51 protein-coding genes (1 of these 51 cut by a window edge) are annotated in these 57671 nt (G+C 71.5%); 36 read left to right on the plus strand and 15 right to left on the minus strand.

Features of this window, described 5'->3' with window-relative positions; genetic code table 11:
• Together ACZ67Q_RS10795 and ACZ67Q_RS10800 are read right to left on the minus strand one after the other, a co-directional pair.
• A protein-coding gene (locus tag ACZ67Q_RS10795) for a DUF58 domain-containing protein (protein WP_471179328.1) crosses the window boundary here: on the minus strand, window positions 1–23 show its start. It extends 1354 nt beyond the left edge of the window; only the first 23 of its 1377 coding nucleotides appear in the window; its start codon is at window positions 21–23; its stop codon lies off the left edge, out of view.
• Complete coding sequence (locus ACZ67Q_RS10800) at window positions 23–1057, minus strand: AAA family ATPase (RefSeq protein WP_471179330.1); 1035 nt, start codon at window positions 1055–1057, stop codon at window positions 23–25. The genes ACZ67Q_RS10795 and ACZ67Q_RS10800 overlap by 1 nt, the downstream gene beginning before the upstream one ends.
• A gap of 678 nt (window positions 1058–1735) precedes the next feature.
• On the opposite strand from ACZ67Q_RS10800, the gene rsmH reads away from it, so the two are divergent.
• Window positions 1736–2692, plus strand: coding sequence for a 16S rRNA (cytosine(1402)-N(4))-methyltransferase RsmH (rsmH, locus tag ACZ67Q_RS10805; protein ID WP_471179333.1), 957 nt, complete (start codon window positions 1736–1738; stop codon window positions 2690–2692).
• 188 nt (window positions 2693–2880) lie between these two features.
• On the opposite strand, the gene ACZ67Q_RS10810 is transcribed toward rsmH, so the two are convergent.
• Entirely contained in the window at window positions 2881–3120 is a 240-nt protein-coding gene (locus tag ACZ67Q_RS10810) for a hypothetical protein (protein ID WP_471179337.1), read from the minus strand.
• 29 nt (window positions 3121–3149) lie between these two features.
• Between ACZ67Q_RS10810 and ftsL the strand changes: the two genes are divergently transcribed.
• The 15 genes from ftsL (at window position 3150) to ACZ67Q_RS10885 (ending at window position 19973) form a co-directional block, all read left to right on the plus strand.
• Complete coding sequence (gene ftsL / locus ACZ67Q_RS10815) at window positions 3150–3716, plus strand: cell division protein FtsL (protein WP_471179340.1); 567 nt, start codon at window positions 3150–3152, stop codon at window positions 3714–3716.
• Window positions 3706–5679, plus strand: coding sequence for a peptidoglycan D,D-transpeptidase FtsI family protein (locus ACZ67Q_RS10820; protein WP_471179342.1), 1974 nt, complete (start codon window positions 3706–3708; stop codon window positions 5677–5679). Before ftsL ends, ACZ67Q_RS10820 begins: the two co-directional genes overlap by 11 nt.
• A gap of 282 nt (window positions 5680–5961) precedes the next feature.
• Window positions 5962–7482, plus strand: a complete 1521-nt coding sequence (locus ACZ67Q_RS10825) for a UDP-N-acetylmuramoyl-L-alanyl-D-glutamate--2,6-diaminopimelate ligase (RefSeq protein ID WP_471180095.1) — start codon at window positions 5962–5964, stop codon at window positions 7480–7482.
• 4 nt (window positions 7483–7486) lie between these two features.
• On the plus strand, window positions 7487–8902 hold the full coding sequence (locus ACZ67Q_RS10830) for a UDP-N-acetylmuramoyl-tripeptide--D-alanyl-D-alanine ligase (RefSeq protein ID WP_471179345.1): 1416 nt from the start codon (window positions 7487–7489) through the stop codon (window positions 8900–8902).
• The gene (gene mraY / locus ACZ67Q_RS10835) at window positions 8902–9972 is read left to right on the plus strand and encodes a phospho-N-acetylmuramoyl-pentapeptide-transferase (protein WP_361632849.1); all 1071 of its coding nucleotides are present in this window, start codon (window positions 8902–8904) and stop codon (window positions 9970–9972) included. The genes ACZ67Q_RS10830 and mraY overlap by 1 nt, the downstream gene beginning before the upstream one ends.
• Window positions 9954–11396 (plus strand): UDP-N-acetylmuramoyl-L-alanine--D-glutamate ligase, encoded by a 1443-nt coding sequence (gene murD, locus ACZ67Q_RS10840; RefSeq protein ID WP_471179348.1) that lies wholly within the window; start codon window positions 9954–9956, stop codon window positions 11394–11396. The genes mraY and murD overlap by 19 nt, the downstream gene beginning before the upstream one ends.
• A 69-nt stretch (window positions 11397–11465) precedes the next feature.
• Entirely contained in the window at window positions 11466–12827 is a 1362-nt protein-coding gene (gene ftsW, locus ACZ67Q_RS10845) for a putative lipid II flippase FtsW (protein WP_361632784.1), read from the plus strand.
• A 6-nt stretch (window positions 12828–12833) separates the two neighbouring features.
• Window positions 12834–13931, plus strand: coding sequence for an undecaprenyldiphospho-muramoylpentapeptide beta-N-acetylglucosaminyltransferase (gene murG / locus ACZ67Q_RS10850; protein WP_469809796.1), 1098 nt, complete (start codon window positions 12834–12836; stop codon window positions 13929–13931).
• 26 nt (window positions 13932–13957) lie between these two features.
• A complete protein-coding gene (locus ACZ67Q_RS10855; RefSeq protein WP_471179353.1) occupies window positions 13958–14752 on the plus strand; it encodes a cell division protein FtsQ/DivIB in 795 nt (264 codons plus the stop codon).
• Between the two features lie 278 nt (window positions 14753–15030).
• Window positions 15031–16230 carry a cell division protein FtsZ gene (gene ftsZ, locus ACZ67Q_RS10860; RefSeq protein WP_471179356.1) on the plus strand — a complete coding sequence of 400 codons (1200 nt, stop codon included), beginning with the start codon at window positions 15031–15033 and terminating at the stop codon, window positions 16228–16230.
• Complete coding sequence (gene pgeF / locus ACZ67Q_RS10865) at window positions 16227–16955, plus strand: peptidoglycan editing factor PgeF (protein WP_471179359.1); 729 nt, start codon at window positions 16227–16229, stop codon at window positions 16953–16955. Before ftsZ ends, pgeF begins: the two co-directional genes overlap by 4 nt.
• A 6-nt stretch (window positions 16956–16961) precedes the next feature.
• Entirely contained in the window at window positions 16962–17681 is a 720-nt protein-coding gene (locus ACZ67Q_RS10870; RefSeq protein ID WP_471179361.1) for a YggS family pyridoxal phosphate-dependent enzyme, read from the plus strand.
• Window positions 17682–17809: 128 nt separating this feature from the next.
• Entirely contained in the window at window positions 17810–18451 is a 642-nt protein-coding gene (locus tag ACZ67Q_RS10875) for a cell division protein SepF (RefSeq protein ID WP_103782991.1), read from the plus strand.
• 51 nt (window positions 18452–18502) lie between these two features.
• Entirely contained in the window at window positions 18503–18793 is a 291-nt protein-coding gene (locus ACZ67Q_RS10880) for a YggT family protein (RefSeq protein WP_103782990.1), read from the plus strand.
• Between the two features lie 52 nt (window positions 18794–18845).
• Window positions 18846–19973: a DivIVA domain-containing protein gene (locus ACZ67Q_RS10885; protein ID WP_471179366.1), complete on the plus strand. Its 1128-nt coding sequence runs from the start codon at window positions 18846–18848 to the stop codon at window positions 19971–19973.
• A gap of 257 nt (window positions 19974–20230) precedes the next feature.
• On the opposite strand, the gene ileS is transcribed toward ACZ67Q_RS10885, so the two are convergent.
• Window positions 20231–23374 carry an isoleucine--tRNA ligase gene (ileS, locus tag ACZ67Q_RS10890; protein ID WP_471179369.1) on the minus strand — a complete coding sequence of 1048 codons (3144 nt, stop codon included), beginning with the start codon at window positions 23372–23374 and terminating at the stop codon, window positions 20231–20233.
• 613 nt (window positions 23375–23987) lie between these two features.
• Here ileS and ACZ67Q_RS10895 point away from each other — a divergent pair.
• The 6 genes from ACZ67Q_RS10895 to ACZ67Q_RS10920 all read left to right on the plus strand — a co-directional run bounded on the left by ACZ67Q_RS10895 (window position 23988) and on the right by ACZ67Q_RS10920 (window position 30196).
• A complete protein-coding gene (locus tag ACZ67Q_RS10895; RefSeq protein WP_471179372.1) occupies window positions 23988–25550 on the plus strand; it encodes a TraR/DksA family transcriptional regulator in 1563 nt (520 codons plus the stop codon).
• 70 nt (window positions 25551–25620) lie between these two features.
• Window positions 25621–26220, plus strand: a complete 600-nt coding sequence (lspA, locus tag ACZ67Q_RS10900; RefSeq protein ID WP_471179375.1) for a signal peptidase II — start codon at window positions 25621–25623, stop codon at window positions 26218–26220.
• Between the two features lie 51 nt (window positions 26221–26271).
• Window positions 26272–27216 (plus strand): RluA family pseudouridine synthase, encoded by a 945-nt coding sequence (locus ACZ67Q_RS10905; protein WP_471179377.1) that lies wholly within the window; start codon window positions 26272–26274, stop codon window positions 27214–27216.
• Window positions 27213–27683 (plus strand): GNAT family N-acetyltransferase, encoded by a 471-nt coding sequence (locus tag ACZ67Q_RS10910; protein WP_471179380.1) that lies wholly within the window; start codon window positions 27213–27215, stop codon window positions 27681–27683. The genes ACZ67Q_RS10905 and ACZ67Q_RS10910 overlap by 4 nt, the downstream gene beginning before the upstream one ends.
• A 141-nt stretch (window positions 27684–27824) precedes the next feature.
• Window positions 27825–29411, plus strand: a complete 1587-nt coding sequence (locus ACZ67Q_RS10915; RefSeq protein WP_471179383.1) for a Na+/H+ antiporter — start codon at window positions 27825–27827, stop codon at window positions 29409–29411.
• A 38-nt stretch (window positions 29412–29449) separates the two neighbouring features.
• Complete coding sequence (locus ACZ67Q_RS10920; RefSeq protein WP_471179385.1) at window positions 29450–30196, plus strand: SDR family NAD(P)-dependent oxidoreductase; 747 nt, start codon at window positions 29450–29452, stop codon at window positions 30194–30196.
• A 121-nt stretch (window positions 30197–30317) separates the two neighbouring features.
• Here ACZ67Q_RS10920 and ACZ67Q_RS10925 read toward each other — a convergent pair whose 3' ends face one another.
• Window positions 30318–31427, minus strand: coding sequence for a mechanosensitive ion channel family protein (locus ACZ67Q_RS10925; protein ID WP_471179388.1), 1110 nt, complete (start codon window positions 31425–31427; stop codon window positions 30318–30320).
• Between the two features lie 77 nt (window positions 31428–31504).
• On the opposite strand from ACZ67Q_RS10925, the gene ACZ67Q_RS10930 reads away from it, so the two are divergent.
• The gene (locus ACZ67Q_RS10930; RefSeq protein WP_471179391.1) at window positions 31505–32074 is read left to right on the plus strand and encodes a dienelactone hydrolase family protein; all 570 of its coding nucleotides are present in this window, start codon (window positions 31505–31507) and stop codon (window positions 32072–32074) included.
• A 7-nt stretch (window positions 32075–32081) separates the two neighbouring features.
• Here the strand turns inward: ACZ67Q_RS10930 and ACZ67Q_RS10935 are convergent, their stop codons facing one another.
• The 5 genes from ACZ67Q_RS10935 to ACZ67Q_RS10955 form a co-directional block, all read right to left on the minus strand.
• Window positions 32082–33065 carry a zinc metalloprotease gene (locus ACZ67Q_RS10935; protein WP_471179394.1) on the minus strand — a complete coding sequence of 328 codons (984 nt, stop codon included), beginning with the start codon at window positions 33063–33065 and terminating at the stop codon, window positions 32082–32084.
• Between the two features lie 259 nt (window positions 33066–33324).
• The gene (locus ACZ67Q_RS10940; RefSeq protein WP_471179396.1) at window positions 33325–34998 is read right to left on the minus strand and encodes an alkaline phosphatase D family protein; all 1674 of its coding nucleotides are present in this window, start codon (window positions 34996–34998) and stop codon (window positions 33325–33327) included.
• 106 nt (window positions 34999–35104) lie between these two features.
• Window positions 35105–35929 carry a thioredoxin domain-containing protein gene (locus tag ACZ67Q_RS10945; protein ID WP_471179399.1) on the minus strand — a complete coding sequence of 275 codons (825 nt, stop codon included), beginning with the start codon at window positions 35927–35929 and terminating at the stop codon, window positions 35105–35107.
• A gap of 103 nt (window positions 35930–36032) precedes the next feature.
• Entirely contained in the window at window positions 36033–36725 is a 693-nt protein-coding gene (locus ACZ67Q_RS10950) for a hypothetical protein (RefSeq protein ID WP_471179401.1), read from the minus strand.
• A gap of 81 nt (window positions 36726–36806) precedes the next feature.
• A complete protein-coding gene (locus ACZ67Q_RS10955) occupies window positions 36807–38132 on the minus strand; it encodes a DUF2252 domain-containing protein (RefSeq protein WP_471179403.1) in 1326 nt (441 codons plus the stop codon).
• A gap of 178 nt (window positions 38133–38310) precedes the next feature.
• On the opposite strand from ACZ67Q_RS10955, the gene dnaE reads away from it, so the two are divergent.
• On the plus strand, window positions 38311–41850 hold the full coding sequence (gene dnaE, locus ACZ67Q_RS10960; RefSeq protein WP_471179406.1) for a DNA polymerase III subunit alpha: 3540 nt from the start codon (window positions 38311–38313) through the stop codon (window positions 41848–41850).
• An 84-nt stretch (window positions 41851–41934) separates the two neighbouring features.
• Here dnaE and ACZ67Q_RS10965 read toward each other — a convergent pair whose 3' ends face one another.
• Window positions 41935–42099: a hypothetical protein gene (locus ACZ67Q_RS10965; protein ID WP_471179408.1), complete on the minus strand. Its 165-nt coding sequence runs from the start codon at window positions 42097–42099 to the stop codon at window positions 41935–41937.
• A 222-nt stretch (window positions 42100–42321) separates the two neighbouring features.
• Here ACZ67Q_RS10965 and ACZ67Q_RS10970 point away from each other — a divergent pair, with 222 nt between their 5' ends.
• The 4 genes from ACZ67Q_RS10970 (at window position 42322) to ACZ67Q_RS10985 (ending at window position 46211) form a co-directional block, all read left to right on the plus strand.
• Window positions 42322–43530 (plus strand): NYN domain-containing protein, encoded by a 1209-nt coding sequence (locus ACZ67Q_RS10970; RefSeq protein ID WP_471179411.1) that lies wholly within the window; start codon window positions 42322–42324, stop codon window positions 43528–43530.
• A gap of 63 nt (window positions 43531–43593) precedes the next feature.
• Window positions 43594–44613, plus strand: coding sequence for an ABC transporter ATP-binding protein (locus ACZ67Q_RS10975; RefSeq protein WP_471179413.1), 1020 nt, complete (start codon window positions 43594–43596; stop codon window positions 44611–44613).
• A 64-nt stretch (window positions 44614–44677) separates the two neighbouring features.
• Window positions 44678–45502 carry an ABC transporter permease gene (locus ACZ67Q_RS10980; RefSeq protein ID WP_471179416.1) on the plus strand — a complete coding sequence of 275 codons (825 nt, stop codon included), beginning with the start codon at window positions 44678–44680 and terminating at the stop codon, window positions 45500–45502.
• Window positions 45503–45536: 34 nt separating this feature from the next.
• A complete protein-coding gene (locus ACZ67Q_RS10985; protein WP_471179419.1) occupies window positions 45537–46211 on the plus strand; it encodes an AAA family ATPase in 675 nt (224 codons plus the stop codon).
• 732 nt (window positions 46212–46943) lie between these two features.
• Here the strand turns inward: ACZ67Q_RS10985 and ybaK are convergent.
• From ybaK to ACZ67Q_RS11005, 4 genes are all read right to left on the minus strand, one after another.
• The gene (gene ybaK, locus ACZ67Q_RS10990; protein ID WP_471179421.1) at window positions 46944–47444 is read right to left on the minus strand and encodes a Cys-tRNA(Pro) deacylase; all 501 of its coding nucleotides are present in this window, start codon (window positions 47442–47444) and stop codon (window positions 46944–46946) included.
• An 88-nt stretch (window positions 47445–47532) separates the two neighbouring features.
• Complete coding sequence (locus tag ACZ67Q_RS10995) at window positions 47533–48273, minus strand: LON peptidase substrate-binding domain-containing protein (RefSeq protein WP_471179423.1); 741 nt, start codon at window positions 48271–48273, stop codon at window positions 47533–47535.
• A gap of 398 nt (window positions 48274–48671) precedes the next feature.
• Complete coding sequence (locus ACZ67Q_RS11000) at window positions 48672–49673, minus strand: hypothetical protein (protein WP_471179425.1); 1002 nt, start codon at window positions 49671–49673, stop codon at window positions 48672–48674.
• Window positions 49674–50039: 366 nt separating this feature from the next.
• Complete coding sequence (locus tag ACZ67Q_RS11005) at window positions 50040–51617, minus strand: oxidoreductase (protein ID WP_471179428.1); 1578 nt, start codon at window positions 51615–51617, stop codon at window positions 50040–50042.
• A gap of 249 nt (window positions 51618–51866) precedes the next feature.
• Between ACZ67Q_RS11005 and hisD the strand changes: the two genes are divergently transcribed.
• Genes hisD through hisF form a run of 8 tightly spaced genes read left to right on the plus strand, consistent with a single transcriptional unit; the run spans window position 51867 to window position 57592 of the window.
• Window positions 51867–53192: a histidinol dehydrogenase gene (hisD, locus tag ACZ67Q_RS11010; protein ID WP_471179430.1), complete on the plus strand. Its 1326-nt coding sequence runs from the start codon at window positions 51867–51869 to the stop codon at window positions 53190–53192.
• Window positions 53189–54298, plus strand: a complete 1110-nt coding sequence (locus ACZ67Q_RS11015; protein WP_471179433.1) for a histidinol-phosphate transaminase — start codon at window positions 53189–53191, stop codon at window positions 54296–54298. Before hisD ends, ACZ67Q_RS11015 begins: the two co-directional genes overlap by 4 nt.
• Entirely contained in the window at window positions 54295–54888 is a 594-nt protein-coding gene (gene hisB / locus ACZ67Q_RS11020) for an imidazoleglycerol-phosphate dehydratase HisB (protein WP_363269143.1), read from the plus strand. Before ACZ67Q_RS11015 ends, hisB begins: the two co-directional genes overlap by 4 nt.
• A 5-nt stretch (window positions 54889–54893) precedes the next feature.
• Window positions 54894–55058, plus strand: a complete 165-nt coding sequence (locus ACZ67Q_RS11025; protein ID WP_361639091.1) for a hypothetical protein — start codon at window positions 54894–54896, stop codon at window positions 55056–55058.
• Window positions 55058–55711 carry an imidazole glycerol phosphate synthase subunit HisH gene (gene hisH / locus ACZ67Q_RS11030; RefSeq protein ID WP_471179436.1) on the plus strand — a complete coding sequence of 218 codons (654 nt, stop codon included), beginning with the start codon at window positions 55058–55060 and terminating at the stop codon, window positions 55709–55711. Before ACZ67Q_RS11025 ends, hisH begins: the two co-directional genes overlap by 1 nt.
• Window positions 55708–56433, plus strand: coding sequence for a bifunctional 1-(5-phosphoribosyl)-5-((5-phosphoribosylamino)methylideneamino)imidazole-4-carboxamide isomerase/phosphoribosylanthranilate isomerase PriA (priA, locus tag ACZ67Q_RS11035; protein WP_471179439.1), 726 nt, complete (start codon window positions 55708–55710; stop codon window positions 56431–56433). Before hisH ends, priA begins: the two co-directional genes overlap by 4 nt.
• A complete protein-coding gene (locus tag ACZ67Q_RS11040; protein ID WP_471179442.1) occupies window positions 56430–56840 on the plus strand; it encodes a RidA family protein in 411 nt (136 codons plus the stop codon). The genes priA and ACZ67Q_RS11040 overlap by 4 nt, the downstream gene beginning before the upstream one ends.
• Window positions 56837–57592 (plus strand): imidazole glycerol phosphate synthase subunit HisF, encoded by a 756-nt coding sequence (gene hisF, locus ACZ67Q_RS11045; protein ID WP_471179444.1) that lies wholly within the window; start codon window positions 56837–56839, stop codon window positions 57590–57592. Before ACZ67Q_RS11040 ends, hisF begins: the two co-directional genes overlap by 4 nt.
• The last annotated feature ends 79 nt before the right edge of the window (window positions 57593–57671 follow it).

Below are 57671 nucleotides of genomic sequence, written 5' to 3' on the forward strand. Positions count from 1 at the left end.
CCCGTCCCCCCGTCGTACGCCATCACAGCCTCCGCGGCGGCTGCTGCGGGTAGGCCGGGGCGGTGCCGCCCAGGCCGAAGCCGTGCTGCTGGGAGGCCGTCGGGACCGGGGTGTGCTGAAGGATCTCCAGCACGACCTGCTCGGCCGTGCGGCGGTTGAGCTGGGCCTGGGCGGTGGGCAGCAGACGGTGCGCGAGGACGGCCACGGCGAGTGCCTGCACGTCGTCCGGCAGCGCGTACTCCCGGCCGCTGAGGGCCGCGGAGGCCTTCGCCGCGCGCAGCAGGTGCAGCGTCGCGCGCGGGGAGGCGCCCAGTCTGAGGTCCGGGTGGGCGCGGGTGGCGGCGACCAGGTCCACCGCGTAGCGCCGGACCGTGTCGGCGACGTGGACACCGCGGACGGCGTCGATCAGCTTCACCACGTCGTGCGCGTGCGCCACCGGCTGCAGGTCGTCCAGGGGGCTGACGCCGCCGTGCACGTCCAGCATCTGCAGCTCTGCCTCCGGGCTGGGGTAGCCGATGGAGACGCGGGCCATGAAGCGGTCGCGCTGGGCCTCGGGCAGCGGGTAGGTGCCCTCCATCTCGACCGGGTTCTGCGTGGCCACCACCATGAAGGGGCTCGGCAGCTCGTAGGTCTGCCCGTCGATGGTGACCTGGCGCTCCTCCATCGACTCCAGCAGCGCCGACTGCGTCTTGGGCGAGGCCCGGTTGATCTCGTCGCCGATCACGATCTGCGCGAAGATCGCGCCGGGCTTGAACTCGAAGTCCCGGCGCTGCTGGTCCCAGATGGACACACCGGTGATGTCCGAGGGCAGCAAATCAGGGGTGAACTGGATCCGCCGCACCGAGCAGTCGATCGAACGCGCCAGCGTCTTGGCGAGCATCGTCTTGCCGACACCGGGGACGTCCTCGATCAAGAGGTGCCCCTCGGCGAGCAGCACGGTCAGTGCCAGCCGAACGACCTCGGGCTTGCCCTCGATCACTCCTTCCACGGAGCTGCGCACACGCTCCGCGGTAGCGGTCAGATCTGTAAGGCTCGCTCGCTCGTCATAGGTCGTCACCCGGCCCTCCTCGGCCCGTACTTTCTTTCGGGCCGCCGCAGATGCGAAACCGGCCCACCCCGAATCACGGACACCCCGCGGAAAAGGTTCCGCGCGACGTCACAACCGCATTCTTGTTGCCGTTACCGGTTCGTGTCACTCGCCTGTGGACAACTGGCTGCGATATGTCGGGCCTTGCGGCCTTTCGGCCCTCGGAACGCCGGATTTCGCGAACGATGCGTGAGGAGAACGCGTGGGCGGCCGGGGAGCGGGTATCCGCTGGCGTCACGGCCATGCCTGTTCGCGCGGCCTCCGGACCCGTCATCACGTCACTTGGGTGCCGTGACCCACATGGGTAACGCGGGCGGTGCCGAACGGGTGTATTCGCCGATCCGGTGCTACCCGCGCGTGCCGGTGCGCGACGCGCAGGCCGGTTGATTGACCGCGAGACAGGGTGGACTAAAGTGACGCGAAGCGGGAGGCGAGGCCCTCCCCAGGGGACTTCCCGTCCCCCTAAGAACCCTGCAAGACCCCCGGCGTGCTGTCCGGAGATCTCCCACGTGCGCGGCGCGTACGTACGGCTCGGCCTCCTCCCGCTCCCGGTCGGCCGCCGCCGTGAGGCGTCGGTCGGCCTCCCCTTCTGGGAGCGGGCGGGGACCCGGCGGTGCGGAGCGTTCGCGCCGGACCTGAGAGGGCCCCTTGAGCCAGAGTCGACACGTCCCGGTGATGCTCCAGCGGTGTCTGGACCTGCTGGCGCCCGCCCTGCAGGAGCCGGGGGCGGTCGTCGTCGACTGCACCCTGGGCCTGGGCGGCCACAGCGAGGCGCTGCTGACCAGCTTCCCCGAGGCCCGGCTGATCGGCCTCGACCGCGACAAGGAGGCGCTGCGGCTGTCCGGTGAGCGGCTCGCGCCGTACCAGGACCGTGCCACGCTCGTGCACGCCGTCTACGACGAGCTGCCCGAGGTCCTCGACCGGCTCGGCATCGCGCGCGTGCAGGGTGTGCTGTTCGATCTGGGCGTCTCCTCCATGCAGCTGGACGAGGCCGACCGCGGGTTCGCCTACGCGCAGGACGCGCCGCTGGACATGCGCATGGACCAGACGACCGGCGTCAGCGCGGCCGAGGTGCTCAACACCTACCCGCCCGGCGAACTCGTCCGCATCCTGCGCGCCTACGGCGAGGAGAAGCAGGCCAAGCGGATCGTGGCCGCGATCGTGCGCGAGCGGGAGAAGGAGCCGTTCAGCAACAGCGCGCGGCTGGTGGAGCTGATCCGGGACGCGCTGCCGCAGGCCGCCAAGCGCACCGGCGGCAACCCGGCCAAGCGCACCTTCCAGGCGCTGCGCATCGAGGTCAACGGGGAGCTGTCGGTCCTGGAGCGGGCGATCCCGGCCGCGGTCAAGGCGCTCGCGGTGGGCGGACGCATCGCCGTCCTCTCCTACCACTCCCTGGAAGACCGGCTGGTCAAGCAGGTCTTCGCGGCCGGTGCCGCCTCCACCGCGCCGCCCGGGCTGCCCGTCGTGCCCGAGCGCTACCAGCCGCGGCTCAAGCTGCTCACCCGTGGTGCCGAACTTCCCACCGAGGAAGAGGTCGCCGAGAACCGCCGGGCGGCCCCCGCGCGGCTGCGCGGCGCCGAGCGCATCAGGGAGGACGTGGAGTGAGCCAGGCGACGGGGCGGGCGCGCGCGGGGACCGACCCCCGGCGGCCGGGGCCGACGACGGCCGAGACACCCGGCGGAGGCGTCAGCCCCCGCCGGTCACGGCCGGTCACAGCCCGGTCGGCCGGGCCGCGCGAGCCGGCCCCGTGGCCCGGGGCCGGCCCGGCCCCCACGCGCGCGGGAGCGCCCGCGTCACCCGGCGACCTGCGCGGTGCGGTGCACCGGGAGGGCGGCTGCCTCGTGCGTGGTGCGGTGCACCGGGAGGGCGGCTGCCTCGTGCGTGGTGCGGTCCACCGACAGGCCGACTGCCGCCGTGCGGTCCGAGCCGGGCGCACCACCCGCGCGCGGGTGGTCAGCCGCGCCTGCCGTCCGCCCCGGCGGACCGGCCTGCGCCCGCACTCCTGGTACGGCGCGGCAGCGACCGTGTGGCACAGCGGCGAGCGAACCCGGGGGAGGGGCGAGTGAGTGGGAAACCCCAGGTGAAGGGGCGGGCCGCGCGGCTCGCTCGGCTGTTTCCGGCCGCCGGGCGGGGGCAGGCGGCCCGTACGCCGTTCGTCCTGCTCGTCGTCCTGCTCCTCGGCGGCGGGCTCATCGGGCTCCTCGTGCTGAACTCCGCGCTCAGCGAGGGCTCGTTCAAGCTGGACGACCTGCAGAAGGACACCAAGTCGCTCACCGACGAGGAGCAGGCCCTGCAACGCGACGTGGACGCCTACTCCGCCCCCGAGGCCCTGCAGCGCCGCGCCCGCGAACTGGGCATGGTGCCGGGCGGCGACCCCGCCTTCCTCGGCCTCGACGGCACCGTCAAGGGCTTCCCCTCGCCCGCCGCCGCGGACCTGGAGGAGGAGGCCCCGCTCGTCCTCGCCCCGGAGGCCAAAACCACCGGCCGGGCACCGACGCCCACGGCCTCCCTTTCGGCCACCCCCTCCCCGGCGGCGACCGCCCCCGCGGCCACCGCCTCGCCGGCGGCCGCCACCACGCCCCAGACATCCCAGACGACGCCCCCGGCAGGTGACGGAAGTGGTCGATGACTTCGGCAGGAAACCGCCGCGCCGCCGCGTGCCCGGCCCCGCCCGCCCCGCCCGATCCGGGGCGGCCCGACGGCAGCCCGGCCCCGGTGGACGTCCGGCGCGCCGCCCCGGGCCGCCCCGCCAGGCCGCGCCCCCGCGCACGCTGAGGCTCGGCAGCCCGCGTCCCCGGCTGCGCCTGGTCGGCCTGGGCCTGACCCTCGTCATGGCCGCCTTCGTCTTCCGCCTGCTGCAGGTGCAGGCGGTCGACGCCAGCACCTACGCGGCCAAGGCCGAGCAGAACCGGTACGTCGTGCACACCCTCGCGGCCGAGCGCGGTGGCATCACCGACCGCAACGGCGTGGCCCTGGCGGCGAGTGTCGACGCCTACGACATCACCGCCGACCCCACGATGTTCACGCGCAAGCAGCTCAAGATCGACGACGGCCCCGAGCAGGCGGCGGCCCTGCTCGCCCCGATCCTCGGCCAGGACCAGGCAGCCCTGGTCAAGAAGTTGCGGCCGAAGGACAAGGACCTGCGCTATGTGCGGCTCGCCCTGAGCCGCACCCCGCAGGTTTGGACGCAGATCAAGGATCTCAGGCTCGCCCTCGCCAAGAAGGCCGAGACGGACAAGTCCACCGTCAACGTCCTGGCCGGCGTCTTCGCCGACCCCAGCAGCAAGCGGATCTACCCCAACGGCGACCTCGCCGCCGGGATACTGGGCTGGGTCAACGCCGACGGCCGGGGCGGCGGCGGCATCGAGCAGCAGCTGAACAAGACGCTCACGGGCAAGGACGGCAAGATCCGCTACGCCCAGTCCGGCGGCCGTCAGGTGCCGACCGCGGGCTCCACGGAGACGCCCGCCGTGCCCGGCTCCCAGGTCGAGCTGACCATCGACCGCGACATCCAGTGGGCCGCGCAGAACGCCATCACCGAGCAGGTGAAGAAGTCCAAGGCCGACCGCGGTTACGTCATCGTCCAGGACACCCGCACCGGCCAGATCCTCGCCATGGCCAACTCGCCCGGCTTCGATCCCGGCAACCTGCGGCACGCCAACCCGGCGGCGCTCGGCAACGCGGCCGTGCAGGACGCCTACGAGCCCGGCTCCACCGCGAAGGTGATGTCGATGGCCGCCGTGCTGGAGGAGAACGTCGCCACGCCGCTCACGCACGTCGTCGTGCCGAACCGGCTGCACCGCGGCGACCGGCTCTTCCAGGACGACATCGACCACGCCACCTGGTACCTGACGCTCAACGGTGTGCTCGCCAAGTCCTCCAACATCGGCACCATCCTCGCCACCGGCCAGCTCGGCAAGACCCAGCCGCAGGCGAACCAGGTGCTCTACTCCTATCTGCGCCGGTTCGGCATCGGCAGCTACAGCGGGCTCGACTTCCCCGGCGAGACCAAGGGCATCCTCGCGCCGCCCGGCCAGTGGTCGACCTCGCAGCAGTACACGATCCCTTTCGGCCAGGGCTTCTCCATCAACGCCATCCAGGCGGCGTCCGTCTACTCGACCATCGCCAACGGCGGCGTCCGCGTCGAACCCACCCTCGTCCGCGGCACCAAGGGGCCCGACGGGCGCTTCACCCCCGCAGCGAAGCCCGAGGTGAGAAGGGTCGTGAGCGCCAAGACAGCCAAGACGCTGGCCCAGATGCTGGAGTCGGTCGTGGACGACGAGCAGGGCACCGGCATCAAGGCGCGCATCCCCGGGTACCGAGTGGCGGGCAAGACCGGCACCGCCAACCGCGTGGATCCGGCCACCGGCCGCTACAAGGGCTACACGTCGTCCTTCGCCGGGTTCGCGCCCGCCGACAAGCCGCGCATCACCGTCTACTGCGCGATCCAGAACGCCACCGCGGGCAGCTACTTCGGCGGCCAGATCTGCGGTCCCATCTACAAGCAGGTGATGGAGTTCGCGCTCAAGACCCTCCAGGTCCCGCCGACCGGCGCCCACCCCGCGAACCTGCCCGTGTCCTACCAGCCCTGACCCCGCCCGCCTCCGGGACCGCCTCCCACCAGCCGTGACCCTGCCCGCCCCGGCACCGTCTCCCACCAGCCCCGACCCCCACCAGCCCCCTGCCCCCGACCCGGACCCGACCCCCTGCCGATCAGCGCGACCAGTCAGGAACGAGCCGTGACCATGATCACCCCCCAGCCCGGGAACCAGAACGCCTCCGGCCCCTCACTTCGCTCAGGGGCGGGTGCGCCCGGTACGCTCACCGCCGTGCCACACGCTGATCAGTCCCGAACCACCCAGAAGGGCGCTTCCGTGACCTACCCGGGACCGCCCCGGCCGGCCGAGGTCTCCGCCACACCCCTCGCGGACCTCGCCGACCAGCTGGGTATCCAGCAGCCGGAGAGCACCGCGGCGGTCACGGGCATCACCCACGACTCGCGCGCCGTCCGCCCCGGCGACCTGTACGCCGCACTGCCGGGCGCCCGCCTGCACGGCGCCGACTTCGTCACCCAGGCCGCGAGCCTGGGCGCGGCCGCGGTGCTGACCGACCCGACCGGCGTCGAGCGCGCCGCGGCCACCGGCCTGCCGGTCCTGGTGGTCGACGACCCGCGCGGACGGATGGGCGAACTGGCTGCCACGCTCTACGGCCACCCGGGCCGGGACCTGCTCCAGATCGGCATCACCGGCACCTCCGGCAAGACCACCACCGCCTATCTCGTCGAGGGCGGCCTGAAGACCGCCCGCACCACCGGGCTCATCGGGACCGTCGAGATGCGCATCGGCGAGGAGCGCATCAAGTCCGAGCGCACCACCCCCGAAGCCACCGACCTGCAGGCGCTGTTCGCGGTGATGCGCGAGCGCGGCGTCGAGGCGGTCGCCATGGAGGTCTCCAGCCACGCCCTGGTGCTCGGCCGGGTCGACGGCTGTGTCTTCGACATCGCCGTCTTCACCAACCTCAGCCCGGAACACATGGAGTTCCACTCCGACATGGAGGACTACTTCCGGGCCAAGGCACAGCTGTTCACGCCGCACCGCAGCAAACGCGGCGTGGTCAACCTCGACGACGACTACGGCCGCCGGCTGGCCAAGGAGGCGACCGTCCCGGTCGTCACCTACTCCGCCGAGGGCCATCCCGACGCCGACTGGCGCGCCGAGGACGTCGAGGTCGGCACCATGGACTCGACGTTCACCGTCGTCGGCCCCGACGGGCAGCGCATCCGGGGCAAGTCGCCGCTGGCGGGCCCCTTCAACGTGGCGAACACCCTCGCCGCGCTCGTCGCCCTCGCCACGGCCGGCCTCGACCCGCAGGCCGCCGCCGACGGCATCGCCGCCGTACCCGGTGTGCCGGGCCGTCTGGAGCGCGTCGACGCCGGGCAGCCCTACCTCGCCGTCGTCGACTACGCCCACAAGACCGACGCCGTCGAGTCGGTGCTCAAGGCGCTGCGCAAGGTCACCAAGGGCCGGCTGCACGTCGTGCTGGGCTGCGGCGGCGACCGGGACAAGACCAAGCGCGCGCCGATGGGCGCCGCCATGGCGCGGCTCGCCGACACCGCCGTACTGACCTCCGACAACCCCCGCTCCGAGGACCCGCTCGCGATCCTCGCGACCATGCTCCAGGGCGCGGCCTCGGTGCCCGCGCACGAGCGCGGCGAGGTCGTCCTCTTCGAGGACCGGGCCGCCGCGATCGCCGCGGCCGTGGACCGCGCGCAGCCCGGGGACACCGTGCTGGTCGCGGGCAAGGGCCACGAGCAGGGGCAGGACATCGCCGGGGTGGTCCGTCCCTTCGACGACCGCCAGGTGCTTCGCGAAGCAATCCAGAAGACCCAGGGATGAACCAGTGATCGCCCTCTCCCTCGCCGAGATCGCAAGCGTCGTCGGCGGGCAGACGTACGACATACCGGACCCGTCGGTGCAGGTGACCGGGCCGGTGGTCCGGGACTCCCGCGAGGTGGAGCCCGGCAGCCTCTTCGTCGCCTTCGTCGGCGAGCGCGTCGACGGCCACGACTTCGCGGCGCAGGTCGCCTCGGCGGGCGCGGCGGCCGTTCTCGGCTCGCGCCCCGTCGGCGTGCCCGCGATCGTCGTGGACGACGTCCAGCGCGCCCTCGGCGCCCTCGCCCGCCATGTCGTACGACGCCTCGGCGCGACCCTCGTCGCGCTGACCGGTTCGGCGGGCAAGACCAGCACCAAGGACCTCATCGCGCAGGTCCTCCAGCGCAAGGCGCCGACGGTGTTCACGCCCGGCTCGCTCAACAACGAGATCGGGCTGCCGCTGACCGCCCTGTCCGCCACCGAGGAAACGCGGTTCCTGGTGCTGGAGATGGGCGCGCGCGGCATCGGGCACATCCGCTACCTCACCGAACTGACCCCGCCGCGGATCGGCCTCGTCCTCAACGTCGGCTCCGCCCACATCGGCGAGTTCGGCGGCCGCGAGCAGATCGCCCAGGCCAAGGGCGAACTGGTGGAGTCCCTGCCGACCGAGGCGGAGGGCGGCGTCGCCGTCCTCAACGCCGACGACCCCTATGTCCGCGCCATGGCCTCCCGAACCAAGGCGAAGGTGCTCTTCTTCGGTGAGTCCGACGAAGCGGACGTACGCGCCGAGAACGTGCGACTCACGGACACCGGACAGCCTTCCTTCAGGCTTCTCACACCCTCCGGTGCAAGCGATGTGACCATGCGCCTGTACGGTGAGCACCACGTGTCGAACGCGCTCGCCGCGGCCGCCGTCGCCCATGAGCTGGGCATGTCCGCGGAAGAGATCGCCACCGCGCTCTCCGAGGCGGGCTCCCTCTCCCGGTGGCGCATGGAGGTCACCGAGCGCCCGGACGGCGTGACCATCGTCAACGACGCCTACAACGCCAACCCCGAGTCCATGAAGGCCGCTCTGCGCGCGCTGGTGGCCATGGGCAAGGGGCGGCGGACCTGGGCGGTGCTCGGCAAGATGGCCGAGCTCGGGGACGAGGCGCTCGCCGAGCACGACGCGGTCGGACGGCTCGCCGTCCGGCTCAATGTCGGCAAGCTCGTCGCGGTCGGCGGCAGGGAAGCCGCCTGGCTGCAACTGGGCGCATATAACGAGGGTTCGTGGGGTGAGGAGTCGGTGCACGTGTCCGACGCACAGGCGGCGGTCGACCTGTTGCGCAGCGAGTTGCGCCCGGGGGACGTCGTACTCGTGAAGGCGTCGCGTTCGGTCGGTCTGGAGGCGGTCGCGCAGGCGCTGCTCGAGACCGGTGCCGAGGGTGAGGTTGCCGCCCGATGATGAAGCAGATCCTGTTCGCAGGAGTCATTGGCCTCTTCCTCACCCTGGTCGGCACCCCGCTGCTGATCAAACTGCTCGCCCGCAAGGGATACGGCCAGTACATCCGCGACGACGGTCCGCGCGAGCACGCCAGCAAGCGCGGCACGCCGACCATGGGCGGTATCGCGTTCATCCTGGCGACGGTCGCCGCCTACTTCCTCGCCAAGGTCATCACCGGCTACGCGCCGACGTACTCGGGCGTGCTGGTCCTCGGCCTGATGGTCGGCATGGGCCTGGTCGGCTTCCTCGACGACTACATCAAGATCGTCAAGCGGCGCTCGCTGGGTCTGCGGGCCAAGGCCAAGATGGCCGGCCAGCTGATCGTCGGCATCGCCTTCGCCGTGCTCTCCCTGCAGTTCGCCGACGCCCGCGGCAACACCCCGGCGTCCACGAAGCTGTCCTTCATCACCGACTTCGGCTGGACGATCGGTCCGGTGCTGTTCGTCGTGTGGGCGCTGTTCATGATCCTGGCGATGTCCAACGGCGTGAACCTCACCGACGGTCTGGACGGTCTGGCCACCGGCGCGTCCGTGCTGGTCTTCGGCGCCTACACCTTCATCGGCGTCTGGCAGTTCCAGGAGTCCTGCGCCAACGCGCTCACCCTCACCAACCCGGGCGCCTGCTACGAGGTGCGTGACCCGCTCGACCTCGCCGTGGTGTCCTCCGCGCTGATGGGCGCCTGCCTCGGCTTCCTGTGGTGGAACACGTCGCCCGCCAAGATCTTCATGGGGGACACGGGCTCGCTCGCCCTCGGCGGTGTGCTCACCGGTCTGGCCATCCTCTCCCGCACGGAGCTGCTGGTGGCCATCATGGGCGGCCTGTTCGTCCTCATCACCATGTCGGTCGTCATCCAGGTCGGCTCCTTCCGGCTCACCGGGAAGCGCGTCTTCCGGATGGCGCCACTCCAGCACCACTTCGAACTCAAGGGCTGGTCCGAGGTCCTTGTGGTGGTCCGCTTCTGGATCATCCAGGGCATCTGTGTGATCGTCGGACTGGGCCTCTTCTACGCGGGATGGGCAGCGGACAAGTGACCTCCTCGGTGTCCCCGGACTTCCAGGGCAAGCGCATCACCGTCGCCGGACTCGGCGTCTCCGGCGTCCCGGCGGCCAAGGTGCTCAACGCGCGCGGGGCGATCGTCACGGTCGTCGACGACGGCGACGACGCACGCGCGCGTGAGCAGGCCGCCGAGCTGGAGGCGCTCGGTGTCACCGTGCGCCTCGGTGACGGCGACACCCTGCCCGAGGGCACCGAGCTGATCGTCACCGCGCCGGGCTGGAAGCCCACCAAGCCGCTCTTCCAGGCCGCCGAGAAGGCCGGCGTGGAAGTATGGGGCGACGTGGAGCTCGCCTGGCGGCTGCGCGGCCCCGACGCGGCCCCCTGGCTGTGCGTGACCGGCACCAACGGCAAGACCACCACCGTGCAGATGCTGGCCTCCATCCTGAAGGCCGCCGGGCTGCGCACCGCCGCCGTCGGCAACATCGGCGTCTCCCTGCTCGACGCCGTCCTCGGCGAGGAGACCTACGACGTCCTCGCCGTGGAGCTGTCCAGCTACCAGCTGCACTGGGCGCCCTCGCTGCGCGCCCACTCCGCCGCCGTGCTCAACCTCGCCCCGGACCACCTGGACTGGCACGGCTCCATGGAGGCGTACGCGCGCGACAAGGGCCGCATCTACGAGGGCAACCGCGTCGCCTGCGTCTACAACGTCGATGCCACCGACAAACCGTCGACCGAGGACCTGGTGCGCGAGGCGGACGTCGAAGAGGGCTGCCGCGCCATCGGGTTCACGCTCGGCACCCCCGGGCCGTCCCAACTCGGCGTCGTGGAGGGCATCCTCGTCGACCGCGCCTTCGTCGAGAACCGGCAGAAGAACGCCCAGGAGCTCGCCGAGGTCTCCGACGTCAACCCGCCCGCCCCGCACAACATCGCCAACGCCCTGGCCGCTGCGGCGCTCGCCCGCGCCTTCGGCGTGGAGCCCCGCGCCGTCCGCGACGGTCTGCGGAACTTCCGCCCGGACGCGCACCGCATCGCGCTCGTCGCGGACGTGGACGGCGTCGCCTACGTCGACGACTCCAAGGCCACCAACACGCACGCCGCACAGGCCTCGTTGGCGGCATATGAGTCGATCGTATGGATTGCGGGCGGTCTGGCGAAGGGTGCGACGTTCGACGAGCTGGTCGCGGGGGCCGCGAAGCGGCTGCGCGGCGTCGTCCTCATCGGCGCCGATCGGGCCCTCATCCGGGAGGCCCTCGCGCGACACGCCCCGGAAGTACCCGTCGTCGACCTCGACCGGACCGACACTGGGGCGATGCTCCAGGCTGTCCAGGAGGCCCAGCGGCTCGCGGAGCCCGGCGACACGGTGCTGCTCGCCCCGGCCTGCGCCTCCATGGACATGTTCGCCAACTACAACCAGCGCGGCGACGCGTTCGCCCAGGCCGTGTCCGAACTCGGCGCCTGACCCGGCCGCCTGGCGCCGGGCGACCTCGGGAGGGACGCGTGGGACGCGCGATGTGCAGCGGAGGCGCTGATGCCCAGTAGCCGTACCGGCCGGCCGCCCGTGCAGCGGGCCGCGCGCCGGCCCCCCGCCCCCCGCCCGCCGCGAGACAACGCCGTCACCCGGGCGTACGCGCGGGCCCGGCGGGCCTGGGACCGGCCGCTGACCGCCTACTACCTGATCGTCGGCGGCAGCGCGCTGATCACCGTGCTCGGCCTGGTGATGGTCTACTCGGCCTCCCAGATCACCGCGCTGCAGATGGGGCTGACCGGCTCGTACTTCTTCCGCAAGCAGCTGCTGGCCGCCGTCCTCGGCGGGGCGCTGCTGTTCGCCGCGTCCCGGATGCCGGTGAAACTGCACCGGGGGCTCGCCTACCCGATCCTCGCGGGCGCGGTCTTCCTCATGGCCCTGGTGCAGGTGCCGGGGATAGGGATGGCGGTCAACGGCAACCAGAACTGGATCTCCCTCGGCGGCTCCTTCCAGATCCAGCCCAGTGAGTTCGGCAAGCTGGCGCTCGTGCTGTGGGGCGCCGACCTCATGGCGCGCAAGCAGGACAAGAACCTGCTCAACCAGTGGAAGCACATGCTGGTCCCGCTGGTGCCGATGGCGTTCCTGCTGCTCGGGCTGATCATGCTCGGCGGCGACATGGGCACGGCGATCATCCTCACCGCGATCCTGTTCGGCGTGCTGTGGCTCGCGGGGGCGCCGACCCGGATGTTCGTCGGCGTGCTGTCCGTGGCGGCCACCCTCGGTGTGATCCTGATCAAGACCAGCCCCAACCGGATGGCCCGCCTGGCCTGCATCGGCGCCACCGACCCCGGGCCCGGGGACAGCTGCTGGCAGGCCGTGCACGGGATCTACGCCCTCGCCTCGGGCGGACTGTTCGGTTCCGGGCTGGGTGCCAGTGTGGAAAAATGGGGCCAACTCCCCGAAGCGCACACCGACTTCATCTTCGCCGTCACCGGTGAGGAACTGGGTCTGGCGGGGACGCTGTCGGTCCTCGCCCTGTTCGCGGCTCTAGGCTATGCGGGTATCCGCGTGGCCGGACGCACGGAGGACCCCTTCGTGAGGTACGCCGCGGGAGGCGTGACCACCTGGATCACCGCCCAGGCGGTGATCAACATCGGTGCGGTGCTCGGTCTGCTGCCGATCGCCGGTGTCCCGCTCCCGCTGTTCTCCTACGGGGGTTCCGCCCTGCTGCCGACCATGTTCGCCATCGGGCTGCTGATCGCCTTCGCGCGTGACGATCCCGCTGCGCGGGCGGCGCTTGCGCTGCGGCAACCCCGTTTTGGTAGAAAGCGGGGGGCCGGGGGCTCCGGGTCGGCCCGGAGCGCCCGGAGTTGGAACACGATGCGACGGCGTGCCTCGGCGGCGCGTTCGTCCGGAGAGCGGTGAATTTCGGTGCATGTCGTACTCGCCGGCGGGGGCACCGCGGGCCACATCGAGCCCGCGCTCGCCCTCGCGGACGCCCTGCGCAGGCAGGACCCGACCGTGGGGATCACAGCCCTGGGCACGGAGCGCGGCCTGGAGACCACGCTCGTGCCGCAGCGGGGCTACGAGCTCGCGCTGATCCCCGCGGTACCGCTGCCACGCAAGCCCACCCCCGAGCTGATCACCGTCCCGGGCCGGCTGCGCGGCACGATCAAGGCGGCCGAGCAGATCCTGGAGCGCACCAAGGCGGACGCCGTGGTCGGCTTCGGCGGGTACGTCGCCCTGCCCGGCTACCTCGCCGCCAAGCGCCTCGGCGTGCCGATCGTGATCCACGAGGCGAACGCCCGCCCGGGCCTGGCCAACAAGATCGGCTCGCGGTACGCCGCGCAGGTCGCCGTCGCCACCCCGGACAGCAAGCTCAGGAACGCGCGCTACATCGGCATCCCGCTACGCCACTCCATCGCCACCCTGGACCGGGCCGCCGTCCGTCCCGAGGCGCGCGCGATGTTCGGCCTCGACCCCAACCTGCCGACGCTGCTGGTCTCCGGCGGCTCGCAGGGCGCCCGGCGCCTCAACGAGGTGGTCCAGCAGGTCGCACCCTGGCTCCAGCAGGCCGGCATCCAGATCCTGCACGCGGTCGGCCCGAAGAACGAACTGCCGCAGGTCCACCAGATGCCGGGAATGCCCCCCTACATCCCGGTAAGTTACCTGGACAGGATGGACCTCGCGTACGCCGCGGCCGACATGATGCTCTGCCGCGCGGGCGCGATGACCGTCGCCGAACTCTCCGCCGTCGGACTCCCGGCCGCCTACGTCCCGCTGCCCATCGGCAACGGCGAGCAGCGGCTGAACGCCCAGCCGGTGGTCAAGGCCGGTGGCGGTCTGCTGGTCGACGACGCGGACCTCACCCCGGAGTGGGTGCAGCAGAACGTCCTGCCCGTCCTCGCCGACCCGCACCGGCTGTACCAGATGTCCCGCGCCGCCGCCGAGTTCGGCCGCCGGGACGCCGACGACCTCCTCGTCGGCATGGTGTACGAGGCGATCGCCGCCCATCGTGCACACCGTTAGGCACGTATGACGAAAGGGCAGGGAGCGTGGCCGGACCGACGACCGCCGAGCGCGGGGAACGCCAGCAGGAGTCGTCCGGCCCGCCCCTGGTCCGCAGACTGGGGCGGCGCCGCCTTCGTGTGATCATCGCATCCGCGCTGGCCTTCGTCCTGGTCGCGACGGGAGCCCTGTGGGCGCTCTACGGGTCCCAGTGGCTGCGGGTGGAGCGGGTCACCGTCTCCGGCACCCGGGAGCTGACACCGCAGGAGGTCCGCGAGGTGGCGCGGGTGCCGCTCGGGGAGCCCCTGGCGTCGGTCGACACCGACGAGATCGAGACGCGACTGCGCCGGAAACTGCTGCGCATCGACACGGTGGACGTCGCGCGTTCCTGGCCGCACGGAATCACACTGAAAGTGACCGAGCGGACTCCGGTTCTTCTCGTGCAAAACGGGAGGAAGTTCATGGAAGTGGACGCGGAAGGCGTCCGTTTTGCCATGATTTCCGAGCCGATTAAAGGCGTTCCGCTGCTGCAATTGATGACCGCGCAACCGGGTTCCGCCACTGCGAGCCTGCGCCGTTTCGGCGAGGGCCGGCTGGTGCGCGCGGCGGTGTCCGTGGCGGGCTCCCTCCCGGCCGCCGTCGCGCACGAGACCCGGGTGGTCAAGGTCCGCTCCTACGACGACATCTCGCTGGAGTTGGGCGGCAACCGTACGGTGGCCTGGGGGAGTGCCGAGAAGGGGCCCCTGAAGGCCCGTACCCTCACCGCGCTGATGAAAGCCGCCCCGCGTGCACGGCACTTCGACGTGAGCGTTCCCACCGCCCCCGCGTCAGCGGGGAGTTGACGCACATCAGCGCAGGCCAGCACCCTGGTTGGGCAGCGCTACGGCTGATCACATAGGGTGAAAAGAAAAACGGGAGGTTCGGCGTGTTCGTTGAACGTGCGCCACTTGTCGACTTAGTGTCCTGTTCAGAAGACTCCAAGGAACGGACACACTGGTAACCCTAAACTTCAGGGTTAGGGTTCGGGTCGGCGATTCGGACCGTCCCATTCGGCATCAGTCGCCGGAGCGCGCCACAACGCGATACGGCGACACGTAACTCGAGGCGAGAGGCCTTCGACGTGGCAGCACCGCAGAACTACCTCGCAGTCATCAAAGTCATCGGTGTCGGCGGCGGTGGTGTCAATGCCATCAACCGGATGATCGAGGTCGGTCTCAAGGGCGTCGAGTTCATCGCCATCAACACCGACGCGCAAGCTCTGTTGATGAGCGACGCCGACGTCAAGCTCGACGTCGGCCGTGAACTCACCCGGGGACTCGGCGCCGGAGCCAATCCGGCCGTCGGCCGCAAGGCCGCCGAGGATCACCGCGAGGAGATCGAGGAGGTCCTCAAGGGGGCCGACATGGTCTTCGTGACGGCCGGTGAAGGCGGCGGCACCGGCACCGGCGGCGCACCCGTCGTGGCCAACATCGCGCGCTCGCTGGGCGCCCTCACCATCGGCGTGGTCACACGCCCGTTCACCTTCGAGGGGCGGCGCCGCGCGAACCAGGCCGAGGACGGCATCGCCGAACTCCGCGAAGAGGTCGACACCCTCATCGTCATCCCCAACGACCGGCTGCTGTCCATCTCGGACCGCCAGGTCTCGGTCCTGGACGCCTTCAAGTCCGCCGACCAGGTCCTGCTCTCCGGTGTCCAGGGCATCACCGACCTCATCACCACCCCCGGCCTGATCAACCTCGACTTCGCCGACGTCAAGTCGGTCATGTCCGAGGCCGGTTCGGCGCTGATGGGCATCGGCTCGGCCCGCGGCGACGACCGCGCGGTGGCCGCGGCCGAGATGGCGATCTCCTCCCCGCTGCTGGAGGCGTCCATCGACGGCGCCCGCGGTGTGCTGCTGTCCATCTCCGGCGGCTCCGACCTCGGCCTGTTCGAGATCAACGAGGCCGCCCAGCTGGTCAGCGAGGCCGCCCACCCCGAGGCCAACATCATCTTCGGCGCCGTCATCGACGACGCCCTCGGCGACGAGGTCCGGGTCACCGTGATCGCGGCCGGCTTCGACGGGGGCCAGCCCCCGGCCAAGCGGGACAACGTCCTCGGCTCCTCCTCGGCCAAGCGCGAGGAGCCGACCCCGGTGCGGCAGCCCGAGAGCCGGCCGACCTTCGGCTCGCTCGGCAGCGTCAAGCCGAAGGAGGAGCCGGAGCCCGCTCCCGCTCCCGAGCCGGCGCCCGACATCCCGGTCGCCCCGCCCATCACCCCGGCGCCGCGCAGCTACTCGGACAGCGCGGCCGAGGAACTGGACGTCCCGGACTTCCTGAAGTGATAGGACAGCGCGACACCGTGAACGGCGCGCACTTCGCCTTCACCGACCGGTGGGGCGGGGTGAGCGCCGTTCCGTACGAGGAGCTCAACCTCGGCGGCGCGGTAGGCGACGACCCCGACGCCGTGACCACCAACCGCGCGCTGGCAGCCAAGTCCCTGGGGCTGGAGGCGGCGCGGGTGGTGTGGATGAACCAGGTGCACGGCGACGACGTCGCCGTGGTCGACGAGCCGTGGGGCGAGCGGCCCGTGCCGCAGGTGGACGCGATCGTCACCACCCGGCGCGGCCTCGCCCTCGCCGTGCTCACCGCCGACTGCACCCCCGTGCTGCTCGCCGACCCGGTCGCCGGGGTCGTCGCCGCGGCCCACGCCGGCCGGCCCGGCATGGTCGCCGGGGTCGTGCCCGCCGCGCTACGCGCGATGATGGACCTGGGTGCCGAACCGTCCCGGATCGTCGCCCGCACCGGACCCGCGGTGTGCGGCCGGTGCTACGAGGTGCCCGAGGAGATGCGTGCCGAAGTGGTCGCCGTCGAACCGGCGGCGTACGCCGAGACGAGCTGGGGCACTCCGGCGCTCGATGTGAGCGCCGGCGTACACGCGCAGCTCGAGCGGCTCGGGGTGCGCGACCGGGAGCACTCGCCGGTGTGCACGCGCGAGTCGCGCGACCACTTCTCGTACCGCCGCGACCGCACCACCGGGCGGCTCGCGGGCTATGTGTGGCTGGACTGATGGGGCATGACGGACCGTAAGGACGAACTCGCCGGAAATCTGGCGAAGGTGGAGGAGCGCATCGCCGCCGCCTGCGCGGCGGCCGGGCGCCCGCGCGAGGAGGTGACCCTGATCGTGGTCACCAAGACCTACCCGGCGAGCGACGTGCGGATTCTCGCGGAGCTCGGGGTGCGCCATGTCGCCGAGAACCGCGATCAGGACGCGGCACCCAAGGCCGCGGCATGCGCGGATCTGCCCCTGAAGTGGCACTTCGTCGGTCAGTTGCAGACCAACAAGGTGCGTTCCGTGGTCGGTTACGCCGATCTCGTGCAGTCCGTCGATCGCGCCAAGCTCGTCACGGCTCTGTCGAAGGAGGCCGTGCGGGCCGGGCGGGAGATCGGCTGTCTCCTCCAGGTCGCGCTCGACGCGGGCGCCGACGGGAGGGGAGAGCGCGGGGGTGTGGCTCCCGCGGGAATCGAAGAGTTGGCCGACCTCGTCGCCGCCTCGTCGGGGCTGCGGCTCGACGGCCTGATGACCGTCGCCCCGCTCACCGGGGAGTACGCCGGTCGCCAACGCGAGGCGTTCGAGCGGTTGATGGATTTGTCGACTGACCTGCGCCGAGCCCATCCGGCTGCAACCATGGTCTCGGCAGGGATGAGTGCGGACCTCGAGGAGGCCGTGGCGGCCGGGGCGACACATGTGCGCGTCGGTACGGCGGTACTCGGAGTCCGCCCCAGGCTCGGGTAACGTCGCCAAGAAGTCGGACCACAGCAGAAAATATGGTCATTTCCGCTGAAAGGCGGGCAGAAGGACCACGTGGATCGCAGGCACTCGGCAGCGTCAGCCGATCCACCACAGAGCGGAGGACTCAGAGCATGGCCGGCGCGATGCGCAAGATGGCGGTCTACCTCGGCCTCGTGGAGGACGATGGGTACGACGGCCGGGGATTCGACCCCGATGACGACTTCGAGCCCGAGCTGGACCCGGAGCCCGAGCGCGATCACCGACGGCACGAGCCGTCCCACCAGTCGCACGGTGCGCATCAGTCCCAAAGGGACGAAGAGGTGCGAATCGTCCAACCGCCCGCCCCGCGTGAGCCGGTGGCGCGCGCCGCTTCGCTCCCCGCGGAATCCAGCCGCCCGGCGCGCATCGCGCCCGTGTCATCCATCACACAAGAACGTCAGTCCCTGGAGAAGAACGCACCGGTGATCATGCCCAAGGTCGTGTCGGAACGAGAGCCGTACCGGATCACCACACTTCACCCGCGGACCTACAACGAGGCCCGTACCATCGGGGAACACTTCCGTGAGGGCACCCCAGTGATCATGAATCTGACTGAGATGGATGACACAGACGCGAAGCGACTTGTCGACTTTGCGGCCGGTCTGGTGTTTGGTCTTCACGGCAGCATCGAGCGGGTGACGCAGAAGGTGTTCCTGTTGTCGCCTGCTAACGTCGATGTCACGGCGGAGGACAAGGCCCGCATCGCAGAAGGCGGGTTCTTCAACCAGAGCTGAGACGCTTGACCGGAAACGCAGTACGAAACAGGGGAGAGGGAAGCACCAGCCATGAGCGTGTTCGCGCAGGTGATCTACATCGCGCTGATGGTGTTCCTCATCGTGCTGATCTTCCGGTTGGTCATGGACTACGTGTTCCAGTTCGCCCGCTCGTGGCAACCCGGCAAGGCGATGGTGGTCGTCCTGGAGGCCACCTACACTGTCACCGATCCACCGCTGAAGCTTCTGCGGCGGTTCATTCCGCCGCTGCGTCTCGGGGGCGTGGCGCTCGACCTGTCCTTCTTCGTACTGATGATCATCGTCTACATCCTGATCTCCATCGTGGGCAGCTTCGCGAGGTGAATGTGGACGATACGGTCTTGCCGACTGCCGATGACTACGTTGAGGTGAAGAGATGCCGTTGACCCCCGAGGACGTGCGGAACAAGCAGTTCACGACCGTCCGCCTCCGAGAAGGCTATGACGAGGACGAGGTCGATGCCTTCCTCGACGAGGTCGAAGCCGAACTGACCCGCCTGCTCCGCGAGAACGAGGACCTGCGCGCCAAGCTGGCCGCCGCCACGCGCGCGGCCGCGCAGAACCAGCAGAACATGCGCAAGCCTCAGGAGCAGCAGGACCAGCAGCAGCAGCCGCCGCAGGGCATGCGAGGCCCCGGCCAGCCGGTGCCCGCCGGGATATCGGGCCCGCCGCAGCAGCAGATGGGTGGCCCCATGGGTGGCCCGCCCCAGCTGCCGAGCGGTGCCCCGCAGCTGCCGGCCGGTCCGGGCGGTCAGGGTCCGCAGGGTCCCGGCCAGATGGGTCCCGGTCCGATGGGCCAGGGTCCGATGCAGGGCCAGATGCAGGGCCAGATGCAGGGCCAGATGGGCCCCGGCGGGCCGATGGGCGGCCCCATGGGCGGCCCCGGTCCGATGGGTCAGGGCCCCGGCGGCGACAGCGCCGCCCGTGTCCTGTCGCTGGCCCAGCAGACCGCCGACCAGGCGATCGCCGAGGCCCGTCAGGAGGCCAACAAGATCGTCGGCGAGGCGCGTTCGCGTGCCGAGGGTCTCGAGCGTGACGCCCGTGCCAAGGCAGACGCCCTGGAGCGGGACGCGCAGGAGAAGCACCGCGTCGCCATGGGCTCCCTGGAGTCCGCGCGCGCCACGCTGGAGCGCAAGGTCGAGGACCTGCGCGGCTTCGAGCGCGAGTACCGCACGCGGCTGAAGTCCTACCTGGAGTCGCAGCTGCGTCAGCTGGAGACCCAGGCCGACGACTCGCTGGCCCCGCCGCGCACCCCGGCGACCGCGTCGCTGCCGCCGTCCCCGGCGCCCTCCATGGCTCCGGCCGGCGCGAGCGCCCCGTCGTACGGCGGCAACCAGACGATGGGCGGCAACTCCGGTCCGTCCGCCCCGTCGTACGGCGGTCAGCAGCAGATGTCGCCGGCGATGACCCAGCCGATGGCGCCGGTCCGCCCGCAGGGCCCGTCCCCGATGGGCCAGGCACCCTCGCCGATGCGCGGCTTCCTGATCGACGAGGACGACAACTGACAGGCCGCTGAGACGAGTACGACAACGGCGTCGGCAACGTCATAGGGCGGGCCCCTTGGACTTCGGTCCTGGGGGCCCGCCCTTTTTACGCGCGTTGCGTCGGAGGTACCGGTGCACGTGACTGCGTCCAGGGACGCGAGGCCGAGTCGATGTGCGGCTCCGCCGCACGGGCGCACAGTGACTGAACCCGACCGAGCGCATGAAGAAGGGCCCAGCCTCCCGACGAGAGACCGGGCCCTTCTCAAGCCGCTCGGTGTTTACGCCTTGCGCAGCCGGAACGTGAGCGACAGCCCCTCGTCGGTGAACGGCTCACCGAAGCCGGCGTCGGCCTCGCCCTGGGTGAAGTCGGTCGCCAGGACCTCCTCCGCGATGAGAGCGGTGTGGGCGCTGAGCGCCGAGATCGTCGCCGGGTCCGTCGCCGTCCACCGCAGCGCGATCCGGTCCGCGACGTCCAGCCCGCTGTTCTTCCGGGCCTCCTGGATCAGGCGGATCGCGTCACGGGCCAGGCCCGCCTGCCGCAGCTCCTCCGTGATCTCCAGGTCCAGCGCCACCGTGGCACCGGAGTCGGAGGCCACCGACCAGCCCTCACGCGGCGTCTCCGTGATGATCACCTCGTCCGGAGCGAGGTCGACCGTCTCGCCGTCGACCTCCACCGACGCCCTGCCCTCGCGCAGCGCCAGCGACAGCGCCGCCGCGTCCGCGTTGGCGATCGCCTTCGCCACGTCCTGCACCCGCTTGCCGAACCGCTTGCCGAGAGCCCGGAAGTTCGCCTTCGCCGTGGTGTCGACCAGCGAGCCGCCGACCTCGGACAGCGAGGCCAGCGCGGAGACGTTCAGCTCCTCCGTGATCTGCGTGTGCAGCTCCGGGTCGAGGGTGTCGAAGCCCGCCGCCGCGATCAGCGCGCGGGACAGCGGCTGACGCGTCTTCACGCCGGACTCCGCGCGCGTGGCGCGGCCCAGCTCCACCAGCCGGCGGACCAGGAGCATCTGCTGCGACAGCCGCGGGTCGATCGCCGACAGGTCCGCCTCGGGCCAGCCGGACAGGTGCACGGACTCCGGCGCACCCGGGGTGACCGGGACGACCATGTCCTGCCACACCCGCTCGGTGATGAACGGGGTGATCGGGGCCATCAGCTTGGTGACCGTCTCCAGCACCTCGTGCAGCGTGCGCAGCGCGGCCTTGTCGCCCTGCCAGAACCGGCGGCGCGAGCGGCGCACGTACCAGTTCGACAGGTCGTCGACGAACGCCGAGAGCAGCTTGCCGGCGCGCTGGGTGTCGTACGCCTCCAGGGCCTGGGTGACCTGGTCGGTGAGCGCGTGCAGCTCGCTCAGCAGCCAGCGGTCCAGCAGCGGGCGCTCGGCCGGGGCCGGGTCCGCCTCGCTCGGCGCCCAGCCGGACGTGCGCGCGTACAGGGCCTGGAAGGCGACCGTGTTCCAGTACGTGAGGAGCGTCTTGCGGACGACCTCCTGGATGGTGCCGTGGCCCACACGGCGGGCAGCCCACGGGGAGCCGCCGGCCGCCATGAACCAGCGCACCGCGTCCGCGCCGTGCTGGTCCATGAGCGGGATCGGCTGCAGGATGTTGCCCAGGTGCTTGGACATCTTGCGGCCGTCCTCGGCGAGGATGTGGCCGAGGCACACGACGTTCTCGTACGAGGACTTGTCGAAGACGAGCGTGCCGACGGCCATCAGCGTGTAGAACCAGCCGCGGGTCTGGTCGATCGCCTCGGAGATGAACTGCGCCGGGTACCGGCTCTCGAACAGGTCCTTGTTCTTGTACGGGTAGCCCCACTGCGCGAATGGCATCGAACCCGAGTCGTACCAGGCGTCGATGACCTCCGGCACACGCGTCGCCGCCTTGCCGCAGCCCTCGTGCGGGCAGGCGAAGGTGACGTCGTCGATGTACGGGCGGTGCGGGTCCAGCTCGGACTGGTCGGCGCCGGACAGCTCGGACAGCTCCGCGCGGGAGCCGACGCAGGTGAGGTGGTCGTCCTCGCAGCGCCAGATCGGCAGCGGCGTGCCCCAGTAGCGGTTGCGGGACAGCGCCCAGTCGATGTTGTTGTTCAGCCAGTCGCCGAAGCGGCCGTGCTTGACCGTCTCCGGGAACCAGTTGGTCTTCTCGTTCTCCGCGATCAGACGGTCCTTGATCGCCGTCGTGCGGATGTACCAGGACGGCTGCGCGTAGTACAGCAGCGCGGTGTGGCAGCGCCAGCAGTGCGGGTAGCTGTGCTCGTACGGCAGGTGCTTGAAGAGCAGGCCGCGCGAGCCGAGGTCCTCGGTGAGCTTCTCGTCGGCCTTCTTGAAGAAGACACCGCCGACCAGCGGGACGTCCTCCTCGAAGGTGCCGTCCGGGCGGACCGGGTTGACCACCGGCAGGCCGTAGGAGCGGCAGACCTTGAGGTCGTCCTCACCGAAGGCGGGGGACTGGTGGACCAGACCCGTACCGTCCTCGGTCGTGACGTAGTCGGCGTTCACCACGAAGTGCGCCGGCTCCGGGAACTCGATCAGCTCGAAGGGGCGCTGGTAGGTCCAGCGCTCCATCTCGGCACCGGTGAAGGTCTGCCCGGTGGACTCCCAGCCCTCGCCGAGCGCCTTGCCGACCAGCGGCTCGGCGACGACGAGCTTCTCCTCGCCGTTGGTCGCGACGACGTAGGTGACCTCGGGGTGCGCGGCGACGGCGGTGTTGGACACCAGGGTCCACGGGGTCGTCGTCCACACCAGCAGCGCGGCCTCGCCGGCCAGCGGGCCGGAGGTCAGCGGGAAGCGGACGTACACGGACGGGTCGACGACCGTCTCGTAGCCCTGGGCCAGCTCGTGGTCGGACAGGCCGGTGCCGCAGCGGGGGCACCAGGGGGCGACGCGGTGGTCCTGGACGAGGAGGCCCTTGTTGAAGATCTCCTTCAGCGACCACCACACGGACTCCACGTACTCGGGGTCCATGGTCCGGTAGGCGTCGTCGAGGTCGACCCAGTAACCCATGCGGGTCGTCAGCTCGGCGAAGGCGTCGGTGTGCCGGGTCACCGACTCGCGGCACTTGGCGTTGAACTCGGCGATGCCGTACGCCTCGATGTCCTGCTTGCCGGAGAAGCCGAGCTCCTTCTCCACCGCCAGCTCGACCGGCAGGCCGTGGCAGTCCCAGCCGGCCTTGCGGGCCACGTGGTAACCGCGCATGGTGCGGAAGCGGGGGAAGACGTCCTTGAAGACGCGCGCCTCGATGTGGTGCGCGCCGGGCATGCCGTTGGCGGTGGGCGGGCCCTCGTAGAACACCCATTCGGGGCGGCCCTCGGACTGCTCCAGGCTCTTGGCGAAGATCTTCTGATCGCGCCAGAAGCCGAGCACGGCGTGCTCGAGCGCGGGCAGGTCGACCTGAGCGGGCACCTGGCGGTACGTCGGCGCTGTCATCTGAGAGCTTCCTCCAACGGACTTTCTGCCTTCCGTCGGAGGGACGAGAGCCTTTGTCGTGCCTTACGCCGCTGTCGGCGCGCTCCCGCGGTACCACCCTCCTTGGCCCTCCGGTGCGTCGTGTGCACCGGTGAGCCCCCTCATTGGGGTCGCGATACCGGGTCTACTGGCCCCTGCGGGGCGTTCTTCCGGCGGCTCCGGGGTGATCTTCACGTCGCGCTCGCCCCCGGGCTCACACCGTCCCCGGGTCGCTCTGGGCTGCGTACGCCGCTACTCGTCCCCATCCACGCTTTTCGCTCAGCCCAGTGTACGGCGCCGCGCGGACAGCGGCCGACCGGTTTTCCCGTGGCCGCCCGGTTTCCCTGCGGCGGGAGGAGGGCCGCCGGGCCGCGCCGGTGACCCGAATGGGCAGGTGCCGGGTGGCCGGATACCGGTGCCTGCCGCTGCGCGGCATACCCGGCGGAGAGCTGGGCACAACGCATGCAGACCTGCCGCGCGGGGGGCGCGGGGTGGGCGAATCGGGCGGCGTGCCCCGTTGCCGCGGGACTCAAGTCGATTTATCGTCCCAGCACGATTCGCGAGCAAGATCACAATATGTGAAGGGGCCGCGGCCATGGTGGCGAAAAAGACCGCCGTACAGCAGTCGGCGTCCCGCGGGCCCACGCAGGCCCCCGGCGGTGCGGCCAAGGACGTGAGCGGGAGGAAGACGGTCGCGGGGACCGCCGGCGCGGGGAAAGCGGGCACGGACAGAGCGGGGACCGGGAAAGCGGCCGCCAAGAAGATCACGGCGGCGAAGAGCGGCGCGGTGACGGTGACGGAGGAGACGCCGGCCGCGAAGGGCGCCGCGACGAGGGCGGCCGCCAGGGAGAGCGCTGCCGGGAAGGGCGCCGGGGGAAAGGCGCCCGCGAAGAAGGCGTCCCTGGCGAAGACGCCTGCACCGGGGAGGTCTGCCGCGCGCTCCGCCGGGGCAGAGAAGACGACGGCAACGGGCAAGGCGGCGGCCAAGAACAAGACGGCGACCAATAAGGCGGCGACCAAGAAGGCGACGACGACGAAGGCGACGACGACGAAGGCGACGACGAAGAAGACGGCGGCGGAAAAGGTCCCGGCGGAGAAGGTCCCGGCGGCGGCGAAGAGGACGGCGGCGGCCGACAAGGCGGCGTCGAAGAAGGCGGCCGACCACACGAGCGCGGCGAAGAAGACCACGGCGGCGAAGGCGCCGACGAAGACTGCGGCGGGGAAGGACGCGGCGGGGCAGGCGACGGAGGCAAAGGCACCGGCAGGGAAGGCCCGGGCGGGCAAGGCGACGGCGAAGAAGACCACAGCGGTGACCGAGGACGTCGCGAAGGACGCAGCCGGGACCACCCCGCTCAAGAAGGCCGCGGCGAAGAAGACCGCGGCTCACAAGGCCGGCGCGGGAACGGCCGCGGCCAGGAAGACCTCGGTCCCGAAGACCGCGGCCCGGTCGGCGCCCGCCGCGCAGGCCGCCGGGGAGCCGGCCCCGGACCCTGCCGGGACGCACGCCGACGCGAGCACGCCACGCGGGGCGGCCGGCACGACCCGCGACGCGGCCGGAACCACCGGCGGCGCGACCAGTACGACCCGTGCGAAGGGCACGGGCAGGAACACGACCCGTAAGAAGAGCACGGCCAAGAAGGTGGGCGCGGCTGCGGCCGCGGAGCAGACGGGAGCCACGACGGTGGTTGCGAAGAAGACTCCTGGCACGGCCACGGCGGCCACGACGGCCGTACCCAAGGCACGCGTCGCCGCGGCGGAACCGGGCGACCTGGCGGTGCGCCCCGGCGAGGACCCCTGGACCCCCCAGGAGGTCGAGGAGGCCCGCTCGGAGCTGCAGGCCGAGATGGACCGGCTGCGCGCGGAGCTGGACTCCTCGGAGAAGTCCCTGGCCGGGCTCATGCGGGACTCGGGGGACGGCGCCGGCGACGACCAGGCGGACACCGGCACCAAGAACATCACCCGTGAGCACGAGCTGGCGCTCGCCGCCAACGCGCGCGAGATGCTCACGCAGATCGAGCACGCCATGGAACGGCTCGACGCAGGCACCTACGGCCTGTGCGAGAACTGCGGCAACCCGATCGGCAAGGCCCGCATGCAGGCGTTCCCGCGCGCCACGCTGTGCGTGGAGTGCAAGCAGAAGCAGGAGCGCAGGTACTGATGGGTACCGGGGCGCCGGTGGCCGTGCCGTACCCTCGTCCTCAGTCAGGTACCTAGGTTGAGGGACTCACGTGGCAGAGGCGGAGCGCATCATCGGTACGCCGGAGACTCCTGAGGCGCCGGGATCCGAACCGGACCAGTCGTCCGGTTCGGACGGGCGGGCCGGCGCCGGCGCGCGGCCCAGGGGCAGGCGGCGGATCGCCGTGCTGTTTGCGGTCGCCGCCTTCGCGTACCTGCTCGACCTGGGCAGCAAGCTGCTCGTGGTCGCGAAGCTGGAGCACCACGCGCCGATCGAGATCATCGGTGACTGGCTGAAGCTCGACGCGATCCGCAACGCCGGCGCCGCGTTCGGCTTCGGTGAGGCCTTCACCGTGATCTTCACGGTGATCGCGGCGGCCGTGATCGTCGTCATCGCCCGGCTCGCGCGCAAGCTGTACAGCCTGCCCTGGGCGATCGCGCTGGGCCTGCTGCTGGGCGGTGCCCTCGGCAACCTCACCGACCGGATCTTCCGCGCGCCGGGCGTGTTCGAGGGCGCGGTCGTGGACTTCATCGCGCCCAAGCACTTCGCCGTGTTCAACCTCGCCGACTCGGCGATCGTGTGCGGCGGCATCCTGATCGTGCTGCTGTCCTTCAAGGGGCTCGACCCGGACGGCACCGTTCACAAGGACTGACCGCCAGGACGGGCGGTCGGCGCTGTCGGACCCGTCCGGCATACTCGACGGGTGAGCACGATTCCCGAGATCCGTACCCTGCCCGTGCCCGACGGCCTGGAGGGCGAGCGCGTCGACGCCGCCATCTCCCGCATGTTCGGCTTCTCCCGCACCAAGGCGGCCGAGCTGGCCGCGGCCGGGAAGGTCACGGTCGACGGGGCGGTGGTCGGCAAGTCGGAGCGGGTGCACGGCGGGGCCTGGCTCGAGGTCGAGATGCCGCAGGCGCCCGCGCCGGTGCAGGTCGTCGCCGAGCCGGTCGAGGGCATGGAGATCGTGCACGACGACGACGACGTGGTCGTGATCGTCAAGCCGGTCGGCGTCGCCGCCCACCCCAGCCCCGGCTGGAGCGGCCCCACGGTCATCGGCGGGCTCGCCGCGGCCGGCTACCGGATCTCCACCTCCGGCGCCGCCGAGCGCCAGGGCATCGTGCACCGCCTGGACGTCGGCACGTCCGGCCTGATGGTCGTCGCCAAGTCCGAGTACGCGTACACGTCACTCAAGCGCCAGTTCAAGGAGCGCACGGTCGACAAGCGCTACCACACGCTCGTCCAGGGCCACCCGGACCCGACCAGCGGCACCATCGACGCGCCCATCGGCCGCCACCCGAACCACGACTACAAGTGGGCCGTGACCGCCGAGGGCAAGCCGTCCGTCACGCATTACGACCTCATCGAGGCGTTCCGCGCGGCCTCCCTGCTCGACGTGAAGCTGGAGACGGGCCGCACCCATCAGATCCGCGTGCACATGGCCGCCCACCGCCATCCCTGCGTCGGCGACCTCACCTACGGCGCCGACCCGACGCTCGCCAAGCGCCTGCACATCACCCGCCAGTGGCTGCACGCCGTACGGCTGGGCTTCGAGCACCCCGGCAGCGGCGAGTGGGTGGAGTTCGCCTGCGACTATCCCGAGGACCTGCAGCGGGCCCTGGACCAGGTCCGCGAGGAGACCTACGCATGAGCCCGCAGGCGTACCACGTCCGGATCGCCGAGGACCCCGCCGACCGTGAGGCGTGCTTCGCGGTGCGCAAGGACGTCTTCGTGCACGAGCAGGGCGTGGACGAGGACATCGAGTACGACGCCCACGACGCCGACGCCGTGCACGTCCTCGCGGTCCGCGCGGACGGGGTGCCGCTCGGTACCGGACGCCTGCTGTACGGCGAGGCGGCCGCCGCCAAGAACGGCGGCGACCCGGTGGTCGGCTCCCTCGGCCGGCTCGCCGTGACCCGGGCGGCGCGCGGGCTCGGCGTCGGCGCGGCGCTGGTGCGGGCCATCGAGGAGGCGGCACGCGCGCGTGGCCTGACGGCCGTGGACCTGCACGCGCAGACGCACGCACTGGGCTTCTACGAGCGCCTCGGCTACGAGGTGTACGGCCCGGAGTTCCCGGACGCGGGCATCCCGCACCGGGCCATGCGCCGCGCTCTGTGAGCGGCGGGCGCGCTTGCCGACCGCCGGGGTACTCCGTGTACTGAGGGCGACAAAAGCGGCAGGCGTGGCAGGCTGGACGTCTGGACGCATCTGATCGTCCGACCCCCGTAGCCCCGTCGTCTCGTCTCCGGAGCGCTGACCGTGGATCAGTTGGCCCTGTTGTTCGTGCTGTTGCTCGGGGCCGTGATCAGCGTCCCGGTCGGGGACCGGTGGGGGCTGCCGGCACCGGTGCTGATGACGATCCTCGGAGTGGTCCTCGCCGTACTGGACTTCGTGCCGAATGTCGACATCCCGCCCGAGCTGATCCTGCCCACACTGCTGCCGCCGCTGCTCTACGCGGCCGTGCGGCGGACGTCCTGGCGGCAGTTCGCGGCCAACAGACGGCCCATCTTCCTGCTCGCGGTCGCACTGGTGTTCGTCACCACGCTGTGCGTGGCCACCGTCGCCCACTCCATCGTGCCGGGGCTGCCGCTCGCCGCCGCGGTCGCGCTGGGCGCGCTGGTCGCGCCGCCCGACCCGGTCGCGGCGACCGCCGTCGCGGGTCAGCTCGGGCTGCCGCGCCGTCTGGTGTCGATCCTCGAGGGCGAGGGCCTGTTCAACGACGTGACGGCCATCGTGCTCTACCACGTCGCCATCGCCGCCGCGGTCAGCGGCACCTTCTCGCCGTGGCGGGCCGGTCTCGACTTCCTGCTCTCCGCCGTCGTGGCGATCGCCATCGGCCTGGCGCTCGGCTGGGGCGCCAACAAGCTGATGGACCTGCTCGGCGACGCCACCCTCCAGATCGGGCTGACCCTGCTGGTCCCGTACGCCTCCTACGTGCTCGCCGAGGAGCTGCACGGGTCGGGCGTGCTGGCCGTGCTGATGACGGCCCTGTTCCTCGCGGAGTACGCGACGGACGCCGACGACGTGATGACCCGGCTCGCCGGGCACACCTTCTGGGACATCGTCGACACGCTCGTCACCGGCGTCGCCTTCGGGCTGATCGGCCTGGAGCTGCACAACGCGATCCGCACCGCGTCCGGGCGCTGGGGCGAGATGCTCGGCTGGGCGGGCGCCGTGGTCGGCGTGGTGATCCTCGTCCGGCTGGCGTGGCTGCTGCCGGCGACCTGGCTGACCAAGCGGCTGCACGCCAAGCGCGACTACGACGAGGACATCCCGATGAGCTGGCGGGAGACCGTCGTCATGTGGTGGTCCGGGATGCGCGGCGTGGCGTCCGTGGCGCTGGCGCTGGCGGTGCCGCTGAAGACGGACGACGGCGGGCCGTTCCCGGACCGCGACGAGATCGTATTCATCGCCTTCGGCGTGATCATGGCGACGCTGGTGGTGCAGGGGCTGACCCTGCCGTGGCTGGTCAAGCGGCTCGGCGTGCGGGCCGACACCGAGCGGGAGAAGGACTTCGAGAAGGAGCTGGCCGTCCGTGCGGCCAAGGCGGCCAAGCGGCGGCTGCGGGAGATCGAGACGGTGGAGGAGCTGCCGGAGGAGCTGTCCGAGCAGATGCTGCGGCGGGCCTTCGACATCGGGGTGCGGATCAGCCCGGACATCGGCGAGGAGGAGCGGCGCGAGGCGCACGAGAAGCGGGTGCGGCGGCTGAAGCGGGTGCGCAGGATCCAGCAGGAGATGCTGAGCGCGGCGCGGCACGAGGTGCTGGCGGCGCGCAGCGAGCCGGGGGCGGATCCGGAGATCGTGGACCGGGTGCTGCGGCACCTGGACGTACGTTCTCTGCGCTGACGCACCTTCAGATGGGCGTCGTGCCTATGATCGGAATCATGACTCGCAACGTCGTGATCAGTGGTGGAGGAACGGGGATCGGACTCGCCGCGGCGCGGGTGTTCGCCGCGGACGGGGACCGGGTGCTGCTGCTCGGGCGCCGGGCCGAGGTGCTCGAGAAGGCCCGTGCCGGGGTGCCGGGGGCGCTGACGTCCGCGGCCGATCTCGGCGAGCCGGCCGAGGTGCGGCGGGTGGAGCGGTTCGTCGCCGACGAGTTCGGCACCGTGGACGTGCTGATCCACAGCGCGGGTGGAGCCGGCTATCTGGAGCCCGCCGTCGAGAGCGAGGACCCGCTGGAGCGGGTCGCCTACGACTGGAACCTCAACTTCCGGCAGAACACGCTCACCGCCGCCCTCCTCACCGAGGCGCTCAAGGACCGGCTCGCCGACCCCGGCGGCCGGCTGCTCTTCCTCAGCTCCATCGCCGCCTACCGAGGCTCCGGCAGCGGGGCGTACGCGGCGGCCAAGGCCGCGCTGCACCCGTACGCCCACGACCTGGCCCGGCAGCTCGGGCCGCGCGGGGTGACCGTGAACGTCGTCGCGCCCGGGTACATCGAGGACACCGAGTTCTTCGGGGACACGATGACCGAGGAGCGGCGGGCGCTGCGGATCGCGGAGACGTCCAACGGGCGGGCGGGGACGCCGGGGGACGTGGCGGCCACGCTGCACTGGCTGGCCTCGGCCGGAGCCGCGCATGTGACGTCGCAGATCATCCAGGTCAACGGCGGGGCTGAACGCGGTCACTAGCGCCTGCGGCGCCGGGTGCGTTGTCGGCTGCGGGTGTGTTGTGGCTGGTCGCGCAGTTCCCCGCGCCCCTTGTATGCCTGCGGCGGCCCGTCGCTGTCCGGTGGGCGGCCTGCGGCCGACCTCAGCCGCGGTGGGTCTCGTAGGCGCGGCGCGTCGTGCCGTCCTGGGACGTGCGGGCCTGCGGTACGCCGGGCGGGCGGACGGCGTCCGCCGTGTTGACGCGGGGCAGGGCGTAGGGGTGGTGGTCGCAGAGCCAGGCGATCATCTGCTCGCGCACGGTGACCCGGACCGTGAAGATGTCGTCGGCGTCCTTGGCCGTGACCAGGGCCCGCACCTGGAGGGTGTTGGGCGTGGAGTCGGTGACGACCAGGCTGTAGTCGCGGCCGTCCCAGGCCGGGCACTCGCGCAGGATGTCCCGCAGCTTCTGGCGCATCGCCTCCACCGGCGCCGAGTGGTCGAGGTGCCAGAAGACCGTGCCGGTCATCTGCGGGGTGCCGCGCGACCAGTTCTCGAACGGCTTGGACGTGAAGTACGACACCGGCATGGTGATCCGGCGTTCGTCCCAGGTCCGCACGGTCAGGAAGGTGAGCGTGATCTCCTCCACCGTGCCCCACTCGCCGTCGACCACGACGGTGTCCCCGATCCGCACCATGTCGCCGAAGGCGATCTGGAAGCCGGCGAACATGTTGCTCAGCGTGGACTGGGCGGCGACACCGGCGACCACGCCGATGATGCCGGCGGAGGCCAGCAGCGAGGCGCCGGCCGCCCGCATCTCGGGGAAGGTCAGCAGCATCGCGGAGACCGCGATCACACCGACGAGCGCCGACACCACCCGCATGATCAGCGTCACCTGGGTGCGCACCCGGCGGACCCGGGCGGGGTCGCGGTGCATACGGGCGCTGGCATAGCGGGTGTAGGAGGTCTCCACGACGGCGGCGGCGATCCGGATCACCAGCCATGCGGTGGAGCCGATCAGCACCAGGGTCAGGGTCTGTCCGACGCCGACCCGGTGGTGGGGGAGCACCCCGGCTTGGACGTAGGTCCCCCTGAGCAGGGCCGCGCACAGCACGACCTGGTAGGGGATGCGGCCCCGGCGCAGCAGACCCCACAGGGGGGTGTGCGGCGTGCGGGTGTCGGCTTTCTGCAGCAGCCGGTCCGTGGCCCAGCCGATGGCCAGGGTGAGGACGACCGAGCCGCCGATGACGATCAGCGGGCGGAGTACGTCTTCCATGCCTGGGCTCCTAACCGGGCCCGGCGGCTGATGAACATGTGAGTTCCGGGGCTGCCTGGGTACGGCACCATGGGTTCATGAACATCATGCTCTTTCACTCGACCTACGGCCTGCGCTCCGCGGTGCGCGAGGCCGCGGACCGGCTGCGGGAAGCCGGACACGAGGTGTGGACCCCGGACCTCTTCGAGGGACGGACCTTCGACACGGTCGAGGAGGGCATGGCGTACAAGGAGGAGATCGGCAAGGACGAGCTGCTCAAGCGGGCCGTGCTGGCCGCCGCGCCCTACTCGGAGCGGGGCCTGGTGTACGCCGGGTTCTCGCTGGGTGCGTCCGTCGCGCAGACCCTCGCCCTCGGCGACGACAAGGCGCGCGGGCTGCTCCTGCTGCACGGGACGTCGGACATCGCGCCGAACGCGCAGGTGGACGAGTTGCCGGTGCAGTTGCACGTGGCGGAGCCGGACCCGTTCGAGACGGACGACTGGCTGAGCGCCTGGTACCTGCAGATGGGCCGCGCGGGCGCCGACGTGGAGGTGTACCGCTATGCCGGGGCCGGCCACCTCTACACCGACCCCGGTCTGCCGGACTACGACGCGGAGGCCGCCGAGGCCACCTGGCGGGTGGCGCTCGGCTTCCTCGACAGCCTCTAGGTCAGGCTCAGCCGGCCGCGCGGTAGGCCGCCCAGCTCTGCTGCATGCGCGTCACCTGGCCCGCGGTGAACTGGTACATGCACGCGTCGTACGTGTAGTCCATGAAGTTGTGGATCGGGTCGACGCCCGGCTTGTTGGTGCAGGTGTCCCGGCCGGTCGGGCACTGGTACGCGGCGCTCTTCTCGGCCGGGGTGTCGTCGACGTAGTCGCCGTTGCCGCTGCAGCCGCCCTGGAAGGTGTGGTACAGGCCCATCCAGTGGCCGACCTCGTGGGTCGCGGTGTCGCCCTGGTTGTAGTTGGCGGCGGAGCCGCCCGGCAGCGAGGCGTCCAGGATGACCACGCCGTCCATGGACGGGCTGGACTTGTAGGAGCTGGGGAAGGTGGCCCAGCCGAGCAGTCCGCCGCCGAGGTTGGCGGTGTAGATGTTGAGCGCGTTCGCGCCGCCCTTGCGCAGGGCGGTCTTCATCGCCTTCTCCTCGGCCGAGCCGTCGGTCAGGTTGTACCAGGCGGCGTTGTCCGTGTAGTCGGTGCCGGCCAGCGTGAACTGGAAGCCGGAGTCGTTGTTGCCGGTGCCCTGCCCGGCGTACGCCGCGTTCAGCACGTTCATCTGGGCGTTGATGTCCGTGGCGCTCAGGTTGCCGGCGGCGCCGTCGTGGACGACGTGGAAGTACACCGGGATGGTGGCGGAGGTGGCCGCCAGCGAGCTGCGGCCGCTCGTGCGCAGCTGGTCGAGCTTCTTGTGCAGGTCGGCGTCCATGGCCTTGGCCTTGGCGTCGGTGACCTCGTTGGGCTCGGCGACGTGCTGGCCGGCCGCGGGGCGGGCCTCGCGGGCGGCGGCGTTGCCGCTGTCGGCGCAGGCGGTGGCCGCCGGGGCGGCCGCGGCCACGCCGGTGGGGGCCGACAGCGGGGAGAGCAGGAGGGTTCCGGCCACGGCCGCGGTGCCGAGCAGGCGTCTGCGCGTGGAGGGGGATATCCGGGCAAGCGCACGCATGAGTGTCTCCTGGTGGAGGCGGTGGGGTGTGCGACGCAGGGGGGTTTCCTGTGTCGTGGCCCGGAGATTACGTGCCCATGACCAAGCGGGAAGAGCAGTGATCAAGCCACATCGGCTTATAGGGATACCCCTGTACCGGGGCGGGTGGTGTGTCCGGATTCGACTGCGGATCACACCACCCGCCGGGGTGGCGTGACGAGAAGTCAGCCATTCAACGAAGCCGTTGCGATGGCTGAAAATCGCCCTTCGCTCACAGCTGTCACACAGGCGTGTAGGTCCGCTCGACCTTCTGCGTGCCGCTGCGGGTGCGGTACGAGCGCACCCAGGTGGAGGTCGCGTCCGGGTCGGTGCGGTCGGACAGCACGTAGTAGTCCATCTGCGCCCGGTCGGCGGTGAGGTCCAGCACGCCGTAGCCGTGCCGGTCGGTGTCGACCCAGTGGACGTGCCGGTTGGCGGCCCGGATCACGGGCGAGGTGATCGCGGAGATCGTGCCCTCCGGCGCCTTGACGATGTCGTCGAGGTTGTCGGACGTCACCGAGGTGACCACGAACTCCGTGGCCGCCGACGGGGAGAGCGGATACGTCCCTGCGTCCACCGGCACGTCGTTGGCCCACGCCATGTGGATGTCACCGGTCAGGAAGACGGTGTTGCGGATGGCGTTGGCGCGCAGATGGGCCAGCAGTTCACGGCGGTCGTCGGTGTAGCCGTCCCACTGGTCGGTGTTGAGGGCGATGCCCTCCTGCGGCAGCCCCATCAGCTTGGCCAGCGGCTTCAGCAGGTCCGCGGAGAGCGAGCCGATGGCGAACGGCGAGATCATCACCGAGTTGCCGACCAGCCGCCAGGTGGTGTCCGAGGCCTTCAACCCCGCCTTGAGCCAGTCCAGTTGCGCCCGGCCGGTGATCGTGCGGTCCGGGTCGTCCACCGAACCGGAGGCCGTGGACGCCTGCTGGGACCGGAAGGAGCGCAGATCCAGCAGGGACAGGTCGGCGAGCTTGCCGAAGCGCAGCCTGCGGTACGTGGTGCCGGCCAGCGCCGGACGCACCGGCATCCACTCGAAGTACGCCTGCTTGGCGGCGGCCTGGCGCGCGGCCCAGGTGCCCTCGGCGCCCTCGGTGTGGTTGACCGCGCCGCCCGACCAGGCGTTGTCGGCGAACTCGTGGTCGTCCCAGATCGCCACGACCGGCGCCTTCAGATGCAGCGCCTGCAGATCCGGGTCGGTCTTGTACGTCGCGTGCCGGATCCGGTAGTCGGCGAGGGTGAGGATCTCGTGCGTCGGTGCGTGCGGCCGTACGACCGTGCCGCGCGCCGCGTACTCGCCCGACTTGTACTCGTAGATGTAGTCGCCGAGGTGCAGCCAGGCGTCCAGGTCGGAGCGGGCCGCGAGATGGCGGTACGCCGCGAAGTGCCCGGCCTCCCAGTTGGCGCAGGAGACCACGCCGAAGCGCAGGTTGGCCACGGCGTCGTCGGCGGCGGGCGTGGTGCGGGTGCGGGCGACGGGGGAGTCCGTGCCGCCGGCGGAGAAGCGGAACCAGTAGTCCGTGGCCGGCTTCAGGCCCCGGACGTCGGCCTTGACGGTGTGGTCGGAGGCGGCGGTCGCGGTGACGGAGCCCTGGGCGACGACGTTCGTCAGCGCCCGGTCCGTGGCGACGACCCACGCCACCTCGGTGTCCGGGCCCACGCCCGAGCCCGGTATCGCCTCCGGGACGGGCGTCACCCGGGTCCACAGCAGAATGCCGTCGGGCAGCGGGTCGCCGGAGGCCACGCCGTGCAGGAAGGCGGGGGCGGCGGACGCGGCCCGGGCGGGCAGGGCGGCGGCGAGCGGCCCGGCCAGCACAGCCGTCGCCGCCGCGGCCTTGACGACCGTACGGCGGCGAGGGGTGAAGGAGTCCGCCTCGGGGGCGGGAGCAGAATCGGCTCTGTATCGACTGGTCACGACCGATCAGGTTACTGATCGGTATGCGCGACAGCGGGCGAACCGGCAAAAGTTCGCCCGCTGTTGGGTGTGTGGTCGGGCCGGCCGCGGGACCTGACCCGCCGGATCAGCCCTTGAGCGCCTTGTCGATCGCCGTGTTGAACTCGTCCACCGACATGGGCGCGTTCTTGCCGTCGGCGCCGGTGACCTTCTTGCCGTCCATGACCAGGGTCGGGGTGCCCTGGAAGTTGTACTTCTGGCCGTCGCTGTCGAACTTGTCGCTCATCACCAGGGCCCACTTGTCGTAGGTCCCGTCCTTGACGGCCTTCTCGAACGCCGCGTTGTTCTTCAGCGCGCCGACGGTGTCCGCCACCTTCAGCAGGTAGGCGTCGTCCTTGAACTTGTCGTCCTGCTCGTCCGGGTGGTACTTCGCCGAGTACAGCGCGGCCTTGTACTCCAGGAACGCCTCGGGGCTGACGTTCAGCGCCGCACCGAGCGCGCTGAGGGCGTTGCGGGAGCCCTCGCCGGGGATGTTCGTGTCGATGAAGGTGGCGCCGACGAACTGGATCTTGAACTTGCCCTCGTCGACGTCCTTCTTCACCGTCTGGCCCACCGACTGCTCGAAGGCCGCGCAGACCGGGCAGCGCGGGTCTTCGTACATCGCCAGGGTCTTCTTGGCGCCGGCCTTGCCGATCACGACGGTGGTGCCGTCCGCGCCGGTGGTGTTGGCCGGCTTGACCAGCTTCTGGTCCTTGACGGCCTCCCAGTGACCCGGCTTGTTGGCCTGGACGACCGCGTACCCTATGCCGCCGGCCGCCGCGAGGACGGCGACGACCGACACCGCGACGGTGACCTGCCGCTTGACCTTGGCCCGCTTGGCCTCGCGCTCGCGCTCGGCCCGCAGCCGCTCGCGCGCCGCCGTCTTCGCCGACTGGGTGTTCCGCTTGCTCATGGTGATGATCTCCGTGATGGACACGCGCACGCCGTGCGCGGATGCGTAAAGGGGGACTGCCGGCTCGGGCGTTCGCCTGTCGTGCGCGTTCGGTCGCGAACGGTCAGGCGGACACCGGTGAGCGCGGCGGTCCGCGCCGTCCCAGGGAGTGCGCGAGCAGCGGGCCGCGCAGCGCGGCCGTACGGCGGACGGGGCGCGGCAGCCGGCGGATCGCGCCGGCCGGCCGGACGGCCACCGAGGCGACGGCCAGCAGCAGCGGCCGGAAGCCGGTCGCGGCCACCGCCCGCACCAGCTGGGTCAGGGCCCGCTCGCCCCGGTGCAGCCAGGCGGCGGCGAGCAGACCCACACTCACGTGCGCGGCGAGCAGAAGCCAGGCGGTGGCCGGGTCGGCGTGCGAGAGCAGGGCCGGCAGGCGGTCGGTGTCCGTGCCCGTCATCCGGGCCAGCGGGGTGCCGACGGCGGTGCGGTTGCCGCACAGCACGTCCCAGCCGACCGAGCGCAGCGGGCCGGCGACCGGGCCGCCCGCCGCGCCGTAGCAGAGGTGCTGCCCCGTCGTGAACAGGGTGTCCGCGGCCAGCTCCAGCGGGATCAGCAGCGCCGCGATCCGGCCGAAGCCCCGTTCGCGGCCCGCCAGCGCGTAGGCGAGCGCGAACACGGCCGCCGCGACCGCGGCGACCGTGTTGGCGGGCAGCGGGACCCGGGACAGCAGCACGTGCGACGCGGAGCTGACCGTCACGACCAGTGCCGTGAACAGCGCCGCGCGGAGCGCTCTGAGGTGGGTCCCGGATATGTCCATAGCGAGTCAAGAGTGTGGCACGAGCTCCGGTAAGGGACCCCTAAAGGGTCCCTGTGAGAGCTCACACCGTCGTCGTGCGGCTCACAGCCCCGGAATGCGGCCGTTGCGGAACAGGTCGAGGAAGATCTGGTGGTCGGCACGCGCGCGTGCGCCGTAGGCGTGGGCGAAGTCGACCAGGAGCGGCGCGAAGCCCTCCTCGTCGGCGGCGATCGCCGCGTCGATGGCCCGCTCGGTGGAGAACGGCACCAGCGACTCGCCCGACTGGTCGTCGGCGGCCGCGTGCATGGTCGCCGTGGCCCGGCCGAGGTCGGCGACGACGCTCGCGATCTCCTCCGGGTCGTCGATGTCGCCCCAGTCGAGGTCGACCGCGTACGGCGACACCTCGGCGACCAGCTGGCCGGTGCCGTCCAGCTCGGTCCAGCCCAGCCACGGGTCCGCGTGTGCCTGCAGGGCGCGCTGCGAGATCACCGTGCGGTGGCCCTCGTGCTGGAAGTAGTCGCGGATCGCCTGGTCCGTGATGTGCCGGGAGACGGCCGGGGTCTGGGCCTGCTTGATGTAGATCACGACGTCGTTCTCCAGGGCGTCGCTGTGCCCCTCCAGCAGGATGTTGTACGACGGCAGCCCGGCCGAGCCGATGCCGATCCCGCGCCGGCCCACGACGTCCTTGACGCGGTAGGAGTCCGGGCGGGTCAGGGACGTCTCCGGCAGCGTCTCCAGGTAGCCGTCGAAGGCGGCCAGCACCTTGTAGCGGGTGGCCGCGTCCAGCTCGATGGCGCCGCCGCCGGAGGCGAAGCGGCGCTCGAAGTCACGGATCTCCGTCATCGAGTCCAGCAGCCCGAACCGGGTCAGCGAGCGGGCGTCGCGCAACGCGTCCAGCAGCGGGCCCTGGGCGGTGTCCAGCGTGAACGGCGGCACCTCGTCGCTCTTGGCGCCGGTGGCCAGGGCGTGGATCCGCTCGCGGTAGGCGGCCGCGTAGATCCGCACCAGCTCCGTGATCTGCTCGTCGCCGAGCGCCTTCGCGTACCCGACGAGCGCGATGGAGGCGGAGAAGCGCTTCAGGTCCCACGTGAAGGGACCGACGTAGGCCTCGTCGAAGTCGTTGACGTTGAAGATCAGCCGGCCGGTGGAGTCCATGTACGTGCCGAAGTTCTCTGCGTGCAGATCGCCGTGGATCCACACGCGCGAGGTGCGCTCGTCCAGGTACGGCCCGCCGCGCCGGTCGGCGTCCACGTCGTGGTAGAAGAGGCACGCCGTACCCCGGTAGAACGCGAACGCCGAGGCCGCCATCTTGCGGAACTTCACCCGGAACGCGGCCGGATCGGCGGCCAGGAGCTCGCCGAAGGCGGTGTCGAAGACGGTGAGAATCTCCTCACCGCGCTGCTCGTCGCTGAGCTGGGGTACCGACATCGCGGGGTGCCTCCTGGTGCGGGTGGTGCTGTGGGTGAACGAAGCGCCTTCGTCGCTTCCAACGGATGAAGGTACGCCCGAGTGCCCGCTCGCTGTCAGTAGGGCGGCATAGACTTCGACGCTGAATCCCCAACCGTCCCCCGTTCCGTCGCCGACAGTTTCCGCTGGAGGGCACACCGTGTCGAAGCCGCCGTTCACGCACCTGCACGTCCACACCCAGTACTCGCTGCTGGACGGTGCCGCGCGGCTGAAGGACATGTTCAACGCCTGCAACGAGATGGGCATGACGCACATCGCGATGTCCGACCACGGCAACCTGCACGGCGCGTACGACTTCTTCCATTCCGCGAAGAAGGCCGGAATCACCCCGATCATCGGGATCGAGGCGTATGTGGCCCCCGAGTCCCGGCGCAACAAGCGCAAGATCCAGTGGGGCCAGCCGCACCAGAAGAGGGACGACGTCTCGGGTTCGGGTGGTTACACCCACAAGACGATGTGGGCGGTGAACAGCACCGGTCTGCACAACCTCTTCCGGCTCTCCTCCGACGCCTACGCCGAGGGCTGGCTGCAGAAGTGGCCCCGCATGGACAAGGAGACCATCGCCCAGTGGTCCGAGGGCATCGTCGCCTCCACCGGCTGCCCCTCCGGCGAGGTGCAGACCCGGCTGCGCCTCGGCCACTTCGACGAGGCACTCAAGGCCGCCGCCGACTACCAGGACATCTTTGGCAAGGACAAGTACTTCCTGGAGCTGATGGACCACGGCATCGAGATCGAGCGCCGGGTCCGCGACGGTCTGCTGGAGATCGGCAAGAAGCTCGGCATCCCCCCGCTGGTCACCAACGACTCGCACTACACCTACGCCCACGAGGCGCAGGCGCACGACGCCCTGCTGTGCATCCAGACCGGCAAGAACCTCTCCGACCCCGACCGCTTCAAGTTCGACGGCACGGGTTACTACCTGAAGTCCACGGACGAGATGTACGCCATCGACTCCTCGGACGCCTGGCAGGAGGGCTGCGCCAACACGCTCCTCGTCGCCGAGATGGTCGACACCACCGGCATGTTCGAGAAGCGCGACCTGATGCCGAAGTTCGACATCCCGGAGGGCTACACCGAGGTCACCTGGTTCCAGGAGGAGGTCCGGCGCGGCATGGAGCGCCGCTTCCCGGGCGGTGTCCCGGAGGACCGCCAGCGGCAGGCCGAGTACGAGATGGACGTCATCATCTCGATGGGCTTCCCGGGCTACTTCCTCGTGGTCGCCGACTTCATCATGTGGGCGAAGAAGCAGGGCATCGCCGTCGGCCCCGGCCGAGGCTCCGCGGCCGGTTCGATCGTCGCCTACGCCATGGGCATCACCGACCTCGACCCGATCCCGCACGGCCTGATCTTCGAGCGGTTCCTCAACCCCGAGCGCATCTCCATGCCCGATGTCGACATCGACTTCGACGAGCGCCGGCGCGTCGAGGTGATCCGGTACGTGACCGAGAAGTACGGCGCCGACAAGGTCGCCATGATCGGCACCTACGGCACCATCAAGGCCAAGAACGCGATCAAGGACTCCGCGCGCGTGCTGGGCTACCCGTACGCGATGGGCGACCGGATCACCAAGGCGATGCCCGCCGACGTCCTCGGCAAGGGCATCCCGCTGTCCGGCATCACCGACCCGAGCCACCCGCGCTACAGCGAGGCCGGCGAGGTCCGCGGGATGTACGAGAACGAACCGGACGTGAAGAAGGTCATCGACACCGCGCGCGGCGTGGAGGGCCTGGTCCGGCAGATGGGTGTGCACGCCGCCGGCGTGATCATGTCCAGCGAGCCCATCGTCGACCACGTCCCCGTCTGGGTGCGGCACACCGACGGCGTCACCATCACCCAGTGGGACTACCCGAGCTGTGAGTCGCTCGGCCTGCTGAAGATGGACTTCCTGGGCCTGCGCAACCTCACGATCATGGACGACGCCGTCAAGATGGTGAAGGCGAACAAGGGGATCGACATCGATCTCCTCAGCCTCCCGCTCGACGACCCCACGACCTTCGAGCTGCTCCAGCGCGGCGACACCCTCGGCGTCTTCCAGTTCGACGGCGGCCCCATGCGCTCGCTGCTGCGGCTGATGAAGCCCGACAACTTCGAAGACATCTCCGCCGTGTCGGCCCTGTACCGCCCGGGCCCGATGGGCATGAACTCCCACACGAACTACGCGCTGCGCAAGAACGGCCAGCAGGAGATCACGCCCATCCACCCCGAGCTGGAGGAGCCGCTCAAGGAGGTCCTGGACGTCACCTACGGCCTGATCGTCTACCAGGAGCAGGTGCAGAAGGCCGCCCAGATCATCGCCGGCTACTCGCTCGGCGAGGCCGACATCCTCCGCCGTGTGATGGGCAAGAAGAAGCCGGAGGAGCTGGAGAAGAACTTCGTCATCTTCCAGGGCGGCGCCCGCAAGAACGGCTACAGCGACGAGGCCATCCAGGCGCTGTGGGACGTGCTGGTCCCCTTCGCCGGCTACGCCTTCAACAAGGCGCACTCCGCCGCGTACGGCCTGGTGTCCTACTGGACCGCCTACCTCAAGGCGAACCACCCCGCCGAGTACATGGCCGCGCTGCTGACCTCCGTCAAGGACGACAAGGACAAGTCGGCCGTCTACCTCAACGAGTGCCGCCGCATGGGCATCAAGGTGCTCCCGCCGAACGTCAACGAGTCCGAGGCGAACTTCGCCGCGCAGGGCGACGACGTGATCCTCTTCGGCCTGTCCGCCGTGCGCAACGTCGGCACCAACGTCGTCGAGTCGATCATCAAGTGCCGCAAGACGAAGGGGAAGTACACCTCGTTCCCCGACTACCTCGACAAGGTCGACGCGGTCGTCTGCAACAAGCGCACCACCGAGTCGCTGATCAAGGCCGGCGCCTTCGACGAGATGGGCCACACCCGCAAGGGCCTGACGGCGCAGTACGAGCCGATGATCGACAACGTGGTCGCGGTCAAGCGCAAGGAGGCCGAGGGACAGTTCGACCTCTTCGGCGGGATGGGCGAGGAGACGTCGAGCGAGCCGGGCTTCGGACTCGATGTGCAGTTCACGGACGAGGAGTGGGACAAGACCTACCTCCTCGCCCAGGAGCGGGAGATGCTCGGTCTGTACGTCTCCGACCACCCGCTGTTCGGCCTGGAACACATCCTGTCCGACAAGGCCGACGCGGGCATCTCCCAGCTCACCGGCGGTGAGCACGCGGACGGCGCGGTCGTGACGATCGGCGGCATCATCTCCGGCCTGCAGCGCAAGATGACCAAGCAGGGCAACGCCTGGGCGATCGCCACCGTGGAGGACCTCGCGGGCTCCATCGAGTGCATGTTCTTCCCGGCCACCTACCAGCTGGTCTCGACCCAACTGGTCGAGGACGCCGTCGTGTTCGTCAAGGGGCGCCTCGACAAGCGGGAGGACGTGCCGCGGCTGGTCGCCATGGAGCTGATGGTCCCGGACCTGTCCAACGCGGGTACCAACGCGCCGGTGGTCCTCACCATCCCCGCGACCCGGGTCACCCCGCCCATGGTCAGCCGGCTCGGCGAGATCCTCAGCCACCACAAGGGCGACAGTGAGGTCCGGATCAAGCTCCAGGGCCCGACCAAGACGACCGTGCTGCGTCTCGACCGGCACCGGGTCAAGCCCGATCCGGCGCTGTTCGGCGACCTGAAGGTGCTGCTGGGCCCGTCCTGCCTGGCGGGCTGACCGGCGAACACGCAGGAGGGGCGCACCCGGTACCGGGTGCGCCCCTCGTCATTGCCTGGATCGCAACAGACCCGTCACACGCGTTCAGTTGTGGCCGAAGCTGCGCTTCCGCTTGCGGGTGGCCACGTCACCGGGGGTCGCCTCCACCTCGGGCTGGGACTCGGTGTCCATCGCCGGCTGGCGGGTCGCCTGCTGGCCACGCTCGGTGGGGCGCTGCTGCTTACGATCACGGTTCTTGTTCTTGGCCATGGTGATGCCTCCTGTGGGGGATCTAGGGGCCAGGGCCGCGACCAGATTCACATAGACTGACAACAACCGCATATCGGGCAATTACCGTGCGTGACAAGGGCTGTGGAGACGCACCGCACCGAAACGCCACGCCGAAGATCGAGTTCCGGCCGTTAACCTCCGCCCGGTCGGGCAGACTCGAAGGAAGCCCGAAGCAAACCTCCCGGGAAGAGGGTGAGTCGCGTGGACCGCTGCATCGTCCTGGTGGACGCCGGGTACCTGCTGGGGGCCGCCGCCAGCCTCCTCGCCGGGGAGCCCTCCCGGTCCCGGATCACCGTCGACCACGCCGCCCTCATCCAGGGCCTGCGTGAACGCGCCGAGGCCGACACCCAGCAGCCGCTGCTGCGGATCTACTGGTTCGACGGCGCCCCCGACCGAGTTCCCCAGCCCGAACACCGCCGGCTGCGCGTCATGCCCCGCGTCACCGTCCGCCTGGGCGCCCTCACTCGCAGTGACGGCCGCTGGGCGCAGAAGGGCGTGGACGCCGCCATGCACGCCGAGCTGACCGAGCTGGCCCGCAACCGCGCCTGCTCCGACATCGTCCTCGTCACCGGCGACGGCGACCTGCTGCCGGGCATGATGTCCGCCAAAGAGCACGGCGTCGCGGTCCACCTGTGGGCCGTGCAGGCCGCCGACGGCGACTACAACCAGTCCGAGGACCTGGTCGCCGAGGCCGACGAGCGGCGCGTCCTCGACCGGGCCTGGATCACCCGGGCCGTGCGCGCCAAGGAACTCACCGGCGTGTGCGCCCCGCCGCCCGCGCCCCGCCCCGAGATCGCCGCGATCCTCTCCGCGCCGCTGCCCGAGTCCGCGCCCGCCGACGAGCGGCCCCCGCGCGAGGCCGCCCCCGCCCCGGCCGCCGCCGGGCAGAACGGCTCCCAGGAACGCCTCCCCGGCCCCAAGGGTGTCCCCACCCCGAAGGACCTCGCCGAACTGCGCTCCGGTGCCCCCGCCCCCCAGCACCCCGCGACCGCGACCCTGCGCTGGTCCTCCGACAAAGGCTGGGTCGACCGCCCCGGCACCCCCGCCGAGCCGCCGGAGGTCGCCGCGATGCCCACGCTCGCCCAGCTGACCACGGCCGAGCAGCGCTGGGCCGACCGCGAGGAGGACATCACCACTGTCGGCGGCGACCCCTACGAGGTCGGCCAGGTCTTCGCCCGCCGCTGGATCTCCCGCCTCGGCGATCCCGGCCACCTCCAGCGGCTGTCCGGGATGTACCCCCGCATCCCGCACCGCATCGACGGCGAGCTGCTGCGCTACGCCGCCCGCTTCGGCCTCCTCGCCCACAAGGACGACCAGATCGACGAGCACGACCGCTACGCCATCCGGGCGGGCTTCTGGAGAGAGATCGACGTCCCGACGACGGCGGAACCCGCCACGGCCGGGGAGTGAGCCAGGGGCGGTAGACCGCCCCAACGGCAGGCAAAGCCCGCCGACCCCGTAGTCTCGTCCTTTGTGAGTACGCGCACGGCAGCATCAAAACGGCCCCTCGGTGAGGTCGTCTGTGCGGTGCGCGGACTGATCAAGACGTATCCGGCCGTGCGGGCCCGGCGCGGTGCTCCGGGCACACCCGAGGTGCGCGCCACCGACGACGTACGCCTGGACATCCGGCGGGGCGAGATCTTCGGCCTGCTCGGGCCGAACGGCGCCGGCAAGTCCACCCTCGTGCGCCAGCTCACCGGGCTGATGCGCCCGGACGCCGGCAGCGTGGAGATCCTCGGGCACGACATCGTCCGCCACCCTGAGCGGGCCGCCCGCATCCTCGCCTACCTCGGCCAGGAGTCCACCGCCCTGGACGAGCTGACCGTGTCGCTGGCCGCCGAGACCACCGGACGGCTGCGCGGCCTGGACATCCGGCAGGCCCGGGCCGAGCGGGACGCCGTCCTCGAGGAACTGGGCCTCACCCCGATCGCCGGCCGCCCCCTGAAGAAGCTGTCCGGCGGCCAGCGCAGGCTCGCCACCTTCGCCGCCGCCCTGGTCGGCGAGCGGCCGCTGCTGGTCCTCGACGAACCCACCACCGGCATGGACCCGGTCGCCCGCCGCGCGGTGTGGTCCGCCGTCGACCGCCGCCGCGCCGAACGCGGCACGACCGTCCTGCTGGTCACCCACAACGTCATCGAGGCCGAGACCGTCCTCGACCGGGTCGCCGTGCTCGACCGGGGCCGCATCATCGCCTGTGACACGCCCTCCGGCCTCAAGGAGCAGGTCGCCGACGAGGTGCGGGTCGAACTGGTGTGGCGCGAACGCGCCCCGCTGGACGTCCCTGAGGTCGCCGCGCTGCGCGACCGGGCCACCGAGTCGGGGCGCCGCTGGACGCTCCGGCTCGCACCCGAGGAGGCCCGCGCGGTCGTCGCGACCGTCACCGGAGGGGCCGCCTTCGCGGCGCTGGACGACTTCACGCTCGCCACGCCCAGCCTGGAGGACGTCTACCTCGCCCTCGGCGGCGCCGCACGGCAGGGGCTGGTGAAGGCATGAGCGCACCGGCCGTGCCCTGCGTATGGGTCCACGCGACCGTCGTACGGAGAAGGAGCAGCTCCACGTGAGTGTCGTACCCGCCGAGAGTCTCTCGGGCAGCGCCCGGGGCGTGGCCCGGGCCGCCGCCCCGGCCCCGGCCGAGCTCGGGCCGCGCGCCCGGCTGTGGCCGTCGCTGGGTGCCGTCTACCGGGCCCAGCTGTCCCGGGCGCGGGTCGCGCGTATCCCGCTGCTGTTCGTGGCGACCTTCCAGTCCGTCGGCATCCTGATCATGATGCGCGGGGTGGTGGACGGCGGCAACGAGGCCGAGTCGGTCGTCGCCGGGTCCGCGGTGCTGGTCGTCGCGTTCGTCGCGCTCAACCTGCTCGCCCAGTACTTCGGGCAGCTGCGCGCGAGCGGGGGCCTCGACCACTACGCCACCCTGCCGGTACCGCCCGCCGCCGTGGTGCTGGGCGCGGCAGCCGCGTACGCCTCGTTCACCGTGCCGGGCACCGTGGTCACCGCCGTCTTCGGCTGTGTGCTGTTCGGACTGCCGCTGACCCATCTGTGGGTGCTCGCGGCCGTCATCCCGCTTGCCGGTGCCGCGCTGTCCGGGCTCGGCGCGGCCTGCGGGCTGCTCGCCCCGCGCCCGGAACTGGCGACGCTCCTGGGCCAGCTGGGCATGTCGGCGGCGCTGCTGCTGGGCGTGCTGCCGGCCGACCGGATGCCGGAGGTCGTACGGCTGGCCCGTGACCTGCTGCCGTCCACCTACGGCGTCGAGGCCCTCGCGCGGACCTTCGGGCCGAGCCCCGACTGGGCGTACGTGCTCGCCGACCTCGCCGTGTGCGCCGGGGTCGGGGTGGCCTCCCTGGCCGTCGCCACGTGGGCGTACCGGCGGGCCGCCGTCCGGTGACACGGCACGCGGGCGCACCTGGCACGATGTGGGGGTGACCGCACCGCTGACACCGCCCACCGGGCCGCACGACCACTCCTCGTACCCCTCCGGCCAGGCCGGTCCGCCTGCCGCGGGCGGATCCGGGTACGGGACACCTGCGCCGCAGGACGCCGTGTACGGACAGGACGGGCCCGGGATGAAGACGGAACTGCGTGAGGCCGCCGTGGTCACCGTGGCGGTGACGGTCGCCGGTGTGCTGCTCGGGGCCCTGTGGTGGTGGCTCGCCCCGCACGTTCCGCTGGTGGGCAGCGTGGTGGACAACAGCTGGGTCGTCTACCTCAAGGACAGCGAGGGCGAGCAGGCGATCGGCGTCGACGGAACGTTCACGCTGCTGGCGCTGGCCTTCGGCGTTCTCAGCGGGATCGCCGTGTTCCTGTGGCGCCGGCGCGGGGGCGTGCCGCTGGTGGCGGCCCTGGGCGTCGGCGGCCTGCTCGCGTCGCTGCTGGCGTGGCGCCTCGGCGTGTGGCTCGGCCCGGCGTCCGACGTCATCGCCCACGCGAAGGCGGTGGGCGAGGGCGTCACGTTCTCCGCGCCGCTGAAGCTGGGAGCGAAGGGCGCGCTGCTGGCGTGGCCGCTGGCGGCCCTCCTGATCCACCTCGCCCTCACGGCCCTCTTCGGCCCCCGAGACCCCGAACCGCTGGGCGGCTACGGAGTGCCGCCGGCCTGAGCCTCGGGCTGCGCGCCCGGCGCTTTATCGGTGCCGCTGGTTGCGCTGCGCGCCCGGCGTCATGGCTGGGCGGGTGGATGCGCTCGCCGACGCTGGCGGGGTGCCTCCCCCAAGCTCTTCGGGTACCCCCAGCGCCCACCTGTGCCGCCCCGGCTAGGTCGGCATGGCGGCCGCCCGGCGCTGGGGCCGCCGCAGCCGCACGGGACGGCACCCCACGGCCCCGCGCCACGACGTTGCGGCACCCGCCGCCCGCCACGGCGTTGGTGCAGTCGCCGACGGCGGGAAGGGGACGGGGTGGGGGGTGTCCGCCCGCAGCGGCCGGCACCGGCACAGGGCGCCGTATCCGGCGACGGGCGGCCGGACCGAGGACGGACACCCCCCGCCCCGGCCCCGACCCACAACGCACCGCAGGCGCGACACCAGCCACCCACCGGACCGCGACGGGCCGCCGCAGGCACAGAAAGGGGCGCGGGGAACTGCGCGATCGGCCACGACGCAACCCGCACAGGCCGCCGCAGGCATCCGCGATCGGCCACGACGCAACCCGCACAGGCCGCCGCAGGCATCCGCGATCGGCCACGACGCAACCCGCACAGGCCGCGCAGGCATCCGCGATCGGCCACGACGCAACCCGCACAGGCCGCGCAGGCATCCGCGACCAGCCACGACGCAACCCGCGCAGGCCGCGCAGGCATCCGCGAGCAACCACGACGGGCCCCGCGCCCGAAAACGCTACCGCCCGATCGGCGCCAGAACCGCCGACGTCAGCTTCGCCAGATCCCCCGGGGACAGCTCGACCTCCAGCCCCCTGCGCCCCGCAGACACACAGATCGTGTCGAACGAGGAAGCCGACGCGTCCAGCACTGTCCGCAGCCGCTTGCGCTGCCCCAGCGGCGAGATCCCCCCGCGCACATACCCCGTCGTGCGCTCGGCCAGCGAAGGATCGGCCATCGCCGCCCGTTTGCCGCCCACCGCGGACGCCAGCGCCTTGAGATCCAGTTGCCCGGCCACCGGCACGACGGCGACCGTCAGCGCCCCGTCCACGTCCGCGACGAGCGTCTTGAACACCCGCTCCGGGGAGACACCCATCGCCTCGGCGGCCTCCTCGCCGTACGAGGGATGGCTCGGATCGTGGTCGTAGGCGTGGACCGTGAATTCCACCCCCGCCGCCGCGAGCGCCACCGTCGCCGGCGTCCCCCCGGACTGCTGCTGCTTCTTCGCCTTCTTCGCCATACCCGGCCGTTCCCCAAGATCAGTTCACGAACTCACGAACTCACGAGCTCACGAGCTCACCAGCTCACTGGCTCATGTGCTCACGAGATCAGTTCAGACTCGTCGGCCCACGCGTCAGATCCGCCGCGGGCAGTGACGGCAGCGTACGGATGATCGCCGTCTCCGCGCGCAGGAGTTTCAGCTCGTCCCGCAACCGGGACGCCGTGTCCGGCGCCTGCAGCAGCCGCTGCTTCGCCGGCGTGTCGAGCATCATCGCCGCCGCGACCAGGTACGACACCACCGACGGCTCGTCCGGCAGCTCCGCCCCGGTCGACAGCGACCGCTCCCGCGCCCCCGCCAGCCGCTTCTGGTACTGCCGGAACGCCCGCAGCACCCCCTCCGCGAGCGCACCGGCCTCGTCGCCGGGCTCCTCGGGCAGCTCCTCGACTTCCGCGGTCAGGAACGGCCCCGAGGCGTCCACGGACAACAGCCGCACCCTCGTCGTACCGGTCGCCAGGACCTCGAAGGTGCCGTCGGCGCGCTCCCGGACGGTCGCCGCGTCCGCGATACAGCCCACGGAGTGGAAGGCCTTCATCGGGTCGGTGCCGAACCCGGCCGCGGGCCCGAGCTCGGGCAGCGCCGTCTGGTCGGGCATGCCGGGCACGCTGGGCGCGACCTCGCGGCCGTCGCGGATCGCCACGACGGCGAACCGGCGCGGTTCGTCGTCGGGCGTCTTGAGCAGCTCGCGCATCATGGCGCGATATCGCTCCTCGAAGACGTTCAACGGGAGGACGAGCCCGGGGTACAACACCGAGTTCAGGGGAAAGAGCGGGAGCCGGACGGTGGTCACGGCGCCAAAGCCTAATGGCCGACCCGGCACACATGTCCGCCCCGCCCGCGCTGTGGACGCCACGCCACCCCACCACGGCCGCCACAGACGCCCTCCACGGAGGCCCCGCCACCCCGCCACCGACGCCCGCCACCCAGGTCCCGCCACCCGGCTACCGACGCCCGCCACTTAGGTCCCGCCACCCCGCCACCGACGCCCGCCACCCAGGTCCCGCCACCCCGGCTACCGACGCCCGCCACCCAGGTCCCGCCACCCCGGCTACCGACGCCCGCCACCCAGGTCCCGCCACCCCGGCTACCGACGCCCGCCACCCCACCACGGACGCAAGCCACCGACGTCAGCCGCCCCCGACAAGGGCAGCATCACCGCCTCGACCACCGCCCCCCGCAGGGGCCGCGTCACCGCCCCCCGGCCACCGCCCCCCGCAGCTCCTCCCGCACTTGCAGAAAGTGCCCCAGCGGGTCGTCCGACTGCCGCTCCCAGGGAAACGACGTGGCGTACGGGCCGTTCATCCGCAGCTGCTCCAGCGCCTCGTCCGGCCGGTCCAGCCGGGCCAGCACATGGATGAGCAGGTTCCGGATGGGCGCGGGCCACGGATCCGCGGGCCCGAGCAGCGCCGACAGCGCGATCGCCCGGTCGGCCGCAGCGTCCAGCCGCTCGCGCTCCACCCGCGAACCGCCCGCACCGCGCGGGCCGGACAGGCAGGCGAAAGCCGCCCGCAGCGGAAGCGCCTGGACGAACGAGTCGGCCGGCGCGTCCTGCGCGGCCCGGTCGGCGAAGTCGAAGCAGGCACGGTGGGCGTCCTGCTCGGAGGCCGCCAGGTAGCGCAGCGCGGCCACATGACAGCCGTAGTGGTGCGGAGCGCGCCGCACCGCCGCCTCCCACAGCTCCTCGAAGTACCGGTGCCCGGCCCGCGCGCCGCGCGCGTGGTCCAGCGCGATACGCCACGGCACCGGGTCGCCGTCGTCGCTGCGCGCGGCCCGGGTGATCAGCGGGCTCACCTCGCGCAGCGCCTCGGCGCGGGCGGGGGAGCGCCAGGCGCGGTCCACCGCGAGCTGGGCCTCGACCACCAGCCCGTGCGGGTCGTGCGGGTCGGCCGTGCGCCAGGCGTCCAGCCACTCGGGGCGGGAGTGCGCGAAGGCGGCGAGTCGCAGGGCGTAGCGGTCGCGGCGCTCCCACTCGGCGGCGGCGCGGGTCGCGCCGAGCAGCCCGGCGGCGGGCGCGTGGTCGCCGCGCGCGGCCGCGACCAGCACGGGGGCCAGTCGGGAGTCGGGCGCGTCGAGGAGCACCTCGTCGTCGGGGACGTGGGGGGCGTCCGCGTCGGGCCCGGGGTGCGCGGCGGTGGGGGTCATCCGGCCCGAGCGGATGAACGGCAGCAGCAGAGCCATGGTGCCGACCATTGAAAAGCCGCTGCTCGTGGCCGCGCCAGTGGCTACACGGAACCTCCCGAAAGTTGTACGCCCCGCGGTCAAGGAAGAGCAAAACGTGACCGTTCCTCAACTTATCGAACCCCTGTGCCGCGTACCTCCGGTAACCGCAGGTCGCGCCCGCGCGCGGAACAGCCGCAGGCCGAGCTGCCTGCGGCCGTGCCGGTCGGACCGTCCGGCCGTTCGAGCCAGGGTCGGACCACCTGGCCGCGACAGCCACGGTCGGACCACCTGGCCGTGACGCCCATGGTCGGACCACCTGGCCGTGACAGCCACGGTCGGACCACCTGGCCGTGACACCCGTGGTCGGACCACCTGGCCTGACATCCGTGGGTCGGACTACCCGCGCCGCAGCAGCCGCGTCGCGCCCGCCGCCACCGCGGTCGCCAGGACCCAGCCCAGCAGGACCAGCGCGGCGGCCAGCCACTGCCAGCCGCCGGTCAGCTGCCACTGGCCGACCTGGCCCAGGTCGATCACCGGCAGCAGCAGGTCCAGCGCGAACAGCGCCGGGTCCCACGCCGGGTGCTCGTCACGCTGCACCGGCGGCGGACCCGCCTGCGCGAAGGCCAGCGAACCCGCCGCCCACAGCACCGCCAGCCACAGCGCCGCCCGCCCCGGCCGGTAGCCGTAGGCCACCGTCCAGTCCTGGGCGTAGCCCCACAGCTTCGCGGCCGGCGGCAGCGTCTCGCGGCGGTGGCGCTGCTTGGCGAGCAGCACCTCGCGCGCGTCCTCGTCCTCGCCGGCGCCCCGCAGCACCGCGGCCAGGCGCTCGTAGGGCTCCGGGTTGTACTCGGCGGTCGCCGCGGCCACCCAGCCGAGCCGCTCGGCGAGCGGGAACGGCCCGTGCGGCACCAGGCACTCGTAGGTGAAGCCGGCCATCTGCAGCCGCCCGGGTCCCGGCCAGGCGCCGGCCCGGTCGACGAGGGTGACGATCCGCGCGCCGGACAGCACCACCCGCCCCAGCCGCGGCTGCTCGCCGAGGAAGCGCAGCTCCGGCGTCTGTACCCGGCGCAGCGACAGCTCCTGTTCCTCGCCGAGCGCGAACCGGGCCCGCTCGAAGTCCACCGCGTCCCCGAACCGCCCGTCGTCGAGCCGCACCCCGCCCCGGCACTCGAACGCCTGGATCCGCGTCCCCTGCGCCGGTGTGACCCCCATCAGCGCCTGGCCGACGCCCGCCGGGGTCAGGTACAGCGTGCGCTCGACGGTCAGCTGCGGGGCGTTCAGCGCGTGGCGGGCGTACGGGTTGGCCAGTCGCGCCCCGCGCAGGCTCAGCGACACGCCGATCTTCGCGCCGCGCAGGCTCAGCTCGCCGTCCGACCGCAGCAGCTCCGCCTGCAGGTCCTGGCCGACACTCAGGCCGTCCCCGGCGATCGACCGGCCGGTGCGGTCGCGGTGCACGATCGCCTCGTTGAGCATCAGATCGGTGCCTATGTGCGCGTCGGTGAGCCGGATGCCGCGGTGGAAGCGGCAGTGCGGCAGATGCAGATCACCCTCGGTGTGCACGCGCGCCGCCTCCAGCCGAGGCACCGAGCAGTTCACCAGCCGCAGTGTCGTGAAGCGGGCCTCCGGCAGCAGCACGTCGCTCTCGAAGCGGCAGCCGCGCAGCTCCACGTACGGCGCCACCGTGCCCCCGGCGAGGTCCAGCGTGCCGCTGAGCCGTACCCCGACCAGTTTCAGCGCCGAGACGCGGCCCGCCAGGGCGGGCGGGCCGTCCAGCAGCAGCCAGGCCACGATGCGCGCCCGCACCGTGCGCTCCTGACCCCAGGGGTGCCCGCCGTGCGGGTCGTCGACGATCGGGTCGCCGCTGCTCAGGTCGTACACACTGCCGTTGCGGAAGGCCAGCCACATGCCGGCTTCCGTCGCGGTCAGCTCGTCCGGCAGCTCGCCGGTGTCGTGGAGGCCCACCTCCCCGGTCACGGCGCTCACTTCCTCCCCGGCTACTCGCGGGTTCGGTCTTCGTACAGCCGTTCATGCCCGGTCGGTGACCCCCCGAACACTCAAAGTGACGGTCGTGTTCCGGACAGTCCGCGCGCGCCGCAGCCGCGCGGGCCGGCCCGCGCGCGCCCCGCTCCGTACCGCGCCCGCACCCCCGCGCCGTATCACGTCGTGTATCAGCCATTGATACGGCCGCACGGCCCGCAGCACGGGTCTGAGAGAATTGAGACCGTGATCTCCCGAATCGATCTGCGCGGCGACGCCCTTCCTGAGGGCCCCGCCCTGCGTGACCTGCTGCCCCGAGCCGACTTCGACGTTGCGGCCGCCCTGGAGAAGGTGCGTCCGATCTGCGAGGCCGTGCATCATCGTGGCGACGCGGCACTGATCGACTTCGCGGAGAAATTCGACGGTGTCCGGCTGGAACAGGTGCGGGTGCCGGCCGAGGCGCTCACCAAGGCGCTCGACGAGCTGGACCCGGCCGTGCGCGCGGCCCTGGAGGAGTCCATCCGCCGCGCCCGCCTGGTGCACCGCGCGCAGCGCCGCTCCACGCACACCACCGAAGTCGTGCCCGGCGGCACGGTGACCGAGAAGTGGGTGCCGGTCGAGCGCGTCGGCCTCTACGCGCCCGGCGGCCGGTCCGTCTACCCGTCGTCCGTGGTCATGAACGTCGTCCCGGCCCAGGAGGCCGGTGTCGAGTCCATCGCGCTCGCCTCGCCGGCCCAGGCCGAGTTCGGCGGACTGCCGCACCCGACCATCCTCGCCGCGTGCGCCCTGCTCGGCGTCGACGAGGTGTACGCCGCGGGCGGCGCCACCGCCGTGGCGATGTTCGCGCACGGCACCGAGTCCTGCCCGCCCGCGAACATGGTCACCGGCCCCGGCAACATCTGGGTCGCCGCCGCCAAGCGCTACTTCACCGGCAAGATCGGCATCGACGCCGAAGCCGGCCCGACCGAGATCGCGATCCTCGCGGACTCCACGGCCGACCCCGCGCACGTCGCCGCCGACCTGATCAGCCAGGCCGAGCACGACCCGCTGGCCGCCGCCGTCCTGGTCACCGACTCCGTGGAGCTGGCCGACGCGGTCGAGCGCGAGCTCGAGCCGCAGGTGAAGGCCACCAAGCACATCGACGACCGGATCGTGCCCGCCCTCAAGGGCCGGCAGTCCGCGATCGTGCTGGTCGACGGCGTCGACGAGGGCCTGCGCGTGGTCGACGCCTACGGCGCCGAGCACCTGGAGATCCAGACCGCCGACGCCGCCGCGGTCGCCGACCGGGTGAAGAACGCCGGCGCGATCTTCATCGGCCCCTGGGCACCCGTCTCGCTCGGCGACTACGCGGCCGGATCCAACCACGTCCTGCCCACCGGCGGCTGCGCCTGCCACTCCTCCGGCCTGTCCGTCCAGTCCTTCCTGCGCGGCATCCACATCGTCGACTACACGCGGGACGCGCTGGCCGAGGTCGCGCACCACGTGGTGACGCTGGCGGAGGCGGAGGACCTGCCCGCGCACGGCGCGGCGATCAAGGCGAGGTTCGACTGGAAGGTGCCGGAGAGCAAGTGAACGTCCGGATCGACGATCTCCCCGTACGGGACGAGCTGCGCGGCAAGTCCCCCTACGGCGCGCCCCAGCTGGACGTCCCCGTACGGCTGAACACCAACGAGAACCCCTACCCGCTGCCGGAGCCGCTGGTCGAGCGGATCGCCGAGCGGGTGCGCGAGGCGGCCCGCACCCTCAACCGCTACCCGGACCGCGACGCCGTCGAGCTGCGCACCAAGCTGGCCGAGTACCTGACGCGCACCGCCGGCCACGAGGTCGGCCTGAGCCAGGTGTGGGCGGCCAACGGCTCCAACGAGGTCATCCAGCAGCTGCTGCAGACCTTCGGCGGACCGGGGCGCACGGCGATCGGCTTCGAGCCGTCGTACTCGATGCACGCGCTCATCGCGCGCGGCACCGGCACGGGCTGGATCTCCGGTCCGCGCAACGAGGACTTCACGATCGACCTCGCCGCCGCCGAGAAGGCCATCGCCGAGAACCGGCCCGACGTCGTCTTCATCACCACGCCCAACAACCCCACGGGCACGGCGGTCCCGCCGGAGACCGTGATCGCGCTGTACGAGGCGGCGCAGGCCGCCAAGCCGTCGATCGTGATCGCGGACGAGGCGTACATCGAGTTCAGCCACGGCGACTCGCTGCTGCCGCTGCTGGAGGGCCGCCCGCACCTCGTCGTCTCGCGCACCATGTCGAAGGCGTTCGGCGCGGCGGGCCTGCGCCTCGGTTATCTCGCCGCGCACCCGGCCGTCGTGGACGCCGTCCAGCTGGTGCGGCTGCCGTACCACCTGTCCGCGGTCACCCAGGCGACCGCGCTGGCCGCGCTGGAGCACACCGACACGCTGCTCGGCTATGTCGAGCAGCTGAAGGCCGAGCGGGACCGGCTGGTGAGCGAGCTGCGGGCGATCGGCTACGAGGTGACCGCGTCGGACGCCAACTTCGTGCAGTTCGGCCGGTTCGACGACGCCCACGACACCTGGCAGAAGATCCTCGACCGGGGCGTCCTCGTCCGGGACAACGGCGTGCCGGGCTGGCTGCGGGTCACCGCGGGCACCCCGCAGGAGAACGACGCGTTCCTCGACGCGGTCCGTGAAGTGAAGAAGGAGCTTGAGGCATGAGCCGCGTTGGACGCATAGAGCGCACCACCAAGGAGACCTCGGTGCTGGTCGAGATCGACCTCGACGGCACCGGGAAGACCGACATCGCCACCGGCGTCGGCTTCTACGACCACATGCTCGACCAGCTCGGCCGGCACGGTCTGTTCGACCTGACCGTGAAGACCGACGGCGACCTGCACATCGACTCCCACCACACCATCGAGGACACCGCCCTCGCGCTCGGCGCCGCCTTCAAGCAGGCGCTCGGCGACAAGGTGGGCATCTACCGCTTCGGCAACTGCACGGTCCCGCTGGACGAGTCCCTCGCCCAGGTCACCGTCGACCTCTCCGGCCGCCCCTACCTGGTGCACACCGAGCCGGAGAACATGGCGCCGATGATCGGCGAGTACGACACCACGATGACCCGGCACATCCTGGAGTCCTTCGTGGCCCAGGCCCAGGTCGCGCTGCACGTGCACGTGCCCTACGGCCGCAACGCGCACCACATCGTGGAGTGCCAGTTCAAGGCGCTGGCCCGGGCCCTGCGCTACGCCTCCGAGCGCGACCCGCGCGCGGCGGGCATCCTCCCGTCCACGAAGGGTGCGCTGTAAAAGCGATGAACGGTCTGTCCACCGTCCTGATCGTCGTCGGTCTGTTCCTGATCGGCGGCATCATCTCCTTCGTCAAACAGAAGATGCCGCGGAGCCTGATCGTGCTGCTGTCCGTCGGCGCTGCCATGTGCCTGGTCGCGGGCGTGATGCGGCTGGAGGTGTGGAGCTGATGAGCGCCTCGGTCGGGAAGAGGCGGCAGGTCGTCGTCTTCGACTACGGCTTCGGGAACGTGCGCTCCGCCGAGCGTGCCCTGGCACGCGCGGGTGCCGACGTCGAGATCACCCGCGACTACGACCGGGCCATGAACGCCGACGGCCTGCTCGTACCCGGCGTCGGTGCCTTCGCCGCCTGCATGACGGGCCTCAAGGAGGCGCGCGGCCACTGGATCGTCGAGCGCCGGCTGGCCGGCGGCCGCCCGGTGATGGGCATCTGCGTCGGCATGCAGATCCTCTTCGCGCGGGGCATCGAGCACGGCGTGGAGGCCGACGGCCTGGACGAGTGGCCCGGCACGGTCGAGCCGCTCCAGGCCGACATCGTCCCCCACATGGGCTGGAACACCGTGGACGCCCCGGCCGGCTCGGAACTGTTCGCCGGCCTGGACGCCGACGCCCGCTTCTACTTCGTGCACTCCTACGCCGTCCACGACTGGACGATGGAGACGCACCACACGGCGATGGAGGCCCCCAAGGTCACCTGGGCCACGCACGGCAAGCCGTTCGTCGCCGCCGTGGAGAACGGCGTCCTGTGGGCCACGCAGTTCCACCCCGAGAAGTCCGGCGACGCCGGAGCCCAGCTCCTCACCAACTGGATCGGAACACTGTGAGCAAGCTCGAACTCCTCCCCGCCGTCGACGTCCGCGACGGCCAGGCCGTCCGCCTGGTGCACGGTGAGTCCGGCACCGAGACCTCCTACGGCTCACCGCTGGAGGCCGCCCTGGCCTGGCAGCGCTCGGGTGCCGAGTGGCTGCACCTGGTCGACCTGGACGCCGCCTTCGGCACCGGGGACAACCGTGAGCTGATCGCCGAGGTCGCGAAGGCCATGGACATCAAGGTGGAGCTGTCCGGCGGCATCCGGGACGACGACACCCTGGCGGCCGCGCTGGCCACCGGCTGTACCCGCGTCAACCTCGGCACGGCGGCCCTGGAGACCCCGGAGTGGGTCGCCAAGGTCATCGCCGAGCACGGCGACAAGATCGCCGTCGGCCTCGACGTGCGGGGCACCACCCTGCGCGGCCGCGGCTGGACCCGCGACGGCGGTGACCTCTACGAGACGCTGGACCGCCTGAACAAGGAGGGCTGCGCCCGTTACGTCGTCACCGACATCGCCAAGGACGGCACGCTGCAGGGCCCGAACCTGGAGCTGCTGAAGAACGTCTGCGCGGCGACCGACCGCCCGGTCGTGGCCTCCGGCGGCGTGTCCTCGCTGGACGACCTGCGCGCCATCGCCGACCTGGTGCCCCTCGGTGTCGAGGGCGCCATCGTCGGGAAGGCGCTGTACGCAAAGGCGTTCACCCTGGAAGAGGCCTTGGAGGCGGTAGCCAAGTGAGCGACATCCGACGCGTGTCGACCGGCGCACCCTGGGAGGAGCAGTTCGGCTACTCCCGCGCGGTGGAGCTGCCCAACGGCCTGGTGCTGGTCTCGGGCTGCACGTCCATCGTGGACGGGCAGATCGCCGGGGGCGGCCCGTACGAGCAGGCGGTCAACGCCTTCCAGGTCGCCCTGGCGGCGCTGAGGGAGGTGGGGCTCGGCCGGGACGACGTCGTGCGGACGCGCATGTACATCACCCATGCCCGGGACGTGGACGACGTCGGCCGTGCTCACAAGGAGCTGTTCGACTCCGTCCGGCCCGCGGCGTCGATGATCATCGTCTCCGGTTTCGTCGACCCCAGCCTGGTCGTCGAGGTCGAGGTGGAGGCTTACCGCCCCGGCGGAGAGCGGGGAGTGTCCGCATGACCCTGGCGGTCCGAGTCATTCCCTGCCTGGACGTGGACAACGGCCGGGTCGTCAAGGGCGTCAACTTCCAGAACCTGCGCGACGCGGGCGACCCCGTCGAGATGGCCAAGGTCTACGACGCCGAGGGCGCCGACGAGCTGACCTTCCTGGACATCACCGCGTCCTCCGGCAACCGGGAGACGACGTACGACGTGGTGCGCCGAACCGCCGAGCAGGTGTTCATCCCGCTGACCGTCGGCGGCGGTGTGCGCGCGGCCGAGGACGTGGACAAGCTGCTGCGGGCGGGCGCCGACAAGGTCGGCGTGAACACGGCCGCGATCGCCCGCCCGGAGCTGATCCGGGAGATCGCCGAGCGGTTCGGCCGGCAGGTTCTGGTGCTGTCGGTCGACGCGCGCCGCACCGAGAGCGGGACCTTCGAGGTCACCACGCACGGCGGGCGCCGCGGCACCGGCATCGACGCCGTCGAGTGGGCGCACCGGGCGGCCGAGCTGGGCGCGGGCGAGATCCTGCTGAACTCCATGGACGCCGACGGCACCAAGGACGGCTACGACCTGGAGATGATCGCGGCCGTACGCAAGCACGTCACGATCCCGGTGATCGCCTCCGGCGGCGCCGGCAAGCTCGCCGACTTCGCCCCGGCCGTCGAGGCGGGCGCGGACGCGGTGCTGGCCGCGTCGGTGTTCCACTTCGGCGACCTGCGCATCGGCGAGGTGAAGCAGACGCTGCGGGAGGCGGGGCACCCCGTCCGCTGACCCACGTCAGCCGAGCGTTCGACCAGAGCCCCGGCCGGTCCCTGACCGTCCGGGGCTTTTTCGCGGGCAGATGCCAGAT

The organism is Streptomyces sp. NPDC036813, assembly GCF_055609245.1.

Excerpts from the sequence above, each read along its gene's own strand:
- mraY (WP_361632849.1), top strand. The coding sequence starts at position 8,902 with ATGAAGCAGATCCTGTTCGCAGGAGTCATTGGCCTCTTCCTCACCCTG.
- murD (WP_471179348.1), top strand. The coding sequence starts at position 9,954 with ATGGGCAGCGGACAAGTGACCTCCTCGGTGTCCCCGGACTTCCAGGGC.
- ftsW (WP_361632784.1), top strand. The coding sequence starts at position 11,466 with ATGCCCAGTAGCCGTACCGGCCGGCCGCCCGTGCAGCGGGCCGCGCGC.
- ACZ67Q_RS10870 (WP_471179361.1), top strand. The coding sequence starts at position 16,962 with ATGACGGACCGTAAGGACGAACTCGCCGGAAATCTGGCGAAGGTGGAG.
- ACZ67Q_RS10875 (WP_103782991.1), top strand. The coding sequence starts at position 17,810 with ATGGCCGGCGCGATGCGCAAGATGGCGGTCTACCTCGGCCTCGTGGAG.
- ACZ67Q_RS10880 (WP_103782990.1), top strand. The coding sequence starts at position 18,503 with ATGAGCGTGTTCGCGCAGGTGATCTACATCGCGCTGATGGTGTTCCTC.
- ACZ67Q_RS10885 (WP_471179366.1), top strand. The coding sequence starts at position 18,846 with ATGCCGTTGACCCCCGAGGACGTGCGGAACAAGCAGTTCACGACCGTC.
- ileS (WP_471179369.1), bottom strand. The coding sequence starts at position 23,374 with ATGACAGCGCCGACGTACCGCCAGGTGCCCGCTCAGGTCGACCTGCCC.
- ACZ67Q_RS10895 (WP_471179372.1), top strand. The coding sequence starts at position 23,988 with ATGGTGGCGAAAAAGACCGCCGTACAGCAGTCGGCGTCCCGCGGGCCC.
- ACZ67Q_RS10910 (WP_471179380.1), top strand. The coding sequence starts at position 27,213 with ATGAGCCCGCAGGCGTACCACGTCCGGATCGCCGAGGACCCCGCCGAC.
- ACZ67Q_RS10920 (WP_471179385.1), top strand. The coding sequence starts at position 29,450 with ATGACTCGCAACGTCGTGATCAGTGGTGGAGGAACGGGGATCGGACTC.
- ACZ67Q_RS10925 (WP_471179388.1), bottom strand. The coding sequence starts at position 31,427 with ATGGAAGACGTACTCCGCCCGCTGATCGTCATCGGCGGCTCGGTCGTC.
- ACZ67Q_RS10930 (WP_471179391.1), top strand. The coding sequence starts at position 31,505 with ATGAACATCATGCTCTTTCACTCGACCTACGGCCTGCGCTCCGCGGTG.
- ACZ67Q_RS10935 (WP_471179394.1), bottom strand. The coding sequence starts at position 33,065 with ATGCGTGCGCTTGCCCGGATATCCCCCTCCACGCGCAGACGCCTGCTC.
- ACZ67Q_RS10945 (WP_471179399.1), bottom strand. The coding sequence starts at position 35,929 with ATGAGCAAGCGGAACACCCAGTCGGCGAAGACGGCGGCGCGCGAGCGG.
- ACZ67Q_RS10950 (WP_471179401.1), bottom strand. The coding sequence starts at position 36,725 with ATGGACATATCCGGGACCCACCTCAGAGCGCTCCGCGCGGCGCTGTTC.
- ACZ67Q_RS10955 (WP_471179403.1), bottom strand. The coding sequence starts at position 38,132 with ATGTCGGTACCCCAGCTCAGCGACGAGCAGCGCGGTGAGGAGATTCTC.
- ACZ67Q_RS10965 (WP_471179408.1), bottom strand. The coding sequence starts at position 42,099 with ATGGCCAAGAACAAGAACCGTGATCGTAAGCAGCAGCGCCCCACCGAG.
- ybaK (WP_471179421.1), bottom strand. The coding sequence starts at position 47,444 with ATGGCGAAGAAGGCGAAGAAGCAGCAGCAGTCCGGGGGGACGCCGGCG.
- ACZ67Q_RS11000 (WP_471179425.1), bottom strand. The coding sequence starts at position 49,673 with ATGGTCGGCACCATGGCTCTGCTGCTGCCGTTCATCCGCTCGGGCCGG.
- hisB (WP_363269143.1), top strand. The coding sequence starts at position 54,295 with ATGAGCCGCGTTGGACGCATAGAGCGCACCACCAAGGAGACCTCGGTG.
- ACZ67Q_RS11025 (WP_361639091.1), top strand. The coding sequence starts at position 54,894 with ATGAACGGTCTGTCCACCGTCCTGATCGTCGTCGGTCTGTTCCTGATC.
- hisH (WP_471179436.1), top strand. The coding sequence starts at position 55,058 with ATGAGCGCCTCGGTCGGGAAGAGGCGGCAGGTCGTCGTCTTCGACTAC.
- hisF (WP_471179444.1), top strand. The coding sequence starts at position 56,837 with ATGACCCTGGCGGTCCGAGTCATTCCCTGCCTGGACGTGGACAACGGC.